49 protein-coding genes, 5 pseudogenes and 2 riboswitches (1 of these 56 only partly in view) are annotated in these 57,671 nt (G+C 70.6%); of the genes and pseudogenes, 33 read left to right on the top strand and 21 right to left on the bottom strand.

All coding sequences use genetic code 11. From position 1 onward, the window contains the following. The 3 genes in view from MXD62_RS06290 to MXD62_RS06280 are tightly spaced (at most 35 nt apart) and all read right to left on the bottom strand, a layout consistent with a single transcriptional unit that may run on beyond the window. Positions 1-316 carry the 5' portion of a nickel-dependent hydrogenase large subunit gene (locus tag MXD62_RS06290; RefSeq protein WP_248828480.1) on the bottom strand. Its footprint begins 1,475 nt before the window's first position, so 316 of the gene's 1,791 nt are visible here — the first part of the coding sequence; the start codon lies at positions 314-316; its stop codon lies off the left edge, out of view. Next, positions 313-1,368: a hydrogenase expression protein HypE gene (locus MXD62_RS06285; protein ID WP_248828479.1), complete on the bottom strand. Its 1,056-nt coding sequence runs from the start codon at positions 1,366-1,368 to the stop codon at positions 313-315. The genes MXD62_RS06290 and MXD62_RS06285 overlap by 4 nt, the downstream gene beginning before the upstream one ends. Positions 1,369-1,403: 35 nt before the next feature. Then, a complete protein-coding gene (locus tag MXD62_RS06280; RefSeq protein ID WP_071064436.1) occupies positions 1,404-1,697 on the bottom strand; it encodes a HypC/HybG/HupF family hydrogenase formation chaperone in 294 nt (97 codons plus the stop codon). A 104-nt stretch (positions 1,698-1,801) separates the two neighbouring features. Between MXD62_RS06280 and MXD62_RS06275 the strand changes: the two genes are divergently transcribed. The 3 genes from MXD62_RS06275 (at position 1,802) to MXD62_RS06265 (ending at position 4,370) form a co-directional block, all read left to right on the top strand. Beyond that, positions 1,802-2,650 carry a Sir2 family NAD-dependent protein deacetylase gene (locus MXD62_RS06275; protein WP_248828511.1) on the top strand — a complete coding sequence of 283 codons (849 nt, stop codon included), beginning with the start codon at positions 1,802-1,804 and terminating at the stop codon, positions 2,648-2,650. Next, the gene (locus MXD62_RS06270; RefSeq protein ID WP_248828478.1) at positions 2,650-3,945 is read left to right on the top strand and encodes an alpha/beta fold hydrolase; all 1,296 of its coding nucleotides are present in this window, start codon (positions 2,650-2,652) and stop codon (positions 3,943-3,945) included. Before MXD62_RS06275 ends, MXD62_RS06270 begins: the two co-directional genes overlap by 1 nt. A gap of 161 nt (positions 3,946-4,106) precedes the next feature. Further along, positions 4,107-4,370 (top strand): UBP-type zinc finger domain-containing protein, encoded by a 264-nt coding sequence (locus tag MXD62_RS06265; protein ID WP_248828477.1) that lies wholly within the window; start codon positions 4,107-4,109, stop codon positions 4,368-4,370. Positions 4,371-4,452: 82 nt separating this feature from the next. On the opposite strand, the gene MXD62_RS06260 is transcribed toward MXD62_RS06265, so the two are convergent. Next, on the bottom strand, positions 4,453-4,734 hold the full coding sequence (locus MXD62_RS06260; protein ID WP_248828476.1) for a GlsB/YeaQ/YmgE family stress response membrane protein: 282 nt from the start codon (positions 4,732-4,734) through the stop codon (positions 4,453-4,455). 99 nt (positions 4,735-4,833) lie between these two features. Here MXD62_RS06260 and MXD62_RS06255 point away from each other — a divergent pair, with 99 nt between their 5' ends. From MXD62_RS06255 to MXD62_RS06245, 3 genes are read left to right on the top strand one after another with little or no spacing between them, the layout of a single operon-like run. After that, the gene (locus tag MXD62_RS06255; RefSeq protein ID WP_368862319.1) at positions 4,834-5,910 is read left to right on the top strand and encodes a thiamine pyrophosphate-dependent enzyme; all 1,077 of its coding nucleotides are present in this window, start codon (positions 4,834-4,836) and stop codon (positions 5,908-5,910) included. A gap of 28 nt (positions 5,911-5,938) precedes the next feature. After that, positions 5,939-6,691: an enoyl-CoA hydratase gene (locus MXD62_RS06250; protein ID WP_248828474.1), complete on the top strand. Its 753-nt coding sequence runs from the start codon at positions 5,939-5,941 to the stop codon at positions 6,689-6,691. Positions 6,692-6,751: 60 nt separating this feature from the next. Further along, positions 6,752-8,323: an aldehyde dehydrogenase family protein gene (locus MXD62_RS06245; protein ID WP_248828473.1), complete on the top strand. Its 1,572-nt coding sequence runs from the start codon at positions 6,752-6,754 to the stop codon at positions 8,321-8,323. A 337-nt stretch (positions 8,324-8,660) separates the two neighbouring features. On the opposite strand, the pseudogene MXD62_RS06240 reads toward MXD62_RS06245, so the two are convergent. Continuing rightward, positions 8,661-8,897 (bottom strand): annotated as a pseudogene (locus tag MXD62_RS06240) (response regulator transcription factor); the annotation flags it as partial. Then, positions 8,888-10,714, bottom strand: coding sequence for a hypothetical protein (locus MXD62_RS06235; protein WP_248828472.1), 1,827 nt, complete (start codon positions 10,712-10,714; stop codon positions 8,888-8,890). The gene MXD62_RS06235 and the pseudogene MXD62_RS06240, both read right to left, overlap by 10 nt. 111 nt (positions 10,715-10,825) lie before the next feature. Between MXD62_RS06235 and MXD62_RS39645 the strand changes: the two genes are divergently transcribed. The 4 genes from MXD62_RS39645 (at position 10,826) to MXD62_RS06215 (ending at position 13,237) form a co-directional block, all read left to right on the top strand. Next, a complete protein-coding gene (locus MXD62_RS39645; RefSeq protein ID WP_248828471.1) occupies positions 10,826-11,482 on the top strand; it encodes a response regulator transcription factor in 657 nt (218 codons plus the stop codon). Positions 11,483-11,617: 135 nt separating this feature from the next. Continuing rightward, entirely contained in the window at positions 11,618-11,851 is a 234-nt protein-coding gene (locus tag MXD62_RS06225; RefSeq protein ID WP_041254064.1) for a hypothetical protein, read from the top strand. Further along, positions 11,848-12,504, top strand: a complete 657-nt coding sequence (locus MXD62_RS06220) for a DUF5134 domain-containing protein (RefSeq protein WP_248828470.1) — start codon at positions 11,848-11,850, stop codon at positions 12,502-12,504. The genes MXD62_RS06225 and MXD62_RS06220 overlap by 4 nt, the downstream gene beginning before the upstream one ends. A gap of 130 nt (positions 12,505-12,634) precedes the next feature. Beyond that, a complete protein-coding gene (locus MXD62_RS06215) occupies positions 12,635-13,237 on the top strand; it encodes an LppP/LprE family lipoprotein (protein ID WP_248828469.1) in 603 nt (200 codons plus the stop codon). A 116-nt stretch (positions 13,238-13,353) separates the two neighbouring features. Here MXD62_RS06215 and mce read toward each other — a convergent pair whose 3' ends face one another. The 3 genes from mce to MXD62_RS06200 form a co-directional block, all read right to left on the bottom strand. Beyond that, positions 13,354-13,779 (bottom strand): methylmalonyl-CoA epimerase, encoded by a 426-nt coding sequence (gene mce, locus MXD62_RS06210; RefSeq protein ID WP_020460102.1) that lies wholly within the window; start codon positions 13,777-13,779, stop codon positions 13,354-13,356. Positions 13,780-14,023: 244 nt separating this feature from the next. Then, positions 14,024-14,803: a peptidoglycan-binding protein gene (locus MXD62_RS06205; RefSeq protein WP_248828468.1), complete on the bottom strand. Its 780-nt coding sequence runs from the start codon at positions 14,801-14,803 to the stop codon at positions 14,024-14,026. A 275-nt stretch (positions 14,804-15,078) separates the two neighbouring features. After that, positions 15,079-15,292, bottom strand: a riboswitch (cyclic di-AMP (ydaO/yuaA leader). 563 nt (positions 15,293-15,855) lie between these two features. Next, positions 15,856-16,782, bottom strand: coding sequence for an NAD-dependent epimerase/dehydratase family protein (locus MXD62_RS06200; protein WP_248828467.1), 927 nt, complete (start codon positions 16,780-16,782; stop codon positions 15,856-15,858). 138 nt (positions 16,783-16,920) lie between these two features. Here MXD62_RS06200 and MXD62_RS40085 point away from each other — a divergent pair. Next, positions 16,921-17,891, top strand: a pseudogene (locus tag MXD62_RS40085) (AraC family transcriptional regulator). Positions 17,892-17,900: 9 nt separating this feature from the next. On the opposite strand, the gene MXD62_RS06185 reads toward MXD62_RS40085, so the two are convergent. From MXD62_RS06185 to glyA, 3 genes are all read right to left on the bottom strand, one after another. After that, positions 17,901-18,869 carry an ABC transporter substrate-binding protein gene (locus MXD62_RS06185; protein ID WP_248828465.1) on the bottom strand — a complete coding sequence of 323 codons (969 nt, stop codon included), beginning with the start codon at positions 18,867-18,869 and terminating at the stop codon, positions 17,901-17,903. Positions 18,870-18,888: 19 nt separating this feature from the next. Next, the gene (locus MXD62_RS06180) at positions 18,889-19,344 is read right to left on the bottom strand and encodes a DUF1003 domain-containing protein (protein WP_368862323.1); all 456 of its coding nucleotides are present in this window, start codon (positions 19,342-19,344) and stop codon (positions 18,889-18,891) included. A 218-nt stretch (positions 19,345-19,562) separates the two neighbouring features. Beyond that, on the bottom strand, positions 19,563-20,825 hold the full coding sequence (gene glyA / locus MXD62_RS06175; protein WP_248828464.1) for a serine hydroxymethyltransferase: 1,263 nt from the start codon (positions 20,823-20,825) through the stop codon (positions 19,563-19,565). Between the two features lie 30 nt (positions 20,826-20,855). Beyond that, positions 20,856-20,944, bottom strand: a riboswitch (ZMP/ZTP riboswitch). 825 nt (positions 20,945-21,769) lie between these two features. Here glyA and MXD62_RS06170 point away from each other — a divergent pair. From MXD62_RS06170 to MXD62_RS06140, 7 genes are read left to right on the top strand one after another with little or no spacing between them, the layout of a single operon-like run. Further along, a complete protein-coding gene (locus tag MXD62_RS06170; RefSeq protein WP_248828463.1) occupies positions 21,770-23,332 on the top strand; it encodes an ABC transporter substrate-binding protein in 1,563 nt (520 codons plus the stop codon). 28 nt (positions 23,333-23,360) lie between these two features. Further along, the gene (locus MXD62_RS06165) at positions 23,361-24,401 is read left to right on the top strand and encodes an ABC transporter permease (protein ID WP_248828462.1); all 1,041 of its coding nucleotides are present in this window, start codon (positions 23,361-23,363) and stop codon (positions 24,399-24,401) included. Further along, a complete protein-coding gene (locus tag MXD62_RS06160) occupies positions 24,398-25,369 on the top strand; it encodes an ABC transporter permease (RefSeq protein ID WP_248828461.1) in 972 nt (323 codons plus the stop codon). The genes MXD62_RS06165 and MXD62_RS06160 overlap by 4 nt, the downstream gene beginning before the upstream one ends. Next, positions 25,362-26,390, top strand: coding sequence for an ABC transporter ATP-binding protein (locus tag MXD62_RS06155; protein WP_248828460.1), 1,029 nt, complete (start codon positions 25,362-25,364; stop codon positions 26,388-26,390). Before MXD62_RS06160 ends, MXD62_RS06155 begins: the two co-directional genes overlap by 8 nt. Beyond that, entirely contained in the window at positions 26,387-27,628 is a 1,242-nt protein-coding gene (locus tag MXD62_RS06150) for an ABC transporter ATP-binding protein (protein WP_248828459.1), read from the top strand. Before MXD62_RS06155 ends, MXD62_RS06150 begins: the two co-directional genes overlap by 4 nt. Continuing rightward, the gene (locus MXD62_RS06145; RefSeq protein ID WP_248828458.1) at positions 27,625-28,704 is read left to right on the top strand and encodes an LLM class flavin-dependent oxidoreductase; all 1,080 of its coding nucleotides are present in this window, start codon (positions 27,625-27,627) and stop codon (positions 28,702-28,704) included. Before MXD62_RS06150 ends, MXD62_RS06145 begins: the two co-directional genes overlap by 4 nt. A 20-nt stretch (positions 28,705-28,724) precedes the next feature. Continuing rightward, entirely contained in the window at positions 28,725-31,106 is a 2,382-nt protein-coding gene (locus MXD62_RS06140) for a molybdopterin guanine dinucleotide-containing S/N-oxide reductase (RefSeq protein WP_248828457.1), read from the top strand. A gap of 5 nt (positions 31,107-31,111) precedes the next feature. Here the strand turns inward: MXD62_RS06140 and MXD62_RS06135 are convergent, their stop codons facing one another. From MXD62_RS06135 to MXD62_RS06120, 4 genes are read right to left on the bottom strand one after another with little or no spacing between them, the layout of a single operon-like run. Then, on the bottom strand, positions 31,112-32,020 hold the full coding sequence (locus tag MXD62_RS06135) for a class II aldolase/adducin family protein (protein ID WP_248828456.1): 909 nt from the start codon (positions 32,018-32,020) through the stop codon (positions 31,112-31,114). Positions 32,021-32,038: 18 nt separating this feature from the next. Further along, positions 32,039-33,403 (bottom strand): acyl-CoA dehydrogenase family protein, encoded by a 1,365-nt coding sequence (locus tag MXD62_RS06130; protein ID WP_248828455.1) that lies wholly within the window; start codon positions 33,401-33,403, stop codon positions 32,039-32,041. A 15-nt stretch (positions 33,404-33,418) separates the two neighbouring features. Beyond that, on the bottom strand, positions 33,419-34,099 hold the full coding sequence (locus tag MXD62_RS06125) for a peroxiredoxin-like family protein (RefSeq protein ID WP_248828454.1): 681 nt from the start codon (positions 34,097-34,099) through the stop codon (positions 33,419-33,421). Between the two features lie 32 nt (positions 34,100-34,131). Further along, entirely contained in the window at positions 34,132-34,371 is a 240-nt protein-coding gene (locus MXD62_RS06120) for a hypothetical protein (protein ID WP_248828453.1), read from the bottom strand. A gap of 824 nt (positions 34,372-35,195) precedes the next feature. Between MXD62_RS06120 and MXD62_RS06115 the strand changes: the two genes are divergently transcribed. From MXD62_RS06115 to MXD62_RS06080, 8 genes are all read left to right on the top strand, one after another. Further along, a complete protein-coding gene (locus MXD62_RS06115) occupies positions 35,196-35,972 on the top strand; it encodes an SDR family NAD(P)-dependent oxidoreductase (protein ID WP_248828452.1) in 777 nt (258 codons plus the stop codon). A gap of 28 nt (positions 35,973-36,000) precedes the next feature. Beyond that, positions 36,001-36,867 carry a TauD/TfdA family dioxygenase gene (locus MXD62_RS06110; RefSeq protein WP_248828451.1) on the top strand — a complete coding sequence of 289 codons (867 nt, stop codon included), beginning with the start codon at positions 36,001-36,003 and terminating at the stop codon, positions 36,865-36,867. Positions 36,868-37,013: 146 nt separating this feature from the next. Next, entirely contained in the window at positions 37,014-38,507 is a 1,494-nt protein-coding gene (locus MXD62_RS06105; protein ID WP_248828450.1) for an MFS transporter, read from the top strand. 272 nt (positions 38,508-38,779) lie between these two features. Continuing rightward, on the top strand, positions 38,780-39,787 hold the full coding sequence (locus tag MXD62_RS06100) for an ABC transporter ATP-binding protein (protein WP_248828449.1): 1,008 nt from the start codon (positions 38,780-38,782) through the stop codon (positions 39,785-39,787). A gap of 9 nt (positions 39,788-39,796) precedes the next feature. Beyond that, positions 39,797-40,708 (top strand): ABC transporter ATP-binding protein, encoded by a 912-nt coding sequence (locus MXD62_RS06095; RefSeq protein WP_368862322.1) that lies wholly within the window; start codon positions 39,797-39,799, stop codon positions 40,706-40,708. A 48-nt stretch (positions 40,709-40,756) separates the two neighbouring features. Continuing rightward, entirely contained in the window at positions 40,757-41,647 is an 891-nt protein-coding gene (locus MXD62_RS06090) for a branched-chain amino acid ABC transporter permease (protein WP_248828447.1), read from the top strand. Next, on the top strand, positions 41,640-42,824 hold the full coding sequence (locus MXD62_RS06085; RefSeq protein ID WP_248828446.1) for a branched-chain amino acid ABC transporter permease: 1,185 nt from the start codon (positions 41,640-41,642) through the stop codon (positions 42,822-42,824). Before MXD62_RS06090 ends, MXD62_RS06085 begins: the two co-directional genes overlap by 8 nt. Positions 42,825-42,964: 140 nt before the next feature. Next, a complete protein-coding gene (locus MXD62_RS06080; RefSeq protein ID WP_248828445.1) occupies positions 42,965-44,242 on the top strand; it encodes an ABC transporter substrate-binding protein in 1,278 nt (425 codons plus the stop codon). Positions 44,243-44,431: 189 nt separating this feature from the next. Here the strand turns inward: MXD62_RS06080 and MXD62_RS06075 are convergent, their stop codons facing one another. After that, complete coding sequence (locus MXD62_RS06075) at positions 44,432-45,688, bottom strand: IS701 family transposase (RefSeq protein WP_368862321.1); 1,257 nt, start codon at positions 45,686-45,688, stop codon at positions 44,432-44,434. 546 nt (positions 45,689-46,234) lie between these two features. Here MXD62_RS06075 and MXD62_RS06070 point away from each other — a divergent pair. Then, positions 46,235-47,039, top strand: a pseudogene (locus tag MXD62_RS06070) (transposase). A gap of 268 nt (positions 47,040-47,307) precedes the next feature. Next, positions 47,308-48,228: a TIGR03619 family F420-dependent LLM class oxidoreductase gene (locus MXD62_RS06065; RefSeq protein WP_248828443.1), complete on the top strand. Its 921-nt coding sequence runs from the start codon at positions 47,308-47,310 to the stop codon at positions 48,226-48,228. A gap of 466 nt (positions 48,229-48,694) precedes the next feature. Here the strand turns inward: MXD62_RS06065 and MXD62_RS06060 are convergent, their stop codons facing one another. Together MXD62_RS06060 and MXD62_RS06055 are read right to left on the bottom strand one after the other, a co-directional pair. Next, positions 48,695-49,534, bottom strand: a complete 840-nt coding sequence (locus MXD62_RS06060) for an SAM-dependent methyltransferase (protein ID WP_248828442.1) — start codon at positions 49,532-49,534, stop codon at positions 48,695-48,697. A gap of 341 nt (positions 49,535-49,875) precedes the next feature. Then, a complete protein-coding gene (locus MXD62_RS06055) occupies positions 49,876-51,633 on the bottom strand; it encodes a bifunctional diguanylate cyclase/phosphodiesterase (protein WP_248828441.1) in 1,758 nt (585 codons plus the stop codon). Between the two features lie 208 nt (positions 51,634-51,841). On the opposite strand from MXD62_RS06055, the pseudogene MXD62_RS38730 reads away from it, so the two are divergent. From MXD62_RS38730 to MXD62_RS06040, 3 genes and pseudogenes are all read left to right on the top strand, one after another. Continuing rightward, positions 51,842-52,115, top strand: a pseudogene (locus MXD62_RS38730) (integrase core domain-containing protein); the annotation flags it as partial. Positions 52,116-52,207: 92 nt separating this feature from the next. Then, positions 52,208-53,202, top strand: a pseudogene (locus MXD62_RS06045) (IS5 family transposase). Between the two features lie 200 nt (positions 53,203-53,402). Next, positions 53,403-54,515 (top strand): CapA family protein, encoded by a 1,113-nt coding sequence (locus MXD62_RS06040; protein ID WP_308301202.1) that lies wholly within the window; start codon positions 53,403-53,405, stop codon positions 54,513-54,515. 447 nt (positions 54,516-54,962) lie between these two features. On the opposite strand, the gene MXD62_RS06035 is transcribed toward MXD62_RS06040, so the two are convergent. Both MXD62_RS06035 and MXD62_RS06030 read right to left on the bottom strand, forming a co-directional pair. Continuing rightward, complete coding sequence (locus MXD62_RS06035) at positions 54,963-55,178, bottom strand: hypothetical protein (protein WP_248828439.1); 216 nt, start codon at positions 55,176-55,178, stop codon at positions 54,963-54,965. 295 nt (positions 55,179-55,473) lie between these two features. Beyond that, a complete protein-coding gene (locus tag MXD62_RS06030) occupies positions 55,474-56,742 on the bottom strand; it encodes an EAL domain-containing protein (protein ID WP_248828438.1) in 1,269 nt (422 codons plus the stop codon). A 149-nt stretch (positions 56,743-56,891) separates the two neighbouring features. Between MXD62_RS06030 and MXD62_RS06025 the strand changes: the two genes are divergently transcribed. Together MXD62_RS06025 and MXD62_RS06020 are read left to right on the top strand one after the other, a co-directional pair. Continuing rightward, positions 56,892-57,029 (top strand): hypothetical protein, encoded by a 138-nt coding sequence (locus MXD62_RS06025; protein ID WP_248828437.1) that lies wholly within the window; start codon positions 56,892-56,894, stop codon positions 57,027-57,029. Between the two features lie 11 nt (positions 57,030-57,040). Further along, positions 57,041-57,484 carry a hypothetical protein gene (locus MXD62_RS06020; protein ID WP_248828436.1) on the top strand — a complete coding sequence of 148 codons (444 nt, stop codon included), beginning with the start codon at positions 57,041-57,043 and terminating at the stop codon, positions 57,482-57,484. The last annotated feature ends 187 nt before the right edge of the window (positions 57,485-57,671 follow it).

Raw genomic sequence — 57,671 nt, 5'->3', positions numbered from 1 at the left:
CGGCGAGCGGCGGCGGCTTCACGCCGTACGCCATGTTCTGCGCGTACACCGAGCAGGTGGCGTGGTTGTCACCGCAGATGCCGCAGATCCGGCTGGTGATGAAATGGGCGTCGCGGGGGTCCTTGTCCTTCATGAAGATGCTGTATCCGCGGAAGATGGACGACGTGCTGTGGCACTCGACCACCCTGCGCGCCGGCCAGTCGATCTTCGTGTAGATGCCGAGGCTCCCGACGATGCGGGTGATCGGGTCCCACGACATCTCCAGCAGGCGGGCGTCCCGGGCATCGGTTGCCGTGTGCGCCGAGGTGGTCGTCATATCAGCACCTTCTCCCGCGCGCGATCGTCGTCCTGGCCTGCGTGGACGTCCCGGCGCCGCCAGTGCGGTTCGACGTCCGCCTTGCGCATCGTGATGGCGCGCAGTCTGCGGATGACCGCGCCGTACAGTCCGCTCGCGGTCGTCGAGAGGTGGGCGCCCGGCGGCTCGTCCATGAACGGCATGAACCGGTCCGGGAATCCGGGCATCGTGCACGCGATGCAGATCCCGCCGACGTTCGGGCAGCCACCCACCCCGTTCATCCAGCCGCGCTTGGGAACGTTGCACTTCACCACCGGGCCCCAGCAGCCGATCTTCACCAGGCACTGCGGTGTTCCGTACTGGGTGGTGAACTGGCCCTCCTCGTAGTACCCGGCCCGGTCGCAGCCCTGGTGCACGGTGGCGCCGAACAGCCACCGGGGGCGGAGCTGGTCGTCGAGGGGGATCATCGGTGCCTGCCCGCTCGCCTGGTAGAGCAGGTAGGTGATCGTCTCCGACAGGTTGTCCGGCTGGACGGGGCAGCCCGGAACACACACGATCGGGATCTGCGCCTTGGACTTCCAGTCCCAGCCGAGATAGTCGGGGACCCCCATCGCCCCGGTCGGATTTCCGGCCATCGCGTGGATGCCGCCGTACGTGGCGCACGTTCCCGCCGCGAGAATCGCCAGCGCCTTCGGCGCGAGCCGGTCGAGCCAGGTACTGGTGGTCACCGGCTGGCGGGTCTCCGGGTCGTTCCCGAAGCCGCTCCAGTAACCCCCGTTCGTGATCAGGTCCTCGTTCGGAATGGACCCCTCGACGACCAGGACGAACGGATCGAGCTCGCCGTGGTCGGCCCTGCGGAACCAGTCGATGAAGGTGTCGGCGCCCTGCTCCGGCCCGGACTCGAAATCGATGAGCGGCCAGTGGACGCTCACCTTCGGCAGGCCCGGCAGGGTGCCCAGAACGATGTCCTCGATGCTGGGCTGGGTGGCTGCGGTGAGCGCGACCGAGTCCCCGTCGCAGCTGAGTCCGGCGTTGATCCAGAGAATGTGGATCGGATCCTCGACTGTGGACACGGTTCTCCCACCCCTTCCGGTCGTTCACCGGTCATTCACACGACGGCGATCGCCTCCCCGGCGTGCACCAGGACGGTGTCGCCGGCCTGCGCCTGCACAAGCGCGATGCTGATCTCCTCGACGCCCGCCGACGCCCGCGCCAGGGCCAGCCCGCCCTCCTCCAGGCGGACGATCTCCATCTCGATCACGCCGTCGGAACAGGTCACGCAGGAGCCCGTCGTCGCGGCGGCCGGGTGGCCGGCGGCCAGATCGGTCAGCTCGCCGGCAGGGTGGCAGGGCGGGGCGCTCGGACCAGATACCTCAGCAGGGTCCTTGCAGCGCGTGTTCATGAGCTAACGGTACGTCTGTGGTGTGGGCGGCACCACCGGGCGCCGCGGGGCGCCTCGCCGGCACCCGGCCGCCTCGTCCGGGCGGCGGGCCATACCCTCGAAGCATGGTCTTCGCCCGGTTGCGTGATCTTGTCGCCGGCGGTGGCGTCGCGGTGCTCACCGGAGCGGGGATGTCGACCGACTCGGGAATCCCTGACTATCGGGGGCCGAACGGCTCGCTGCGCCGGCACACGCCGATGACCTACCAGCAGTTCAACCGGGACCAGGCGGCCCGGCGCCGGTACTGGGCGCGCAGCCACCTCGGCTGGCGTCACGTCGCCGGGGCACGCCCCAACACCGGGCACCGCGCTCTGGCGGAACTGGAGGCCGCGGGCCTGCTCGACGGCGTCATCACCCAGAACGTCGACGGGCTGCACCAGGCCGCCGGGTCGCTCCGGGTCATCGACCTGCACGGCGAGCTCGCCCGGGTCCGCTGCCGGGCCTGCGGGGCGCTCAGCGCGCGGGCCGAGCTCGACCGCCGCCTGCGCGCGGCGAACCCGGGCTTCGCCGCCGGGGTGGCCGCCGCGTCGCCGCTCGGCGCCGAGGTCAACCCGGACGGCGACGTCACCCTCCCCGACGGGGCGATCGACGGTTTCGTCGTAGTGGGGTGCACCGGCTGCGGGGGCGACCTGGAGCCCGACGTGGTCTTCTTCGGCGCCACGGTGCCGCCGACGCGGCTGGCGTCCGCGGTCGCGCTGGTCGAGAACGCTCGCGGGCTGCTAGTGCTCGGCTCGTCGCTGGCCGTCATGTCGGGCTACCGGTTCGTACTGCGGGCGGGAGAGCTCGGCATCCCGGTCGGGATCGTGAACCAGGGCCCGACCCGCGGCGACGCGCGGGCGGAGTTCACCATCGACTCGCCACTGGGCGCCGTCCTGCCCCGCCTCGCCGCCGAGCTGCTCGGCGCGGCCGCCTGATGGCCACTGACGCGGATCACCCCGTCGGGGATCGCGCGGAGCTGACCCTGCGCGCCGCCGGGCCGGGCGACGTCGCCGCGCTTGTCGAGCTGATCGAGTCCGCGTACCGGGGCGAGCGCAGCCGGGTCGGCTGGACCACCGAGGCCGACCTGCTGGACGGCCAGCGCACCGACCCGGAGATGCTCGCCGCCGCGCTCGCCGAGCCCGACATCCGGATGCTCCTCGCGCTCGGCCCGGCCGGGGAGCCGGTCGGCTGCTGCCAGCTCCAGCGGCGCCCGGACGGCGCCTACTTCGGCATGTTCGCCGTCCAACCGGACATCCAGGGGCGGGGGATCGGGGACCGTCTGCTCACCGCCGCGGAGGCACTCGCCCGCGACGAGTGGGCGGCGGCCCGGATGGAGCTGTACGTCATCTCGCTGCGCGCCGAGCTGATCGCCTGGTACGAGCGGCGCGGCTACCGGCGTACGGACCGCCACGAGCCCTTCCCCTACGGGGACACCCGGTTCGGCGTGCCGCTGCGCGACGACCTGGTCTTCGCCGTCCTGGAGAAGGACCTCGGCCACCGGGTCGACGTCGGCGGCCTCGCGCTGCACGTCGAGACCTGGACGGGCCAGGCGCACTCATCCACCCCGCTGCTGCTCCTGCACGGCATCGGTGGGAGCACCAGGGACTGGGCCGGGGTGTCCCGCGAGCTCGCCGGCGCCGTGTCGAACCGGGTCGTGGCCTACGACCACCGCGGCCACGGAACCAGCGGGCGGGCGGCCCGCCCGGAGTACACCTTCGACCACCTCGTCCGCGATCTCGAGACCGTCGTCGCGACGCTGGAGCTGGCGCCGCTGCACCTGCTGGGGCATTCGATGGGCGGGGTGGTCGCGCTCCGGTACGCGCTGGCCCACCCCGAGGCCGTCCGGTCGCTGATCCTGATGGACACCGCCGCGGCGCCGGCGGCGGGTGATCATCTGCTGTCCCGGCTGGGCATGGGCGCGCTCATGGAGGGCATCGCCGCCGCGACCGCGCTGCTGGGGCACGGGGACCACGCCGACCCCGCCGCCCTCGCCGCCTTCGGCCACGAGCTCAACGCCTACCCCTCGATGATCGACCGGCTGGGCGAGATCCGCTGCCCCACGACGGTCATCGTCGGCGAGCGGGACGTCCTGCTGCGCGGTGCCGCGCGGGATCTGGGCGGCGCCATCGAGGGTGCCCGGCTCGCGGTGATCGCCGGTGCCGATCACAACCCGCAGGCCAGTCACCCGCAGGCCTGGCTCAGCGCGGTGGAGCGGCACGCCGCCTTCTGAGAACCGCGGCCATTCATTTTCCGGCCCGGTGGCGGTGGCCGCGGTTGGCAGTGTCCACGGTCACGGGTTCTTCGCACGCCAGAATTTAGGACGTACTGAGATTTCGGGGCGGGATGGTGGCCTGCTTGGCAGCCCGTGTTCGGTCAATGGAGAATGGGTTCATGGCCGCTGGCGAAGATCCGCATCTGTCGTTGGTACGACCTGTCGAGCCCACCCCGCCGGACGGCTGTGGAGAGTGTCTGCGGGTCGGTTCGCAATGGGTGCACCTCAGGCTGTGTCTCACATGTGGCAATGTGGGGTGCTGCGACTCCTCTCCGTTGCGGCACGCCCGTGCCCATGCGCACACCCACGAGCACCCCATCGTCCGCTCGTACGAACCGGGCGAGGACTGGCGCTGGTGCTACGTCGACGAGGCCTACGTCTAGCGGGCACGGCTGCCTGGTCAGGCCCCACCTCCACCGGGCCCGCCCCCTGGAAGAGGAGCGGGCCCACCGACCCGCCGGTGGGCTAGCGGCCGACCGGATGGTGCTGGTGGCGGTTCGCCCACAACGGCGCGACGAGCGCGACCAGGGCGACGGCGACGCCGACCTGAAGAATGTGTCGAATCCAGTCGATGCCCGCCGTGTTACGCACGCCGATTGCGCTGGCGATCACGTTTCCGACCAGGGCGCCGACTATACCGACGACCACGGTGAGCCAGATTGGGATATCCTGCCGCCCGCGCATGATAAGCCGCGCGAGAAGACCGATGACGAGACCTGCCAGCACTATCCAAATAATTTGAAACACGATGGACGGCCCCCCTGGGTCGGGTGATGACTACCCCTCGGGTGTCCCCTCCTCGCAGGCATCGCAAACTGTGTCGTCGACCAGACAGGAATAATACGGATGACGTTGATGGCGGAACGCAGTGAGAACGGCGCTCCGTTCGACACGGGTGTTCGGCTGCTTGCGCCGGACGGCACTCTCGTCGACGACCCGCGTTTCACTGTGCGTGCTGACTCCCGGCAGACGGAGTCGTTCTACCGGGAGATGGTGCGGGCGCGCCGCCTCGACGAGGAGGCCACGGCGCTGCAACGCCAGGGCGAGCTGGTCCTGTGGATTCCGCTGCGGGGCCAGGAGGCCGCCCAGGTGGGCTCGGCGGCCGCCGCCGGGCCGGCGGACTTCCTCTTCCCCAGCTACCGCGAGCATGCCGTGGTCTGGCACCGCGGCATCCCCCCGGTCGAGGTGCTGCGCCTGCTGCGGGGCGTCACGCACGGCGGCTGGGATCCCGAGGCGTACAACGTGGCCAACTACGTGCTCGTGCTGGCGTCGCAGACCCTGCACGCGGTGGGCTACGGCCTGGGCGTCCGCCTCGACGGCGCAGCCGGCCAGGTGGTGATGGTCTACCTCGGTGACGGCGCGATGAGCCAGGGCGACGCGAACGAGGCGTTCGTCTGGGCCGCGAGCTTCGGCGTGCCGGTGGTGTTCTTCTGCCAGAACAACCAGTGGGCGATCTCCACACCCAGCGCGCGCCAGTCACCCGTGCCGCTGGCCCGCCGCGCGGCGGGCTTCGGCTTTCCGGGCGTGCGGGTGGACGGCAACGACGTGCTGGCGGTGCACGCGGTGACCACCTGGGCCCTGGAGCACGCCCGCTCGGGTCAGGGCCCCGTCCTGATCGAGGCGAACACCTACCGGATGGCGCCGCACACGACGTCCGACGACGCCAGCAGGTACCAGGAGGCCGCCGAGGTCGCGGCGTGGCGGGCGCGCGACCCGATCGACCGGGTCGCGCTGCTGCTCGGCCACACGCACGACCCGGCCTGGTTCGAGGGTGTGCGGGCGGAGGCGGAGGAAGCCGCGGCCACGCTGCGCCGGGAGTGCCTGGCCCTGCCCGACCCGGCCCCGCGGACCCTGGTGGATCATGTGCTGGTGGGTGGCTCCGCGCTACTTCGGGAGCAGCGGGGTGAGATCTGGGAGGGTTGACGCCGTGATAGACGTTGAGCTTCGCGGCGTGTCCGACCCCCAGCCCGGGGCTGGGGAGCGCCCCGCCGACCCCCAGATCGCCGTGGTGCGGATCGACCGGCCCGAGCGCCGCAACGCACTGGACACCGAGCACTGCCTCGGCCTGCGCGCCGGCATCGGCCGGGCGCTGGACGCCGGTGTCCGTGCCGTGGTGCTCACCGGTTCCGGGACGAGCTTCTGCGCCGGCGCGGATCTCGACCAGGTCTACGGCGAGGCCTTCACCGACGCGCTCTACGGGGCGCTGCACGCGATCACCGGCGCGCCCGTCCCGGTGATCGCCGCCATCAACGGCCCGGCCATCGGCGCCGGGCTGCAGCTCGCGCTCGCCGCGGACCTGCGTGTCGCCGTCGAGGAGGCCTCGTTCGCGGTGCCGACGGCGCGGCTCGGCCTGTCGGTGGACCCGTGGACGCTGCGCCGGCTGGCCGAGCTGGCCGGCGGCGGCGCGGCCCGCGCCATCGTGCTGGGCTGCGAGAGCGTCCCGGCGCGCCGGGCCTTCGAGCTGGGCCTGGTCCAGCGCGTCGGCGGGCTCGACACCGCCCTCGCCTGGGCCCGGGAGATCGCCGGCCTCGCGCCGCTGACCCTCGCCTACTCCAAGCGCGCGTTCAACGCGGCCGCCGACCCCGAGGCGGTGCGTCCCGATGAGGTGATGGCTGCCTACCAGGCATGCTGGACCAGCGAGGACGCGCAGGAGGGCCGCCGCGCCCGGAGCGAGAAGCGCGCACCGGTCTTCCAGGGCAAGTAGCTGACAGCCGGCCGCGTCAGGCAAGCGTCAGGCGGGCGAGGAGACGGGACGGTGGTCGCGATGGCGAAGTTCGAGACACGCAATCCGGCGACGGACGAGGTCATCGGGACCTACTTGGCGATGTCCGCCGACGACGTGGCGGCGAGCGTGCGGTCGGCCCGGGCCGCCGCGGGGCAGTGGCGGGCCGCGGGCTTCGCGGGCCGCCGCGCCGCTCTGCTGCGCTGGGACGCCTGGCTCGCCGCCCACGACCGCGACCTGATCGAGCTCATGCACCTGGAGAACGGGAAACCGGAGATCGACGGCCGGCTCGAGCTCCTCCTGGCCTGCGAGCAGCTGCGCTGGGCGGCGCGCAACGCGCACCGGGTCCTGCGCACCCGCCGGGTCCGCACCGGGCTCGTGCTGGCCAATCACAAGGCCCGCATCGACCACCTGCCCTACGGCGTGGTCGGCGTGATCGGCCCGTGGAACTACCCGGTCCTGACGCCGCTGGGGTCCATCGCCTACGCGCTGGCCGCGGGCAACACCGTCGTGTTCAAGCCCAGCGAGCTCACGCCCACCGTCGGTGTTTACCTGGCCGAGGCGTTCGCCGCCGCGAACCCGGACCTGCCCCCCGGCGTGTTCATCGCGGTGACGGGGCTCGCCGAGACCGGGGCGGCGCTGTGCGCGGCCGGCGTCGACAAGATCGCCTTCACCGGCTCGGCGGCGACGGCGCGGCGGGTCATGGCCACCTGCGCCGAGACGCTGACCCCCGTCGTCGTCGAGTGCGGCGGCAAGGACGCTGCGATCGTCGCGGAGGACGCCGACCTGGCCGCCGCGGCACGCGCGGTGGCCTGGGGGGCGACGTCGAACGCCGGCCAGACCTGCGCCGGGGTGGAGCGCGTCTACGTCGTCGCCGGTGTCCGGGACGCCTTCCTCACCCAGCTGCGCCGCGTCCTCGCCGACATCCGGCCCGGGTCGGACGCCGGCGCCGACTACGGCCCGATGACACTGCCCCGCCAGAGCGAGGTCGTCCGCCGCCACCTCGACGACGCGCTCGCCCGCGGCGGGACGGCGCTGCTCGGCGGCCCGGAGTCGGTGCGCGTGCCGTACATCGACCCGATCGTGCTCGTGGACGTCCCCGAGGACAGCGCGGCCGTGCGCGAGGAGACCTTCGGGCCGATGATGACCGTGCGCACCGTCGCCGACGTCGACGAGGCCGTCGCCCTGGCGAACGGCACCGCCTACGGTCTCGGCGCGACCGTGTTCTCCCGGGCCCGCGGCGAGGAGATCGCCGCCCGCCTCGACGCCGGGATGGTCTCGGTCAACGCGGTGCTGTCGTTCGCGGCGATCCCGGCGCTGCCGTTCGGCGGGAGCGGCGAGAGCGGGTTCGGTCGGGTCCACGGCGCCGCCGGCCTGCGGGAGTTCGCCCGGCCGCGCTCGGTGGCCACCCGCCGGGTGGGCCTGCCCTGGATCAACGCGGCCAGGTTCAACCCTGTCCCGGGGACGTCCGCGGTGCTGCGGTGGCTCATCCGGCTCCGGCACGCTGTGGGGGGTCACGGGGCGGGACGTCCAGACGCGGGCCGGCGCGATCCGTCGGGCCAGGGCCAGGGCCGTCGGCCGGCGCGAGCAGCCAGGCGCGCAGCTGGCAGCTGACGCCGGGGACGGCCGGCAGCCCCAGCTTCACCCGCAGACCCGCCAGCACACCCGCCTCGACCGGCTGCCCGCGCAGCGCGAGTACCAGTGCCGCGCGCTCCCGCTCGTCCAGCCGGAGCAGGTCCGGCGCGCGTTCCGGCCGGGTCACCAGCCGGCGGGCGACGTCGCCGTCGACGACGATCTCGCCCCACACCAGCCGGCTCAGCGTCGAGCGCAGGACGTCGCGCTGGGTGATGTTGGACTTGAGTGCGTAGCCGGTTCCCGGCAGCGCCCCGCCGAGCAGCTCGGCGGCGTAGGGGGCCTCGTCGTCGGCGGAGAACACCAGCACCGCCGCGTCCGGGCGGCACGCCTTGATCCGCCGCGCGGTGCGCAGCCCCTCGTCGGTGCCGGTGGGCGGCATCCGCATGTCGACCAGGGCGACGTCCACCGGGGCGGTGGCGGGTGCGGCCATCACCACCGAGACCAGGTCGGCGCCGCGTTCCACCACGGCGACGACGTCCACGCCGAGGCTGGTCAGCAGCGCCCGCAGGCCCTCGCGGAAGTGCGGGCTGTCGTCGGCGATCGCTACCCGCACGGGACCGTCACCCGGGTCGTGGTGGCGCCGCCGGCGACACCGCGTACGGCGACCCAACCGCCCAGCGCCCGGGCGTGGTCGGCGGCGGCGCGCACCCCGCCGGCCACCGGCACCGCGCAGGTGACCTCGCCGACGAGCATCGCGCCCTCGGCGCGCACCTCGACCCGGGCGGCCCCCCGCACACTTCCGGCCGCCGCCGGGCACGGCGCCGTCGAACCCGTCGCCGCGATGGCGCGCAGCGCGGCGGCGAGCGCCGCGTACATCGCCCGCTCGGCCGTCGCGTCGAAGCGGCCGGCGGGCACCCGCAGCAGGCTCGGGCCGCCCAGCCCCAGCCCCGCGGCGAGACTCTCCAACGCCGGGAGCAGGCCGTCCCGCTCCAGGACGGCGGGATGGGCCTCCCGGGTGATGTCGGCGAGCTCGCCGTGCGCCGCGCGCAGCCCCTCGCCGATCTCCGCCAGGGCCCGAGCGGTGGCCGGTTCCGACACCGTCCGGGCGACGTCCCCCGCCGCCGCGGCGAGCTCGGCCAGGCGCCGGCGGACGCCGTCGTCCAGCTCCCGCCCGACCAGCGCCCACTCGTGGGCCTGCGTGCGCGCGGCCCGCCGGCGTTCCTCACCCAGGCGGACGAGCTGCGCGCGCAGGCCGCTCTGCGCCCGCGCCTGCTCCAGCGCCGCGGCCGCCGCGGCCAGCGTCGCCGCCACCTGCCGCCGGTGGCGGCGCAGGACGGGATCGATGCTCAGCACCGCGACCGGCGCGCCGGCCGCGGACCGCACCGGGACGTACCAGCGCTGTTCCGGGCCCGGCCGGTCCGACCGTTCCCCCCGGTGGTCCTCCGGGGGGAGGTCCACCACCTGGCCGTGCAGATCCACCAACACCTCCGTGTCCGGCTGGCGGCAGGTGCCCGGCTGGCGGTAGTAGACCTCGAGGGTGGCGTCGCGCAGCAGGTCCCGCAGCGCCGCCCGCACCGACGCCGGTGTCGGCGACCCGATCTCCCGGCCGAGCCGGTCGGCGGTCGTCGTCAGCAGCAGCCGGCGGCGGGCGCCGACGGCGAGCAGCACGACGGGGGAGACGATCGACGCGGCCCCCTGCAACGCGACCGCGTCCTCGATGCGGCCCAGCCCGGGTTCGGCCATCAGACCCGGGTAGGTCACCGCGGCGACGAGCGCCACGAAGCCCGCCGAGAGCAGCACCGGCCCGGCGACGACCCGCTCCAGGCCCCGCGCCGTCCGGATCCGGGCGACCGCCAGCAGCACGAACGTCACGGGCACCAGGACGTAGAGGACGAGCAGGACGTCCAGCGCCGCCTCGAAACGGGCCCGGCCGACGAGCAGCGGCGCGGGCCACAGCACACCGTCGGTGAAGCCGTTCCAGGACGGCCGGGAGATGACGACCGTCAGCACCTGCCCGCCCAGCAGGATCACCGCCGCGGACGTGACCCACCACCGGTCGGCCCGGCCGCGCAGGGTGTTCCCCGGGTAGAGCAGCAGCCCCCAGGCGTAGGCCACCCAGTAGGCGGACTGGCCGAGGACGGCGATCAGCGGCAGCGGGCCGACGTCCCAGCTCATCAGCCAGGTCAGCGGGCAGCACAGGCCGCCGAGGGCCAGCAGCTCCCCACACCGGCGTGACGACGGGTCGCCGCGCAGCAGCATGCCGGCGACGACCAGCGCCACCGCCACGCCCACGTTCGGGACGGCGGCCAGCCGGTGGCGCTCCCAGTACGGCCACCCGGCGGGAACGGTCGCCGCGGCCACGAGCAGCGTCGTGGCCGTCGTCGAGGCGGCGAGCCGCGCCGTCGCGGAACGCCCGGAGCCGACCGGCATCCGTCAGGTGTACCCGGGCGAGCGCGGGGTTCCTACCGGATGTTCCCCGGAACGGCCCCGGGTTATCCCGGTGCGTGACCGGGCCGTCCGGGGGACGTGAGAAGATCCGGTGTGCGTGTTGCGATCGCCGAGGACAGTGGGCTCATCCGGGAGGCGCTCGGCGTTCTGCTCGCGACCATCGGGATGGAGGTCACCGCCTCCGTGCCGACCGGGACGGAGCTGCTCGCCGCCGTGCGCGACGCCCCGCCCGACGTCGCGATCGTGGACATGCGGATGCCCCCGACCAGGACCAACGAGGGGCTGCTGACGGCCCGCGCGCTGCGGCGGGCGCACCCGGGGATGGGCGTCCTGGTGGTCACCGCGCACGACGACGACCCGTTCGCCGCGGACCTGTTCGCCGGTGGCGCCGCCGGCATCGGGTACATGCGCAAGGACAACATCACCAACCGGCAGGCGTTGAAGGACGCTCTCGAACGGCTCCGCGAGGGGCAGCCGGTCATCGACTCGCACCTCGCCGCGCGGCTGCTCGCCGGCTACCCGCAGTCGCAGCGCCTGAGCGGGCTGTCGGAGCGCGAGCGCCGCATCCTCGAGCTGATGGCCCAGGGCCTGTCGAACAGCGGGATCGCCCAGCGGGTGCACCTGAGCCCGAAGACGGTCGAATCCCACATCGCGAGCATCTTCACCAAGCTGGGGCTGCGGCCGGAGCCAACCGAGAACCGCCGGGTGCTCGCCGTCCTGGCCTGGGCGGACGCCGCCCGCCACGGCTGAGCCCGCCCGCCACGGCTGAGGCCGCCGCCAGCCTGCCGCCGGTCACCCGCCGGCGCCTCGGTGGGCGGATTCGGTCGGCTCTGCGGGCCCGACCGCTTACACTCAGATGATCTTATCGTCGTCGTGCGAGGTGCCATGAGCGGGTCGGACGCCCTGAATCGCGTCATCACGTTCTGTGGGAAGTGCAGCTGCGGCTGCCCGGAGCTCTACATCGACCACCACGCCGCGGCCGACCGCCGGGTCGTCCTCACCGACGACTTCGGCCAGCGGATCCAGATGAGCATCGAACAGCTGGAAGTCATCGTCGACGAGGCCCGGGCGGGTCGCATCAGCTCGCTGGTGGCCGCCGAGCTCGCCGCTGGGGGGTGACCCACCGCCACCCGGTGGCCGCGGACCTGGTTCCGCTGGCCGGTCCGCTGGCCGTAGCCGCCGGCGTGGCCTCAATCATCGTCGCAATGATCCACTTGTGGCGGATGCGCGCCCTGTTCCGCCGCCCGGTGGCGGCGGACGGGCCGCGTACGCACGCGTCCGCCGCGGACGGCTGGATCGAGGGCGGGCATGTGCTGGTCGCGGCCGGGATGGCGGTCATGTTCACCGGCCCCGCCCGGCTCGTCGGCTCCTGGCCGTTCCTCGCGCTGTACCTGGCGTTGACGGCGGCGCTGCTCGTCGGGCTCGTCACCCATCCCCGGTGCAGTGCGCCGGGCATGTGGTCCTGCTGTGCGCTGCTCGTCGTGGAGGCGGCGGCGATGGCGTGCATGTCCGGGGCGGCCTGCGTCGCCGGCTGGCCGCTGCGCACCGACGGGGCGATCGGCGCCTGGTGTGTCGTCATCTTCGGCGGGGCGTGCCTGGCGGCGCTGGCCGGCCCGTCGGCGCGCCGGTTCGCCGCGCCGCCGCCGGCGCGCCCGCCCGTCCGTGAGCTGGCCGCCCGGCTGATCCGGACCTTTCCGGAACCGGTCGTCCCGCGCGGATCTCGACTGATCATGTCGGGTGGAATGATCCTGATGCTTCTCGCCCGTACCTGATCGCCCGCTCCCGTACCCGTCGGGTGACCTGCTCCGAAACCGCGCATTCCACTCCCTGAGCGGGCGGCGAGCCCGAAGTGCGCCTACGGTCGGCCGGTCGGCAGATACGAGGCCCAAGGGGGCGGTCGCCATGCGTCGAGTCGTGTTCATCTCCGTACTGGCCGCCGCGGTCATCTTGAGCGGGGCGGCGTCTGCGATGTCCGCCGCGCCGACCGCGGTGCAGTCACCCCCGGCCGCCACACCGGGCGCCGCGCGCAGCCCGGGTGCTGTGGCCGGTTCGGGTGCTGTGGCCAGCTCAGGTGCCGTGGCCAGCCCGTCAGGCCCGGGCGGCTCGGCCGTCGTGGCCGGTTCGTTGAGCCTGGCGGAGGCGTCGGGCCTTGTCCGCGGCCGTGGTTACACACCGATCACCACGGACGGCTACGAGCCCACCCACGATCTCAGCGTGATCGTCGGTCGGCTGTCCACCTCGGTGGACGGCCATCCGCAGCAGGCCTTCTTCTTCCACCGCGGCCGGTTCGTCGGGACGGACGCCGTCGCGAGCGCGAGCGTGCGGTGGGTGTGGTCGACCAGCGAGGTGGTGGCGCTGCAGTACGACCTGTACCGCCCGGCGGACCCGATGTGCTGCCCGAGCGCGGGCGCGGCGAGCGTGCGGTTCCGCTGGAACGGCACGTCGGTCGTGCCGCTCGACCCGATCCCGACCAGCAAGTGGACCGCCGCCGAGAGCCGCCGCTGACCAGCGACGCAGTGCCGGTGAGACCGCCGGCCGGTGGGACCGCCGGCCGGTGGGACCGCCGCCGCGGCCGGGCCCGGGTCAGCCCCGGGGCCCGGCCGCGGTGGTCCCGCCGGAGGTCAGTGGCCCTCGGCCGCCTCGACCAGCTCGGTGAGCACCCCACCGAGGCCCTTCGGGTGCATGAACGCGATCCGGCTTCCGGATGTCCCGTGCACCGGCGTCTTGTTGACCAGGTCGAACCCGGTGACGGTGAGCGCCGCCAGCGCCGCGTCGATGTCCGCCACGCCGTAGGCGATGTGGTGGATGCCGGGGCCCTTCTTCGCCAGGAACTTCCCGACCGGGGTGTCCGGGCGCACCGGCTCGAGTAGCTGGACGTAGGAGCCGCCCGTGTCGCCGTGGTGCACCAGCAGCATCGCCTCGCGCACGCCCTGCGCCTCGTTCGTCTCCTGATGCGCGACCTTCAGGCCGAACGCCGCCTCGTAACGAGGGATGGCCTCCTCCAGCGAGGCCACGGCGATCCCGACATGGTCGATCCTGGTCAGCACAAAAATCGCTCCTGCCTCGTGGACGGGCGGCCCTGGTCGCGTCCTGCCTGGCGGGCCCAAACTCCGAGCCTGCCCGGATCCGGCCCGGCGGTCCACTGAAGCGGCAGGTCGGCCGTGTCGGGCGCGCCACCCTCGCCCGGCCACGGGCTTGGCCGCGCCGCCCGGTCGCCGCCCGGTCGCCGCCCGGCACCGGCGTGCCCGGGCCGCGACGTGGACGGCTCGACGGCCGCGCGCCGCCCCTGGATCAGGCGAACAGCTTGTCGTGGGTGAGCGGGCCCACGACGCCGTCCGGGACGAGGCCGTTCTTCTTCTGGAAGTCGACGACCATGTGGTTGGTCTGCGGACCGAACCGGCCGTCGATGGTGATCGGGTAGCCGATGTCGGTGAGCCGCTTCTGCACCAGCGCCACGTCCCAGCGGACGCCTTCGACCCCGAGCCGCATGTAGCCCGAGCTGGCGGGCGCCGGTGCCGTCGCGGCCGTCGCGGCCGTCGCGGCCGGTGTGGCGGCCGAGACCGTCCGGGTGCCGGCGCCGCCGCCCACCGCGGCCGCCGCCGCGGCGCCGCGGGACAGGTACTTCACGTGCATGCCGTTCTTGTAGGCGCTCCAGGCACCGATGCCCTGGCTGGCGCACACCTGCCGCGCGGCCCAGGCGTTGACGTTCGGGTCGTAGAGGTTGCGGCTACCGACCCAGCTCGAGTGCGCGCGCATGTTGATCTGCCAGAGGCCGCGGGAGTCCTCACCGACCGTCGCGTGGGCCGTTGTGTTGCCGCCCGACTCGGCCAGCGCCACCGCGACCCAGGTGCTCAGTGGAATCCCGCGGCAGGACGGCAGGCCCGCGTTCTGTGCCGCCTGCGCGATGGTGACGTCGGAGACGGTGGCCGCGCTCGCCGGGCCCGCGGTGAACATCAGTCCCGCCGACGCGCCGATGACGCTCGCCGCGGTGACCACGGCGGCACGGCCTCGCCCGGGTCCCCGTCCGGAGGTGTTCGGACGGCTGGACCTGCGGTGCTTTCCATGCGACATCTAAGAATCTCGTTTCTGCTATGAAGAACAGAGCTTCTGAATGTCCGGATGGGAAATTGATCCGTACACGGATCAAAAAGTTACGGCAACGATTCGCCCGGCGAGGGAAGCATGGCTCAGTGCGCCGGCGTTCTGTCGGCGTAAAAGTATTCCGGACCTGGTGGGTCTAGATTTCCTGCGTCAACCCCGGGATGCGGGCACTGTGCGGCCGCGGCGGCTGCCCGAGGGACGGGTGAAAGGCCCGCCTGGGTGATCCAGACATGCGTGCGTACACGACGATCCTTCCCGTACGCCTGCGAGGTTAGCTGTCGGGTTCGGGCCGGGAAGCCCGGTCGGCCTTTACCGCATCTGCGGCGAGGACGACTTCACCCCGAGGACGGCCGCCCGTGCGCGGGTGGCCGTCCGGAGGAACGTGGTTCCCCCGCTTCTGCCCTGCTGATCGCTAGGAGGGGACGACGGGCCTAGGGCAGAACTCGGCGTACGGCCCGTCGCTTGCTGCGAGCCAGGACACCGTAACGAACTACTAAGGGTAGTCGCAAGTACCAATTTTATTGGTCGGACGGCGCATCCTGGTCACGGTATGCACACAGGATCGAGATCGAGACACTCCGAGTAGTAACCGGCGACGCTCCGGCCCGGATTGGGTCACCCAGCGCATGTCGCGGAAGGCGTCCGTTCGCCGGAGCTCATGTCGGCGTCTGGCGGCTGGCAGCTAGCTGTAGAGCGTGATCACCTGATCGGGGCGACCGTCGACTGATCCGAGCCCCTCAGCCCCCAGTCCCACCTCCCAGACGATGTGTGGCGGGTGAGTGAGTCCATGGACTCACTCACCCGCCACGTTGAACCGGAGTTGAGGTTTGGGTTGCGGCTGAGGGGCGCGGGACGCCTCGGAGCGCGGGCTTGGGGGGATAGCCGAGGGCTAGTGCTGCAACGGCACTTGTGATGCCCGTGGTAGATGATCTTGGTTGTGGTGGTGGAGTCGTGGGCGGCCGAGCTGGATGATCTCTGCGGGCGGATCGGAGGCCGGTTCGGTCGGGCGCGGCCGTGGCTCGCTAGGCGGATCTTGTCATGGCCTGGGCGGTTTCGATCAGGACGTCGTCGAGGGGGGTCGGCTTGAGATCGAAGGTCCGTGCGGTCAGCGTGGCATCCAGGACGGCGGGCCGCTGGTAGAGGTACTGCATCTCCGGAACCTCCGCCATGATCGGATCGGAGCTGGCCAGGTTGTGCAGGTCGAGCGGTGACATGTTGACCAGGTGGGGGACGGGCGAACCGGTCAGATCCGCGAACCGCACCGCTATCTCGCGCACCGAGCCGTCGGAGACCGGGGGCACGTGCCAGGCCCGCCCCCACGCCTGGTCGTCTCTGCTGACGGCGACGAGGATGCGGGCCACGTCGCCCGGGTACCCCCAGCTGTGCGCCGCGTCCAGGTCCGCGGGGACGTGGACTGCTTCGCCGGCCAGCACGGAGGGCGCGACCATCAGGTTGAACATCGACACCGCTCCGGGGCCGATGAAGTCGCCGGGTCGCACCTCGGCGAAACGGATCCGCCCCTGTTCGTGGGCGGTGATGGCGTCCTGCCACATCTGTGCCCGGACCCGGCCTTTGATGGTGGTCGGCGACAGGGGGAGGTCCTCGGTCATCGCCCCGGAGACGGGGCCGTACCCGTACACGTTGCTGAGATTGAGGTAGCGCGCGCCGCTGCGTTCGGCTGCGGTCAGCAGCGCGGCGGCCAGCGCCGGAGTCTCGGTCGGCAGCCTGTCGTAGGCCGGCGATGCGCAGTTGAAGAGCGTGGCGGCGCCCTGGGCCAGGCTGGTCAGAAGGGCGGCGTCGCTGGCGTCCGCGGTGATCCGTTCGACGAGCGGGTGCTCCGGCCCGCCGCCGCGCCGGCTGAGTATGCGCACCCGGTCACCGGACTCGGCGAGCAGCTGTGCGGTGGCTGTTCCGGAGTGGCTGGTTCCGACGACAACGTGCAGTGACATCGAGATCCAATCATGCGGCGCGGGCTGCCCGCGGTCGGTGATGATCTCGACCGTACGTCCTCTGTTGAAGACGGTGAATGACTCACTGTCTGATATTCATGTCCCATCGTCTTCATTCGTTCCAGGTATGGTGCTGACATGGATCTGCTCAGCGACCTGCTCGGTGCCATACGCACCGGGCAGCCGTACGCGGGGCGGACAACGTGCAGGGCCCCCTGGGGAGTGCGCTTCCCGGTCGGGGACACAGCGGGGTGTCACGTTGTCCTGCAGGGTTCGTGCTGGCTCATGCCCCAGCACGGCGCCCCCGTGGCGCTCGGCGTCGGCGATGTGGTGTTCACTCCGCACGGGGACGCGCACGCACTGGTCGACCAGCCCGGCAGGCCCACGGTCGACTTCCACCCCAGTCCCGGCGACGAGTCGGCGATCAGCGAGATGACCATCCCCGGCACGGGCGCCACCACGGAGATGCTCTGCGCCTCCTACAGCTTCGACCAGACGCCCGCACCCGCTGCTCCACGGCCTGCCCCCGGTCGTGCACCTGCCCGCCCGGGTCGGGCAGCACCCCGATCTTCGGGCCGCCGTCGACCTCCTGGGCAACGAGCTGCGACGGCCCCGCGCCGGTACGAAGGCCATCGTGCCCGCGCTCATCGACATGCTGCTGCTCTACGTCCTGCGCGCCTGGCTCGAAGAGCAGTCCGGGCACGCCCTGACCGGCTGGGTCATGGCGCTGAATGACCCAGCCGTCTCGACGGCGCTGCACCACATCCATCGCCATCCGGGGCGCCCGTGGAGCGTCGAGGACCTGGCCAGGGAGGCCGGGCTGTCACGCGCGGCCTTCGCCAGGCGGTTCGCGACCATCGTCGGTCAGCCCCCGCTGGCGTACCTGACCTGGTGGCGGATGACGACCGCTGCGCGGCTGCTGCGCGAGTCCAGGGCCCCGCTGAGCGCGGTCGCCGAACTGTGGCTACCGCTCGGAATTCGCGTTCGCCAAGGCGTTCAAACGTGAGTTCGGCGCCGCGCCGGGCGGGTACCGGCGCCAGGCACAGCCGCCTTCGGGAGAAAACCCCGTCCCGCCGGGACGACAGGACGGCAGGGGAGTAAGGGGCTGAACGACCGGCTCAGTTGCCTGTGCCGTCGGAGCAGATGCGTTCGTGGACGACCTGGAACGCGTTTCCGGCGGGATTGATCTTGACGAAGGCGTAGCAGTCGAGCGGCCGGCTGGCGTTGTTGCCGAGGTTTATCGGCGCGATCAGGCCGCCCGCGTCGTAGTTGGAGATCTTCCGTAGTGCGCTGATGAATCCCTCGCGGGTGGGGCAGGGACCGGCCAGTTCGAGGCCGCGAAGGAAAATGTCGGTGTAGATGTAGGCGTGCATGGCGAACTGCTGTTCGGGGACGAACGTCTCCGGCGCGAAGCGGGTCATCGCCGTGCGGTAGCGGTCGATGGCCGCGCCACCGGCCTCGAAGGGCTGGAAGTAGACGGGGAACGAGACACCGGAGAGCGCCGGGCCCAGCGTCGGCAGCAGGCTGTGGTCGTACCCGGTGAGCGCGACGCTGCTGGAGAGGTCCAGGTGCGCCGCGCGGGCGGCCTGCGCGATCGCGGCGAAGTCCGCCGAGGTGGTGAAACCAATCATGGAGTCGGCGCCGACGGCCGATATCTGCTGGATCACCCGGGCCGGGCTGTCCGTGCTGCTCGCGTAGGAGATCGCGTCGGTCGTGCCGAGCCCGATCGCCTGGAAGGCGGCCTGGTATCGCGCCATGACCTGCAAGGTGAAGGTCGACGCCCCCGTGGTCACGAAGGCGACCTTTGTGCCACCGCTGGCCTGGATGTAGCGGCCGATGGTGTCGGGCGACGCCGCGTAAAGGTAGGAGAAGAAGTTCTGGTACGTACCCCAGTCCGGCTGGGCGAAGCCCACGACGGGGACCTGCTGCGCGGCGAGGCCGTCCAACGACTCGCCGATCGCGGCGGTGACCGTCAGCAGCCCGAAGACCGAGTCCTGCTGGACGAGGCTCGTGGTGACGTTGGCATTCTGCGAGGGGGAGTTCGCGTCGTCCCGCCACTCGTAGACGATCTGACGGGGGAGCGCCACGACCCTTGCCGGACAGCCGTCACGGCGCGGGCGCGCCGGTCGTGCCCGCCGGCGGGCACGACCCGTCATCTGTGCCGCGGAAGGAGCCGTGGTGATGAGCCGTGCGCAACAGAGCTCCGCGCCGTTCGACGGCCTCCGCGTCCAGCCCGAGCGCCTTGCCGATGTGCACCGACCACACCTCGGAGCGCAGGTTCGTCTCGAAGTCGACTTCGGCCCGGATGTCCTCGCGGGCGGCCTGCCGGTTCTGGCTGATCATCACGAACGTCGAGAGGAAGATCGCTTCGAGGCTGACGATCGTCGTGAGCAGGCCGAACGGGTAGGGGTCGAAGACGGCCGCGTCCCCGAACGCCCCTTTGCTGAGCAGAATCCAGATCGTGAACCACGCGGCGTGCAGGTAGACGAAGGGCAGTGACCCGGCGAACGCCGTGATCGTGTCCGAGACCCTGTCCTGGGACGTCCGTGCCCGAGCGGCCAGGGCCCGCTCGTTGCGGACCCGAGGGCGCGGGCGTGGCCACGGGGGCTGCGCCGGATGCGGGAGACCCGCGGGCCGGGGATCTGCGGGCCGGGAATCCCCGCCGGGTGCGACTCGGCCCGGGTGCGGCGTGCGCGCCCGGGCCGAGCGGAGCGAGCCGTGGCGGCGCTGGGCCGGCCGGCTGGCTGGTGGTGCTGTGGGGTCTGGTGGTGCCGGGTCGGTCAGACCCAGCCGGGCATCGGGTAGGCCGACATCAGGTCCCTGACCTCGCCCGCGATCCGCTCGATGGTCGCCTCGTCCGCGTCGCCGGCGGCCTTGACGGCCTCGTCGATCCAGGCGGCGAGGGTGGGCATCTGCTCCGGACGCAGCCCGCGGGTCGTGATCGCGGCGGTTCCCAGGCGCACCCCGGACGGGTCGAACGGCTTGCGCGGGTCGAACGGCACCGTGTTGTAGTTGAGCTCGATCCCGGCCCGGTCGAGTGCCTTCGCCGCCGGCTTCCCGGCGACTCCGCGACTCGTCAGGTCAATGAGAATGAGATGGTTGTCGGTGCCGCCGGTGATGAGGTCGAAACCGCGCCCGGAAAGCGCCTCGGCGAGCGCCTTCGCATTCGCGACGACCCGGTGCGCGTACTCCCGGAAATCTGGTGTCGCGGCCTCCCGCAGGGCGACCGCGACGGCGGCGGTGGTGTGGTTGTGCGGGCCGCCCTGAAGGCCTGGGAAAACGGCCTTGTCGAGTGCCGTCGCGTGCGCGCCGTCCGACATGATCATGGCGCCGCGCGGGCCGCGCAGCGTCTTGTGCGTGGTCGTCGTGATGACCGGAGCGTGCCCGACCGGCGATGGGTGGGCGCCGCCGGCGATCAGCCCGGCGATGTGGGAGATGTCCGCGACGAGCACGGCGTCGATCTCGCGGGCGATCGCCGCGAACCCGGGAAAGTCGATGGTGCGGGGGATCGCCGTCCCACCGCAGAAGATCACCTTCGGGCGGTGTTCGAGGGCGAGGTCGCGGACCTCGTCCAGGTCGACCCGCCCGGTGTCCTGGCGGACCCCGTACCGGACCCCGCGGAACCAGCGGCCGGTCGCCGACACCGTCCAGCCGTGGGTCAGGTGGCCACCGGAAGGCAGGCCCATGCCCATCACCGGGTCGCCGGGCTGCAGGAACGCCAGGTAGACCGCGAGGTTGGCGGGGGAGCCGGAGTACGGCTGGACGTTCGCGTGCTCGACGCCGAACAGCGACTTCGCCCGGTCGATCGCCAGTGTCTCGATCGGGTCGATGACCTGCTGGCCCTCGTAGTAGCGCTTGCCGGGGTAGCCCTCGGAGTACTTGTTCGTCAGCACCGAGCCGGACGCCTCCAGCACCGCGGTGGAGACGTAGTTCTCGGACGCGATCAGGCGGATCGTCTCGTACTGGCGCCGGGCCTCGGCCTCGACGAGGCCGCCGATCTCCGGATCGGCGGCGGACAGGTGGGTCATCGCGGGCTCATGCATGTGGACCTCCACGCGGACAGGCGTCTACGTCGGAGGCACCCAGGCGCACGGCGCCGCCAGCAGCTTTGTCGCTTCCCGGTGGTTGCTTCCACCCGAGCGCGCCAGTCACGACCCTTCGCCGTCATCGTAGTGGCTCGGTCCCGTTCCCCGCGGACGGGTGATCAGCTCCGGGACGCGCCGGTCGAGAGGGGCCTCCAGCGGGTCGAGATGTCACCCGCCGCCGGCTACGGCTGTCGGCCGCCTTCATCACGCTGTCGCTCGCTGGCCGATTTCAGGACCGACGGGCTGGGTCGGTAGTCCCTTCGTCAACCGCGACGGCCCGGCAACAGTGATGTGCATCACGACCGGTCGGCCGAACCGGTTACGGATGGCATCCGGGTTGGCGGTCGGAGTAACCGTGATCGGTCTGTCGCTGGGCGGGTAATCCCCGAAAGGCCTGCTATGTCGAAGAAAAATCTTAGATTCGGACATATCCGACAGATTGGGTGCGGGCCGCCTTGTGGAGGCCGTCGTGCCTGGTCAGCTGTTGACGCAGTCGTGGCCAGTCGGGCATTGTTCACCCATGCGGTCGAGATTTCTCCCCGTGGCGTGTCGCTACGTGGACTACCGGCGGACATCCAGCGCTCTCTGTCGCTGACTTGCCGCGTCCGTACCGACCGTTTGCGGCGGAAGGGTCCCAGTCGGGGACACCGCCCGCAGCCTGACCGCACCATGTGATCGCGCCTGCCCCTGCCGTCTTTCCGTGGTCCAGAGCCGCCGGCTGCGTTTCTCCCCCTAGTTTTCCCACGCCCACTCTCGTCTCCATGTCTACCGAAGACATATCCCGGGTGGAGCCCCGAGCTCAGGACGTCGGTGACCGCTGATCGCGGTCTGCCCGCGTGCCGCGACGGGCCACGCCTGCTGTTCCGCGCGCCCACTTTTTTGCGAAAGGACGACCGTCCCCCGTGAACGCACCTCTCCGAGCCGATTCGACGCTGATGGGCCGCCGTGGCTTCCTCGGTCTCGGCGTACTCGCTGGCTCCTCCCTGCTGCTCGCCGCCTGCGGCGATGGTGACAGCGGTTCGGTCTCGTCCGCCGGCAAGGAGGGCGGGACGTTGCGTTGGGGCTGGTCGACCGTCACCTCCTGGGACCCGGTGACCTCGTCCGCGGGCTGGGACGTGCACGCTCTCTCACTGACCTACGCGGCCCTCACCAAGCTGGACGAGAAGGGCAACCCGGTACCGGCGCTGGCCGAGTCGTGGAAGTACAACGCGGACGGGACCCAGGTGGCCTTCACCCTGCGGGCCGGCCTGACGTTCAGCGATGGCACGCCGCTGAACGCGACCGCGGTCAAGAAGAGTCTCGAGCGCGGCAAGAACTTCCCGGGATCGCTCGTCGCCGCGCAGCTCGCCACGGTGAAGTCGGTGGCCGCGGACGACGACGCCCGGACCGTCACCATCGGGCTGGCCGCCACCGACTACCAGATCCCGAGCCTGCTCGCCGGCAAGACCGGCATGATCGTCAGTCCGACGGCCTTCGAGAAGGACGCGAAGGGGCTGGCCACCAAGCCGGTCGGGGCCGGGCCGTTCCGGCTCACGGAGTACGTGCCGAACCAGTCGGCGAAGCTCGTGCGGTTCCCCGAGTACTGGGACAAGGCGAACATCCACGTCGACGCCTTCGAGCTGTACCCGGCGCCGGAGGCGGCGACGGCGGTCCCGGCGCTGCAGTCCGGGCGGCTCGACGTCGCCCAGATCCCGGGCAGCCAGGTCGAGGCGGCGAAGGCCGCCGGCCTCGAGGTGCAGATCATCCCCTCGCTGGTGACGACGGTGCTCGACGTGAACATCACGATGAAGCCGTTCGACAACCCGAAGGTCGTCCAGGCGTTCAAGCACGCCCTCGACCGCAAGGCGCTCGCCGACACCCAGACCTTCGGGCTCGGCGTGGTCAACTACCAGCCGTTCCCGCCGGGGTACGTCGGCCACGAACCGAGCCTGGAGAACGCGTTCCCGTACGACCCGGAGAAGGCGAAGAAGCTGCTCGCCGAGGCCGGTTTCCCGGACGGCGTGGAGGTGCCGCTGACCACCACGGGCGTCAGCTCCGCTCTCGCCGAGCAGGTGCAGGCCCAGCTCGCCAAGGTCGGCGTGAAGATCACCATCGAGACGATCCCGGCGGCGCAGGCCACCCAGATCATGTACATCCAGCACTCCAGGGCGCTGGCCACGGACGGCTTCGCCGGGCGTGACTCGGCTGTGCAGGCGTTCCAGGTGCTGTTCGGCGAGCAGGGCCTGATGAACCCGGGCCGCAAGACGCCCCCCGAACTGACCGCGGCGCTGCAGAAGGTGCGGGAGACGCCGTTGGACGACCCGTCGTATCCGACGGTGCTCCGGGCCGCCACGAAGGTCGCGGTCGAGAAGATGCCGAACATCTTCCTCTTCACCACGCCGCGGATTCTCGCCCGCAAGAAGAACGTCTCGGAGCTGGGCAGCTACCTGGCGGTGCAGCGCTTCGAGGGCGTCCGGGTCGGGTAATGCCAGCCACCGACGGTGAGGGCTCCAGATGACGACACTCGAGATCAGCCCGGCGGTCGAGCCGGCCGGCGCGGCGGCTGACGCCCCGGCCGGCCGGCGGGCCGGTTGGGGCAGGGCGTTCGTGCGGCCGCTGCGCAGTGCGCTGTCGGTCGGCATCCCGGTGGTGCTGCTCTCCACCTTCATCACCTACGCGATGGGGGCCCTCACCGACACCAACCCGGCGGCCCAGGTGCTCGGCGAGACCGCGACACCGGCGGACATCGACCGGATGAACCACTACTTCGGGCTCGACCGGCCGCTGTTCGTCCAGTACTTCAGCTGGCTCGGCCACGCCCTCACCGGCGACCTCGGACGGTCCTACTTCACCACGCTCCCGGTCACCGACAGCATCACCCAGGCGCTGCCGGTGAACGTGTCGATCGCCGTCCTCTCCGTGCTGCTCGCCGTCCTGGTCGGCGGCGGGCTCGGCATCGGGGCGGCGCTCTCGTCCGGCGGCTGGTTCGACCGGGCGGTCACCATGCTGTGCTCGGCCGTGGCCACCGTGCCGCCGTTCGTCATCGGCATCGGGCTGATCGTGCTGTTCTCGGTGACGGTCCCGATCCTCCCCTCCGGCGGCTACGTGCCGTTCACCGAGGACCCGGGCCAGTGGCTGCGGTTCGCCATCCTGCCGTCGATCGCGCTCTCGGTGGAGGCCGCCGCCGGCCTCGCCCGCCAGCTGCGCACCTCCCTCGTCGGGGAGCTGCGGGCGAACTACATCACCGGGGCGGACGTCCGCGGCCTGACGAGGCGACGGGTCGTCTTCGGGCACGCCCTGCGCAACGCCGCCGGGCCGGCGCTCACCCTGCTGGGCTACTACATTCCGCAGGTCATCGGGGCCATGGTCGTCGCGGAGGCGGTCTTCAACCTGCCGGGCCTGGGCAAGCTCGGGCTCGACGCGGCGAGCAAGGGCGACATCCCGGTGATCCAGGGTGTGCTGGTCACCATGATCGGGCTCGTCGTGGTCTGCAACCTCCTGGTCAACGCCGCACTGCTGCGCCTGACACCGCACGCGAAGAGGCAGGAACAATGACGCGGAAGGCAGCGGGCCCGTTGCGGCGGGCCGCTCGGCTGCGGTCCACGAAGATCGCCCTGGTGATCCTCGGTGTGGTCGCCGTACTCGGGTTCGCGGGCGGGGCGCTGGCTCCGTCCGACCCGCTCGCCCAGGACACCTCCAACCTGCTGGCCGGCCCGAGCGGTGCGCACTGGCTCGGCACCGACTACCTCGGCCGGGATGTGCTCAGCCGGCTGATGGACGCCACCGGCCGATCGGTGGTCGGCGCCGTGGAGGCGGTCGCCGTGGCGTTCCTGCTCGGCGTGCCGACGGGGCTGGGCTCGGTCGTCTTCGGCCGGGTCTTCGAATGGGTGACGCAGCGGTTGGTGGACGCGGTGATGACCCTGCCCTACATCATCTTCGCGATCGCCGTGACCGGGATCATCGGCAACGGCCGCGACCAGGCGATGCTCGCCATCGGGGTGCTGCTGGCACCGCTGTTCTTCCGGGTCACCCGCGCGGCGGCGCTCGGCTTCACCCGGGCCCAGTACGTCGAGGTCGCCGAGCTGCTCGGCGCGTCCCGCGGCTGGATCATCCGGACCCACATCTGGTCGAAGGTCCTCCCGACGGTCGCGGTCACCACCGCGCAGCTGTCCGCGGCCGCGCTGCTGGCCGTGTCCTCGCTGTCGTTCCTCGGCATCGGGGTGAAGCCGCCGGCCCCGACCTGGGGCGGGATGCTCTCCAGCGACCTGGGCTTCCTGGCCCAGCAGCCGTGGGCGCCGGCGATCCCGGCGCTGGCCATCATGCTGACCGCCGGCTCGCTGAACGCCATCGCCGACGCGATCCGCGACACCACGGGAATCGCGGTGGATCCGATCGGTCGCGGCGCGCCCCGTCCGGAGGCCGTGCCGGCCGTCCCGGGGGCTGCGGCTGTTCCGGGAGCTTCGGTCGTCCCGGGCGCGCCGGGTGCGGCCATCCCCGAGCAGGAGGAGAGGATCCATGCCTGAGCCGGGAACCGGCCGGGGGGACCAGCTGCTGACGGTCGACGGCGTTCGGGTCGCCATCGGGGGTGGGCGGACCGAGGCCGTCCACGGGGTGTCGTTCGAGGTGCGGCGCGGCGAGGCGGTCGGGATCGTCGGGGAGTCCGGCAGCGGCAAGACGCTGGTCTGCCGGTCGGTGCTCGGGGTGCTCGCGCCCGGCTGCGCGGTGACCGGCGGCACGATCGACTTCGCCGGCACCTCGCTGGTCGGGCTGCCGCGGCGCGCCTGGGAGCAGCTGCGCGGCACCCGGATCTCCGCGGTGTTCCAGGACCCCGCCTCCTACCTCAACCCGGCGCAGACGGTGGGCCACCAGCTCGCCGAGCAGCTGCGGGTGAAGGTCGGCAAGCCGCGCCGGGAGGCTCGCGGCGCCGCGGTGGCGCTGTTCGACGCGATGGGCCTGCACGAGCCCGAGCGGGTCTACCACCAGTACCCGCACGAACTGTCCGGCGGGATGCTGCAGCGGGTCGTGCTGGCCATCGCGGTGTCCGGCGAGCCGGAGCTCCTCGTCGCCGACGAGGCGACGACCGCCCTCGACGTCACCATCCAGGCCGAGGTGCTGGAACTGCTGGGCAGGCTGCGCAAGGAGCGTGGGCTGGCCGTGCTGGCCGTCTCGCACGACCTCGCCGTCATCGCCGAGCTCTGCGACCGGGTGCTGGTGTTCTACGCCGGCGAGCTCGTCGAGACCGGCCCGACCGCCGAGGTGCTCGACACGCCGCGGCACCCGTACACCGAGGCGCTGCTGCGGGTCGCCTCGGTCGGCGACTGGGACCGGCGCACCCTCGACGTCATCGACGGCGAGCCGCCGCCGGTCGGCGCCGAGATCCGCGGCTGCCGGTTCGCCGACCGGTGTGCCTTCGCCGCCCCGGAGTGCCGCACCGACCCGGTGCCGCTGACCGAACAGGCGCCCGGGCGGGCCGTCCGGTGCGTCCGTGCCGGCGAGATCGCGCTGAGCGGAGCAGGAGCTACCGGAGCAGGAGCCACCGCATGACCAACACCGATCTCGCCGACACCGATCTGGCTGACAACGGCCGCGCCATCACCGGCCGCGCTGACGATGGCCGCTCTGACAACGGCCGCGCCATCACCGGCCGCGCTGACGATGGCCGCTCTGACGACGGCGTCGCCGGCACCGGCCGCGCTGCCACCGGCCTTGCCGACACCGGCACCGTGGCGGTCCCGCAGGCCGATCTGCTGCGTGTCGAGGGCCTCGGGCTGTCCTTCCCCCGGCCGGGCGGCGGCCGCCGGGTCCGCGTGCTGGACGATGTGGACCTGAGCGTCCGCGCAGGGGAGATCGTCGGCGTGATCGGCGAGACCGGCTCCGGCAAGACGACCCTGGCGCGGGCGATCGCCGGGCTGGGCTCCCCGGACGCCGGCCGGGTCCTCCTGGACGGCCAGGACATCTCCCGGCTACGCGGCCGGGCCCGGCGGGACTTCCGGCGCAGTGGCGCACTCCAGTTCGTCTTCCAGGACCCCCTGCGCGCCCTCGACCCGGACCTCACCATCGGGGCGAGCATCGCGGAGGGACTGGTGATCACCGGTACCGGGACCAGGGCGTCCCGGGCCGAGCAGGTGACCGACGCGCTGCGCCAGGTCGGCCTCGACCCGGCAGTCGCCGACCGGCTCCCGGCGCAGATCTCCGGCGGCCAGCGGCAGCGTGCCTCGATCGCCCGCGCCGTCGTCGGACGCCCGCGGCTGCTGCTGTGCGACGAGCCGGTCAGCGCGCTGGACGCCTCCAACCGCAACCACATCCTGCGGCTGCTCGACAGGCTCCGCCGGCAGCTCGAGGTCGGGATCGTCCTCATCTCGCACGACCTCAGCTCGCTCGCCGGTATCGCCGACCGGGTGGTCGTGCTCTACCGGGGACGGGTGGTCGAGGACGGCCCGATCGCGGACGTGTTCAGCCGGCCGCAGCATCCCTACACCGCGTTGCTGATCGCCTCCGCGCCGAGCGTCCGCCGGCAGGATCGGCTCGACCCGGCGTCGCTGCGGTCAGCCGCCGGTGCCGACTCCGACTCCGACGCCGACGGGGCGGCGCTGCGGTCGGCGGGCGGCTGCGTGTTCGCCCACCGGTGCCGCTTCGCCACGGGCGCCTGCGCCGAGACCCCGCCGCGGCGGGCCGTCGCCGGCCGGCCGGTCGGGGAGTGGGCCGCCGCGTGCCACCACGTCGAGACCTGGCGGGACCAGGTCACCGGCTCCACCGCCATCCTGAAGGAGTCCTCAGCGTGAGCATCGAGTTCATCGGTATCGCCAGCACCTCCGCGGGCAGCGAGTCGCAGGCGTGGTCCGGCCCCGCCGTCGACCCGGACTACCTGGAGCGCCTGGTGCGCACGCACGAGGACGCCGGGTTCGACCGGGTGCTCGTCGCGCACACCTCCGCCATGCCCGACGGCTTCGTGATCACCGACCAGATCCTGTCCCGGACGACGACGTTGAAGGTGCTGCTGGCGCACCGGCCCGGCTTCACCGCCCCGACGATCGCGGCCCGCCAGTTCGCGACGCTGGACGCCTTCCACCCGGGCCGGGTGGCGCTGCACGTCATCACCGGCGGCGACGACGCGGACCAGGCCCGCGACGGGGACCTCACCGACAAGGTGACCCGCTACCGGCGCACCGACGAGTTCCTGGACGTGCTGCGCCGCGAGTGGGAGTCGGCCGAGCCGTTCGACTACGACGGTGACTTCTACACGGTTCGCGGTGCCCGCTCGTCGGTCCTCCCCGACGGCCGCATCCCCATCTACTTCGGCGGCGCGTCCGCGGACGCCGTCCGGGTCGGTGGCAAGCACGCCGACGTGTACGCGTTCTGGGGCGAGCCGATCGCCGGGATCGTCGAGCGGATCCGCGAGGTGCGGGCCGCCGCCGAGCCGTACGGCCGCAGCCCCCGGTTCAGCGTCAGCCTTCGCCCCATCGCCGCGGAGACCGAACAGGCCGCCTGGCAGCGTGCCGCGGACATCCTGGAGGTCACCCAGCAGCAGGTCGGCGAGCTGAAGAAGGTGTTCAACCTCGACGGGTCGGCCCAGGTCGGCAGCCAGCGGCTGCTGCGCTACGCGGACCAGGCGGAGGTGCACGACAAGCGGCTGTGGACCGCGCTCGCCAAGGCCACCGGCGCGGTCGGCAACTCCACCGCGCTGGTCGGCAGCTACGAGCAGGTCGCCGAGTCGCTCGTCGACTATGTCAACGTCGGGGTGTCCACGCTGCTCATCCGCGGCTTCGCGCCGCTGGAGGACGCCCGGGACTACGGCACCCTGATCCGCCTCGTCCGCGAGCAGACCGCCGACCGCGAGGCCGTCGGCGCCTCCGCCTGACGACGGGCCCGGCCCGCGTCGTGACCGGCCTGCGGCCGACGACCTCGCACTGGGGCGCCTACGGCGTCCGGGTCGGCCCGGACGGTGGGATCACGGTGGTCCCGCATCCGGACGATCCGGCCCCGTCGCCGCTGCTCGGCAACGTACCGGGCGGGCTGCGCCATCCGACCCGGGTGGCGCGGCCCGCGGTCCGCCGCGGCTGGCTGGAACACGGCCCGGGGCCGGCCGGCACGCGCGGGCGGGAGGAGTTCGTCGAGCTCGACTGGGACGAGGCGCTGGACCTCGTCGCCGCCGAGCTGGACCGGGTCCGCCGCGAGCACGGCAACCAGGCGATCTTCGGCGGCTCGTACGGCTGGGCGAGCGCCGGGCGCTTCCACCACGCGCAGAGCCAGCTCCACCGGTTCCTCAACACCATCGGCGGCTTCACCTCGTCCCGGAACTCCTACAGCCTGGGCACGTCGCTGGTGCTGCTGCCCCACCTCGTCGGCAGCGCGGACGAGGTGCTGCGGGCCGCCTCGTCCTGGCCGACGATCGTCGAGAACACCGAGCTGATCGTCGCCTTCGGCGGCATCCCGGCGAAGAACGTGTTCGTGACGCCCGGTGGCGTCACCCGGCACGGCACGCCCGGGTACCTCGCCGCACTCGCGGCCCGCCGCGTCGAGATGGCACTGGTCAGCCCGCTGCGGGACGACCTTCCTGCCGGCGTCGACACCCGCTGGTATCCGATCGTGCCGGCCACCGACGCCGCGCTGATGCTCGGGCTCGCCCACACCCTCGTCACCGAGGGCCGTCATGACCGGGCGTTCCTCGACCGCTACACGGTCGGCTTCGGCGAGGTCGAGAACTACCTGCTCGGCCGAGCCGACGGGGTCGTCCGGGACGCCGCCTGGGCGGCGTCGATCTGCGGCATCCCGGCCGCGGACATCGTCGGGCTCGCCCGCCGGATGGCGGACCGCCGGACCCTGATCACCGTGACCTGGTCGCTGCAGCGCATCGAGCACGGCGAACAGCCGGTCTGGGCGGCGCTCACGCTGGCCGCGATGCTCGGCCAGATCGGCCTGCCCGGCGGCGGCTTCGGTCACGGCTACGGCTCCATGGGCGACGTCGGCGACCCCGGCCCGACCGGGCGCATCCCCTACCTGCCGCAGGGCCGCAACCCGGTCACCACCTTCATCCCGGTCGCCCGCATCGCCGACATGCTGCTGCATCCCGGCGCGCAGTACGACTACGACGGCGACCGCTACACCTACCCCGACATCCGCCTCGTCCACTGGGCGGGCGGAAACCCCTTCCACCACCACCAGGACCTGTTCCGGCTGCGCCGCGCCTTCGCCAGACCCGACACGATCATCGTGCACGAGCCCCACTGGACGGCCACCGCCCGGCACGCCGACGTCGTGCTGCCCGTCACCACCACCCTGGAACGCGAGGACATCGGCGGCGGCCGCCGCGACACCCATCTGCACGCCATGCACCGGGCGGTGGCACCGGTCGGCGCGGCCCGCGACGACTACGACATCCTCGCGGGCCTGGCCGGCCGCCTCGGCGTCGCCGACGCCTTCACCGACGGCCGCGACGCCCGCGGCTGGATCGAACATCTCTACACGGCCTGGCGCACGGACCTGGTCGGGCGCGGAACGGACGTGCCCGCCTTCGAGGAGTTCTGGGCCGCCGGCGAGTACCGGCTGCCCGGCGGGCCCGGCCACCACACCCTGTTCGAACGGTTCCGCGCCGACCCGGACGCGCACCCGCTCGCCACCCCCAGCGGCCGGATCGAGCTCTTCTCCGCGACCGTGGCGTCCTTCGGCTACCCGGACTGCCCCGGCCATCCGGTCTGGCTGGAACCGACCGAGTGGACCGGCGCGCCACGAGCCGCCGCCTACCCGCTGCACCTCATCGCCAACCAGCCGGGCACCCGGCTGCACAGCCAGCTCGACGGCGGCGCGGTCAGCCAGGCTGCCAAGATCGCCGGCCGGGAGGCGGTGCGCCTGCACCCCGCCGACGCCGCCGCCCGCGGCATCGCCGCCGGTGACGTCGTCCGGGTGTTCAACGACCGCGGCGGCTGCCTGGCCGGCGCCGTGCTGACCGACGAGCTGCGCCCCGGGGTCGTCCAGCTGCCCACCGGGGCCTGGTTCGACCCGCTCGACGACGACCCGGCGGATGAGCCCGGAGAAGGGTCCCCGCCAGGAGCGGGACTGTGCGTGCACGGGAACCCGAACGTGCTCACCGCCGACGTGCCGACCTCCCGGTTGTCCCAGGGCTGCGTCGGTCAGCACGCCCTCGTCGAGGTCGAACGCTGGACGGGTGAGCCACCGCGGCTCACCGTCGACGCGCCGCCCCGGCTGGTCCCCCGACCGGGCCGGGGCGGCACCCTTCCAGCGAGCTGGTCGAGGTCGGGCTAGTCAGGCTAGTCGAGCAGGTCGGGCTGTTCCTCGACGATGATCTCGTAGAGGGCCTCGAAGGACCAGCGGGCGCCCTCGTCACCTCGTGCCTGGCTGGCGGTGGCGCTGGCGATCTCGTGGTCCAGGAGCCGCAGCGTCCCGGCCGCCGCCGCGACGAGCTGGGTCCGCGCCGCCCGCTCCGCGGCGATGTACCAGTACGCCGCCGCCTCGACGCTGGTGCCGACGGTGAGCAGGCCGTGGTTGCGCAGGATCGCCAGCTTGTGCGGGCCGAGCGCGGCGGCGATCTTCCGGCCCTCCTCCTCGTCCAGCACGACCCCGTTGTACTCGTCGAAGATCACCTGATCCTCGTAGAACGCGAGGGAGTCCTGGGAGATCGGATGCAGCGGCTCGCCGATCGCGGCGAGCGCCCGTCCGTACAGGGCGTGGGTGTGCGCGGCGCCGACGACGTCCGGTCGGGCGGCGTGGATCTGCGAATGGATGGTGAACGCCGCCCTGTTCAGCGGCGGCTTACCCTCGACGATCTCCCCTTTGTCGTCGACCAGCAGCAGGTTGGAGACCTTGATCCTGCCGAAGTCGAGACCGAGCCGGTTCACCCAGAAATGGTCGGTCAGCTCGGGGTCGCGGGCGCTGATGTGGCCGGCCAGTCCCTCGGCGATGCCGAGCTTGGCGAAGAGCCGGTAGGCGGCAGCGAGTTTCCGCTTGCGGTGCAGCCGCTCCTCCTCGACCGTCCTCACCGGCACCGGGCGAGGCCACTGCCCGCCCTCGGCCGGCGCGACCAGCCCGGCCCACGGGCTCTTCCGCTCGCCGTCAGGCGTTTCGGAGGCCACGTCCGGCGCCGGCGTTGCCGTTCCGGGCGGCGTTGCCGTTTCCTGCGGGGTCGCCGTTGCCGGCGCGTCGTGGGTGGAAAGCGTCATGTCTGGGCTTGTCCTTCCTCATCGAGGACCGGCGGCGGGTAGACCGAGAGCCGTCCGGCCGGCCGTCGCGTACACGACGTCGTCCTGGGGGGTGTGGATGCGGCTGCACAGCACGTCGCGGTAGTGGCGCTCCAGCGGATTGGCCCGGGTCAGCCCCGGGTTGCCGATCAGCGCCACGGCGTCTCCGACCGCCTTGACGGCGGCCGCCGTCACCGCTGTCTTCACCCCGTTGGCCTGCGCCGGGACGTCCGGGTCGGCGGCGTCGGATCGCTGCGCGATCGCCAGGACGAGGCTGCGGGCGTTGGCCAGCGCCACCTCGATCTCACCGACCGCGCTCTGGAACCGGGGCAGGCTCGACAGCGGCGCGCCCAGATTCGTCGGGGTGCGTTCGTGCAGGTAGCCGACCAGCCAGTCGCGTGCGGCCTCGGCGACCCCCAGATAGATGGAGGCGATGGCCAGCGCGTTCCAGGCGGCCGCGGCCGGGGCGAACGGCAGGGGCGTGTCCCCGGCCGGCAGCCCGACGGCCGCGTCGGCGCCCACCCGCACCCGGTCGAACACCACGTCATGGCTCTCGGTGGCACGCATGCCCAGGTGGTCCCAGGTCCGCACGATCGTGATGCCGGGCGTGCGGGCCGGGACCAGGAACGAGCCGACCCGCGGGCCCCCGGAGGGCGGCGGCTGCGGGTCGGTGGCGGGGTCGGTGGCCGCCCACACCTGCATCCAGCGCAGCACCGGCGCGCCCGTCGCGTAGGTCTTGTGGCCGGTGATCTCCCAGCCGTCACCGGTCCAGCGGGCGGTGGTGGCCGGCACCCCGCCGCGGGCGGGTGTGCCGAGGTCCGGTTCGACCCGTAGCGCGTTGATCAGCGCGCCCTCGTCCAGGCAGCTCGCGACCACCTGCTCGTACGTCCCCGCCGGCCAGGTGGGGGAGTCGCCGACATGCGCGTGGAACAGCAGGTTCATCGCGAGGACGAGGGCGGTGGCCGGCTCGCCCCGGGCCACCGCGCCCAGCACCTCGGTCACCGTGGTCAGCCCGGCGCCGGCCCCGCCGTAGCGGACCGGGATGGTCAGTGAGAGCAGCCCGGAGGCGTGCAGGGCCTGGATGTTCGCGGTTGGGAAGGTGCCCGTCCGGTCGTGCTCGGCGGCGGTGGCGGCGAACCGCGCGGTGAGTTCGGGCAGCAGGTCCAGGCGGGGCCTCGGCCGGGTGCCAGCACCCTCCGGGGCGGTGTCGGCGGCAGGTCTCGTCGGGCCGGCCAGGTTCGTCGGGCCCGGCCTATCTGTCGTGCCCGCCGTGCCCGCCGTGCCCGCCGTGCCCGCCGTGCCCGTCGGGCTCGTCGTGCTCGTCGAGCCGGGGTAGGTCGACGACCGCTCGGTCGGGTCGGCCATGCGGAACCTCCCGGGCTACTGACCGACGAGGGGCCGGACGGCCGCGAGAACAGCCGACGACTCGGTGCGCACCATCCAGTCGGGATGGACGTCGGCGAACCGGACAGTCCGGTCGCGGTCGATGACGACGACTGTCGGGTACGGCAGTACCCACTCCCCGGTGCCGAGAATCGCACCAAGATCCGCGCCTCTTCGCCGGGATTCGTCGCGCGCCGTCTCGTCCGGCGCGAAACCGATACCGAAGGAGTCGATCAGAACCCGGTCGGCGTCGCTGGCGACCAGAAAGTCGAAGCCGTGCCGCTCCTTGATCGCCGCCAGCCTCTCGGCGATCTGGGGGCTCACGATGACGAGGTGCGCGCCCAGCTCACGCAGGGCCGGCGCGAGGGTGAGCTGGTACCCGCGCAGGGCCGCGTTGCACGCGGGGCAGCCCTCGAACCGGAAGAAGACGAGCACCACCGGCCCGTCGGTCAGCAGGTCGTCGAGGCGGACGGTGCCGCCACCGACCTCGGCCAGGGCGAAGGGTGGCACCACGTCGCCTGGTTTGACGAAACGCGCGCGGTCCGCCTTCTCCTCGAGGGACCGCCGCAGGTCGGCGTGGGCCCGGAGCTGCTCCGGCGCCCATTCCGCGTCCCGGGTGGCCTGCAGCTCGTCGAGGAAACCCTGGACGGTCACCGGTGCCGTTCCGGTCTGGCTCATGGGGCTCTCCTTCTTCGGGGATGCCGGCGATCTCAGGCCTGTCCGGCGCTCCGGCCGGGCGATGGCGGGGACACGGCCGGCCGGGAGGCCGCCGGAGAGGGGCGCACCTCACCCGGATCAGCACCTCGAATCAGCGGAATGAGCTGCCGGCCGTGGTCGACCGCCTCTTCCCAGGGGCCGTGTCCGCGGGGAAGCAGCGTGCCGACGCCGACGTTGAGGTACTCCAACAGGTTCGAGCCACCGTCTCCGGCGTACCGAGCGGGACGTGTCATCGCCGCCGGTTCCCCTCGGCGGCGGATGGCGGGACATCAGGCCGCGTGACAGCGACCGCCGCGGGCCCGCCCGAGGCCCACGCACCGATGGCGGATCAGCATCGGGCGGACGTACATGCAGCAACTGTGCGGCAGCCTTTTCTAATTGTCAAGTTTTCCGGTGGAAATAGTGGTGAATGCCTGCCGGGGTCGCCCGCCTCGGCGTGATCGACATGTGGAGCTCCGTCGTCGAGCGCCCCTGGCGATGTGATCTACATCACCACATTTTCGCACTTGACCGCTCGACAATATTTGGTCATGTTGGGTCCGTGTTGAGGACTGCTTACCTGGTCACGCGACAGCACATCGACCTGTTGCGAGTGACCTCCGCGAGCTGTCCGGACCGTCGCGGCGGGCGCTGACCCCAGTACTCAGTACCTGGTACCCAGTACCCGGGCGGCCCGGCAGACGACGGCCACCGCGGCGGCGCCGGCCTGGGCGCAGTGGTCGGGCCGCGGCGTTCCTGCCCGCCGAGTTCGAGGGCCGCGTGTCGCGCGGCGCATATGAGCCGACCGACCAGCACCGCACCGCACCGCACAGCGCCGGCCGCTGCGTTCCCGAACGGCCAGGCGTGCTCGGAGTGCGCCTCGCCTCGACAACGGCACCGGCCGCCACCGAGCCCCCGCTGGGCAGGTGACCCCCCCGTCCACCGCGCACGAGAGCGGGCGGACGGGCCAACCCACAACAGGCGTCCGCCACCTTCGGTAATCCGGCCGGCGGCGCGTCCCGAGCTTCACCGTGCCGCCGGAGTGGCCGGGTCACCGGACGAATGACAGGGAGCACGAGTGGATCTCCGACTTTCAGGCCGGCGGGCGATCGTCACCGGCGGTAGCCGCGGTATCGGGCGGGCGATCGCCCGAGCCCTGCTCGCCGAGGGCGTGCAGGTCGTCATCGCCGCCCGTGACGCCGACGTGCTGAAATCGGCCGCGGTAGACCTGGCGACCGCGACCGGCGGGACGGTGGTGCCGGTGATCGTCGACACCGGCAGCGACTCGTCCGTCCAGGAGCTGGTCGAGACCGCCGTCGGCGAGCTCGGCGGCGTCGACATCCTGGTCAACAACGCGGCCAGGCCCGGTGGGGCCGGCGGACCCGGCGGCGCGCAGGCCCTTTCCACCGCGGACGTCGCCGCCGACTTCAACGTGAAGGTGCTCGGCTACCTGCGTACCGCGCAGGCGGTCGCGCCGCACTTCATCGCCCAGGGCTGGGGCCGGATCATCAACATCGGCGGGCTGGCGGCCCGCCAGGTCGGCCTCGCCTCCGGCTCCATCCGCAACGTCGGCGTCGCGGCCCTCACCAAGACCCTGGCCGACGAGCTCGGCGCGCACGGCGTCACGGTGAACGTGGTGCATCCCGGACTGACCCTCACCGGTGACCACGGCGGCACGGTCGTTCTCTCCGACGAGCACATTCAGGCCGCCGCCGCCCGCATCTCGATCGGGCGAGCCATCACCGCCGACGAGGTGGCCTCGGTCGTGGCCTTCCTCGCCTCCCCGCTCTCCGTCGCGATCACCGGCGAATCGATCGCCGCCGGTGGCGGCACCCAGGGCCCCATTCACTACTGACCGGCTCACCCAACCGAAGGGACACACCGTGACCACTGTCTTCGAAGCGCCCGTGCGATCGTCGTTGGCCGTCCAACCGCTGCAACCGACCATCGGAGCGGAGATCAGCGGCGTCGACCTCCGGGAGCCGCTCACGCCCGAGGTACGCGATGAGATCAAGGCGAATCTGCTGAAGTACAAGGTCGTCTTCTTCCGGGACCAGGAGCTGACCCAGGAGCAGCACGAAGCGTTCGCCCGGCAGTTCGGCCCCCTTTACACCCATCCAGGTGCGGCCAAGGCCGACTCCGGCGTCACCCCGGCCATTCACCGCATCGCCAGCGAGGACTTCAAGAAGTACGAGAAGGCCCACACGCCGCAGGCCGGCGACGACACCTGGGACCCGTACCACACCGACACGAGCTGGCGGCTCGTGCCGACCTGGGGAGCGGTGCTGCGGGCGGTCCACCTGCCCGAGGTCGGCGGCGACACCGTCTGGGTCGATGCCGCGCTTGCCTACCAGGGCCTGTCCGACGACGTGAAGGCCCGGCTCGAGGGCCACCACGTCGCCCATGACTACCGGGCCGCGCTGCACCAGTCCGGGCACGACTATCCGGTGGTCGCCCATCCGGTCGTCCGCGTGCACCGGGAAACCGGCGAGAAGATCGCCTGGGTGAACTTCACGCAGCGGCCGACCATCCTCGGGCTCGACCGTGCCGAGAGCAGGGAACTGCTGACGGCGGTCATCGACCAGTACCGCAAGCCGGCGAACCAGGTGCGGTTCTCGTGGCGACCGGGCTCGGTCGCGTTCTGGGACAACCGTGCCACCGTCCACTACGCGGTCCGCAACTATGGAACGTTCCCGCGCCTTCTGGAAAGGATCCTCATCGCCGACGAGACGCTCTACGCCGACCTGTAGGAAGACCCTGCCGCACCGGTTCGACCTGATGACCTGATGCTGCCGGCGCGACACCCGGTCGATGCCCCACTTCGGACCTGGCGGGTCGGGGGAAAGCCCTCGGCCCGCCCTCCGGACTGACCTGCATGCGTGGTGGCCAGCCAGCGATGGAGCGCGAAGACTCCGGACGCGTCGACGCGCGGGAGACGGATGCAGGGCCGCGGCGCTGGTGGATCCTGGGAGCTCTCTGCCTCGGCCTGGTCGTCGTCGAGGTCGACGCGAGCATTCTCAACGTCGCGATCCCGTCCATCGCGGCTGACCTTGACGCCGATCCGGCCGACATGGCGTGGATCGTCGACTCCTTCGTCCTCTCCTTCGCAGGCTTCATGCTCGTCGCCGGACGCCTGGGCGACCGTTTCGGGCACAGGAAGATACTCGAGGCGGGACTCCTGCTGTTCTCCCTGGCCTCCTTCGCCGCCACCTTCGCGGACTCACCCGCGGGCCTGGTCGCATGTCGCGCGGTCCTCGGTATCGGCGCCGCGGCTGTCCTGCCGACATCGAGAGCGCTGGTCATGGCGGTGTTCCCCTCCGCCGAGCACCCAAGAGCCCTGGGGTACTGGACCGCGGCAATAGGAGTGAGCTTACCGCTGGGACCTTTGCTCGGCGGGCTGCTCCTCGACCATTTCTGGTGGGGTTCCGTCTTCCTCGTGGGCGGGCCCGCCTCGCTGCTGGCCGGTGTCATCAACGCGGTGGTGCTCGGGCGTCAGAGGGCTGGTGGGGGCAAAGGCGGATGGGATCCGTCTGGGATTGCCCTGTCCGCGTTCGGAACGGCAGCATTGATATTCGGCATCATCGAGGGCCCTCGCCTGGGGTGGCTCTCCGCCACGATCCTGGCATGCCATGGCTCCGCCCTGGTGGCACTGGCCGCCTTCTTCGTCTGGGAACGTCATGCGACGCACCCGGTGGTCGGACCGGAACTGCTGCGGGTGCGATCGTTCACCGTGGGCTCGACGGTCGCCGCGCTCTCGCTGTTCGTGTTCAACGGGCTCCTCTTCGTGCTCACCCAGTACCTCCAGATCCTCGAGGGATACAGCCCTCTCCAGTCCGGTCTCCGAGTGATCCCGCTGGGAGCGGGATTCATGCTTGGCAGCGTCTCGTCACGCCGTGCGGCCCTGCGAATCGGTCAATGTGGCACGCTGGCCATCGGGTTCGCGGCGGTGGGATCGGCCCTCCTGGTACTCCTGCTCGGTACCTGGTCCGACGGTTATCTCGTCACGGGTGTCGGTGTTCTGATCGTCGGCTGGGGAACCGGGCTGACAATGGCCTGCGCCGTCCATCTGGCACTGAGTGAGGTTCCGGCGTCCACAGCGGGCGCCGCCGGAGCCTTCAGTAACTCGGTAAGGCAGTTGGGGGCGGCACTCGGCGTCGCAGTCCTCGGCGCCGCACTCGGGACGTCCGCAGGGAGAAGTGGCGCGCAGAACCCTTCTTCCTCTGATCCTGTCAGCAATACCGCTGGAAGCGTCGTAGCGGACATTGCGACCGCTCGTCCGGGCCTTGGCGTGGAAAACGGGTTCAGGCTCGCCTTCGCCCTGGCGGCGATCGTGAGTTGCCTGGGCATCGCGGTTGTCGCCGCGGCTCTCAGGAAAGCTCGATCAGCCTGACGGGGGAGCGGCGTGTTCGACGTCGAGGCCCCGCTCGGCGAGCAACGCCTCGACGTCCCGGTTGGGCAGCGTGAGCCGCAGACGGCGGCGCACCCGCCAGGGCGGCCACCTTCGGCGGAACCGGGGCCCGACGAACTCCGACAACGGCGCGACTGGACGAAGGCGGTAGCGCGTCCTCTGATCAGGCGGCGCGCCGACGCGGGCCGCGCAGGCAACCTAACAAAGTACTGGGAAAAAGCTACCAACACTTGTGTCGTCGACTCGCGCGATACATGATCGGCCGCCTATGGCACATTCGTCCCTTCTTCACGCCGGAACACGCCGATCATCCCCATCAACAAACAAGTCGACGGAGTGCGGTCTTGGAACTGGACGTCAGCGGTCTGCAGGTCACTTACGCGGGGGTCATTCGAGCCCTGCGGGGGGTTGACCTGCGTGTAGGGGCCGACGAGATCGTCGCTGTCCTCGGCAGCAACGGGGCAGGCAAGACCACACTGCTCCGCGCCGTCACCGGCTCGTTGAAACGCCACCGGGCCAAGGTTGACAAAGGGCAAGTGACATTCGGTGGGCGGTCCCTGGTGGGTGTGGACCCGGTCGACGTCGTCAACCGCGGCGTCGTTCTCGTGCCGGAGGGACGCCGCGTGTTCGGACGGCTGTCCGTGGAGGAGAACCTCAGGGCGGGCGCGATATCCGTCCGCGACCGCGCCGCCAGGGCCGAAGCCCGGAACAAGGTCTACGCAATGTTCCCCCGGCTCGCCGAGCGCCGCGGACAACGCGCCGCGCTGCTCTCCGGCGGCGAGCAGCAGATGCTGGCCATAGGCCGGGCTTTGATGTCGAGCCCTCGATTGCTGCTGCTGGACGAACCGTCGCTCGGTCTCGCGCCGCAGATCGTGGCGCGCATCGGAGAGGTCCTGAAAGAGATCAACCGAGCGGGCACGTCGGTCATGCTCGTCGAGCAGAACGCGGCGATGGCACTCGGCGTCGCCGACCGCGGTTACGTCCTCGAGCTCGGCAGGGTGGAACTGTCCGGGCCGGCCGCCCAGCTGGCCGTGTCCGACAGCATCGCCTCCCTGTACCTCGGCCGGGGACCCGGCGACGACGCGAGCCGACGCGGGGCGGGCGACACCCCTGGCGGCCCGGACGGCCCTGGCGGTCTCGGCGGTGGCCGTGGGGGTTCCGCGAGCCCCGTCCCGGCGGCGACGTTGAGTCGCTGGATCCCGCCCGAGAAGGGCCGCTTCGGCCTGCTGGGTGGCGCCGGTGCCGCGACCGGGGGCAGGTAGGCCGTGCCGATTCCGACGAGGCCCGGCCGCGGTGTCGGCGCTGCCCGGACCGTCCGCGGCGAAGTCGCAGCGCTCGACGTCGAGGCCGTGACCGTGCGGTTCGGGGCCCTCACCGCGCTGTCCGAGGTGTCGCTGCGGGCCGAGCCCGGCACGGTGCACGCCGTGATCGGGCCGAACGGCGCGGGGAAGTCGACGTTGTTCAATGTCATCTCCGGCGTGTACAGCGCCTCAGCCGGCAGCGTCCGCCTCGGTGGGACGACGTTGACCGGGCTGCGGCCACACAGGATCACCGCGCTCGGCGTGGGCCGGGCGTTCCAGAACATGGCGGCCTCGCCCAACGAGTCGGTCGAGGAGAACATCATGCTCGGCCGGCACCTGCTGACCCGGTCGGGCTTCGTCAGCGCCGGGCTGAAACTGCCGTGGGCGGTCCGGGAGGAACGGCTGCACCGTGCGCGGGTTGTCGAGATCGCCGAGTTCGTCGGCCTCGGCCACGTCCTCCACCTGCCGCTGGGAACCCTTTCCTACGGCGACCGTAAACGGGTCGAGGTCGCCCGCGCGCTGGCGACCGAGCCGCGGGTGCTGCTGCTCGACGAACCGGTCGCCGGAATGAACGCCGAGGAGACCAGGCGGATGTCGGAGATCGTGCTGGCGGTTCGCGAGTCGCTGGGGATCACGGTTCTGCTCGTCGAGCACGACATGTCCATGATCATGTCCGTTGCCGACCGGATCAGCGTGCTCGATTTCGGCCGGCTGATCGCCGACGGCACGCCCGCGCAGATTCAGAACGACCCCGCGGTCATCGCCGCCTACCTCGGCACTACAGCCGGCACCGACACCGGTGCGATCTCGGCTCACACCACGGCGAGTTCAGGTCACATATCGGCAGGACCAGACCACACCACGGCACCATCCCAGCAGTAGCGACGAGCGCCTCGGCCGCGTCCCCGCCCCGACCGGAGAGCCCAAGCTGTGACCACCTTTCTTTCCTTCCTGATGAACGGCCTGTCGCTCGGGTCGTTATACGCCCTGATCGCGCTCGGTTTCGTCATCATCTACAAGGCCAGCGAGATCCTGAACTTCGCACACGGCGCCTTCCTGCTGCTCGGCGCCTATGTCATCGCCCGGCTGGAGCCGTCGGTCGGCTTCTTCGCCGCCGTCGCCATCGGCATCGTCGCCACCGCGCTGGTCGCCTTCGTCTCCGAACGGGTGCTGTTCTCCAGGGTGCGCAGTGCGCACGTGGCATCCCTGACGATCATGACGCTCGGCCTGGACCTGATCATCACGACCGACCTGACCAGGCGGATCGGCTCGAGGGTGCTGTCGCTCGGTCAGCCGTGGGGTGCCGGCGTCGTCCGCGTCGGCGGCGTCAGCATCAGCGAGAACCGGCTGATCGCGATCGTCGTGGCGTTCGTCCTCATCGGCCTGCTGTTCGCCGCGTTCCGCTTCACAAGCTGGGGCGTGGCGCTGCGGGCGGCGGCCGAGGACGGTGAGGCCGCCGCCCTCATGGGTATCCGGCAGGCGCGGGTCGGCGCGGTCGCCTGGATCATCGCGGGCGGCCTCGCCGCGGTGGCCGCCGTGTTCCTGACCGGCAGTCCGACGCCGGGGCTCGAACCCAACCTCCGCACGATCGCGTTCGCCGCGTTCCCGGCCGCCATCCTCGGCGGCCTCGACTCGACGACCGGGGCGCTGGCCGGCGGCCTGATCGTGGGAGTGGCCGAGTCGCTGTTCGCCGGCTACAACGCCAACCTGACCTTCCTCGGTGGCGGTTTCAGCGTCGTCGTCCCCTACGCGGTGATGATGCTGGTGCTCGTCGCCCGGCCAGCTGGCCTGTTCGGGACGAAGGAGCTGCACCGTGTCTGACCCGACGACGCAGAGCACGGCCGCCGCGCCGCCACCCGCCGCGCCGCCGCGCACCGCCACAGCGGCCGGTCGGGGCCGTCCGCCGGGCTTCCGCCGCCCAGCCGTGGGCAGCCTGCTGCTGATGGCACTCGTCGCGGTGCTGGCCGTCCTGCCCTTCTACCTTGAGGAGTTCTGGCTGCGCACCGGCTTCGCGGTGTTCGGCGCGGCGATCGGCGCGATCGGCCTGAACATCCTGGTCGGCACCACCGGCCAGCTCTCCCTTGGGCACGCGTTCTTCCTGGCGGTCGGCGGGATCAGCTACTGCTGGCTGTCCGGCGAGTCCAACGACGCCGGCGCCCACCCCTACGTCGGTCTCGGGTTGCCGCCGCTGCTCGGCATGGTGCTCGCGGTCGGGATCTCAGGTCTGGCCGGCCTGCTCTTCAGCCCGATCGGTGCCCGGCTGAAGGGCCTCTACCTCGGTATCGCGTCGCTGGGCATGGTGTTCGTCGGCATCCACGTCTTCAACTCGGTCGACCAGGTCAGCGGCGGTCACAACGGACGCACCGTCCCCGAGTTCTCGCTGTTCGGGTTCACCTTCGACGACAGCGACCCCGAGCTTTACGTGCTCAACGTCGAGTTCGAGAAGTTCGAGCGGCTGTGGTATCTCGGCCTGGTCCTCGCGGTGGGCTGTTACCTGTTCGCCAGGGCGACACTGAACGGACGTCCCGGCCGGGCGCTGCGCGCCGTGCGGGACAGCGAGATCGCGGCCTCGGTGAACGGCGTGAACGTCACCTCGTACCGGGCGAAGGCGTTCCTGCTCTCGTCGATGTACGCGGGGCTGTCCGGAGTGCTGTTCGCGCTGGCCATCGGCAGTGTGGCGCCCGAGTCGTTCGCGATAGAGATCTCGGTCCAGTACCTGGCGATGATCGTGCTGGGCGGGCTCGGTTCGGTGGGCGGCGCCTGCGCCGGCGCGGCGTTCGTCACCGCCCTGCCATATGTGCTCGGGGAGTACGCCGCGTCGATTCCCGGCCTGTCCGAGCCTGGTACCGGCGGGGTGAGCTATTCTGAGGCCGCGCGTTATGCGTACGGTGCGGCCGTGATCCTGGTGATTATTTTCTGGCCCACCGGCCTGGCAGGGATAGCCCGTTCACTGAAGCTCGCGAGTATGAGACGCGCGGCCAGGAACGCGCCAACCTGACCACGGGCGGATCTACTTCTCCGTAGTGTCTCGTCCCGAGACGGTCGCCTTCAACTACCCGTGCTCTGAACTGACCGACTGAGCCGCAGCGGTCCTCCGCGCGCATTTTCCGCTCACAAATGACACGAAAGGAAACCAGGATGCGTGGCAACAGAGTCAGACACCACAGGCTGATGCGCCCGGTCGCTGCGATCGTCGCGGCGGCCGCACTCGTCGCCGCCGCGTCGTGCAGCACGAAGGCCGACGAGGAACCACCGGCGGAGAGCACGAGCGGCCCCGTCAAAACCGGTCCGGGAATTGAGGGAAATGTCATCAGCTTAGGGGTGCTGACCGACTTCACCGGCCTGAACGCCGCCGCCGGGAAGGAGGTCACCGAGGGTCAGCGGATCTTCTGGGACCAGGTGAACGCCGACGGTGGCATCTGCGACCGGTTCACCGTGGAACTCGAGGTCAGGGACCACGGATACAACGTGCAGACCGCGGTCTCGCAGTACGCCGAGATCTCCGGGGACGTCCTCGGCTTCGTCCAGGTCCTCGGTTCCGGGATGGCGACGGCGCTCATCCCCGAACTTGAGAAGGACGGCCTGATCGGTATTCCGCTCGCCTGGGCCAAGAACCTCGCCGCGAGCGAGAACTACGCGGTCGTCGGGCCCACCTACGACGTCGAGACCATCAACGGACTGGACTACCTGCTCAAGGAGGGGCTGATCCGCGAAGGCGGCAAGATCGGCCACATCTTCCACGACAGCGAGTACGGCAACAACGCGCTCGAAGGCAGCAAGTTCTTCGCTCAGCAGCACGGCATGACCGTCGTCGAGCAGCGGATCGGTCCGGCCGAGCCGGACATGACCTCCCGGGTCACCGCCCTCGCCGCCGAGAACGTCTCGGCCATCGTCCTCACCACCCAGCCCAGCCAGACCGCCGGCGTCGCCGCCGCGGCAGCGGGAGCAGGGCTCAACGTGCCGCTGCTCGGCAACGGCCCGACCCACATCCCGTCGCTGCTCGACACACCGGCCCGCGACGCCCTGATCGAGCACTTCTATCTCGTCGGCCCGACCGGCGGTGTCGGCCTTGAGCCCGCGGCCGACCTGCTGAAGGCGTACAAGGCGAAGTTCCCGGGCGTCGAGCCGTCGAACAGCGTTGTCACCGGCTACGCCACGTCCAAGGTCATGGAGCTGATCCTGGAGAAGGCCTGCGCTGACGGCGATCTCACCCCCGCGGGCGTCCTCGCCGCCAAGGCCGCCGTCAGCCCGGTCGACACCGGCGGGCTGACCGGCGAGCTGGACTTCTCCAAGCCGGGGTCGTCCCCGTCCAGGCAGGACTTCATCGCCCGTCCGAAGCCCGGTGTGCCGGGTGGCACCGAAGGCGTCGAGGCGAGTTACGAAGGACCGACGGTCGATTCCTACGTCCGTAGCTGAGGAATCTGACAGGGCCGCCCGGTGGGTTTGTTCGCCCACCGAGCGGCCCCGTCAACCGAGCGGCCCCGTCAACAAGCGGCTCTGTCAACCGAGTGGCCCTGTCATGTGTGCTCCTTCCCGCTGAGCCGGCCTTCGCCGTCGACCGCCGTTGTGGGCTCCGGCCGGTTCGCGCGGGGACTCGGGCAAGGTTCAGGCCAGCGAGGGCCAGGCTGACACAGGGGCTTCCGGGCCACGTCGCAGTCGTGTGCTGACGGCCTGGGCGATGCTGACGAGGGTGACGTGACGGTGCCAGCCGGTCCAGGAACGTCCCTCGAAGTGGTCCAGGCCCAGGCCGTCCCTGAGCTCGCGGTAGTCATGCTCGATCTGCCGCCGGATCCTGGTAAGGCGGACCAGGCCGCGCAGCGGGACGTCGGCAGGCAGGGTGGACAGCCAGTAGTCGCTGGGCTCGGCCGCGCCCGGCGCCCATTCGGCCAACAGCCAGCATTCCGGGGGATTCCGGCCCGGGGCGTAGGTGGTGTTCCGGCTTGCGGGGCGGATCCGCTGGACGACGAAGCGCGAGCACATGGCCCCGGCCGGGTTGGCGGTGGCCACCGGGGCGTCGGCCCGCCAGGTCACATACCGGCCGGCGGAGCGTCCAGCGGTGGTGACCAGGGCCCTGAGATCCCGCGGCGGGTCGGGCCGGGCGGGTAAGGGCGGCCGGCCACCGGCCGGGTACGGCACGGGGACCGGCACCGCGTCGGCGGGGTAGGCGGTCGCGGTCGACGTCACCGCCAGCAGGTAGGGGACACCCCGGTCGGTCAGTCCCTGCCGGAACGCGGCGACGTCGCCGTAGCTGGCGTCCGCCACAACCGGGCGCACCGGCATTCCCCACCCGTGGAGCTCGTCGAGCATGTCCAGGGCGAGGCGCCACTTCTCGTGATGCCGCTGGTCGTCGGGAATCGCCGCCCGCGCCCGCCGGGCCCAGGCCGCCGCGATCTGATCCGGATCGTCCAGGGCCCTGTCGTCCCACGAGGCGGGCAGGAACAACCGCCAGTTCAGCGCCGCCGAGGCCCAGTCGGTCGCCGCGTGCACCGACACCCCGATCTGACAGTTCCCGACCCTGCCCAGAGCACAGGAGTACATCCGGGCTACCCCGGGCGACGCCGGACCGTCCTTGGGGAAACTGCTGTCGTCCACGACGAGCGCGACCGGATCCACGAACCCGACCGCCCACCCGGTCAATCGCCGACGAACCTCAGAATGGCTCCAGGTCGAGCTGGTGATGAACTGCTGCAGACGCTGATGATCGATCCCGAGCCGGTCCGCCATCGGCCGCATTGACTTGCGCTTTCCGTCAAGCAGCAGGCCACGCAGATACAGCTCGCCCTTCTCTCGCTGATCACGTCGCCGCAGCCCGCCCAGCATCTGCTCGGCAAAGGCCTCGAGTACCGGGCCGACCCGCTTCATCTCCTCCGGACCCACGGTATCGATCCCACACCGTCGAGAGTGGTTCCTGAACCCGAAGACCAACAAAAAACCAACAAAATGTTACTGCCTGGTAGGGTGGTACACGTGGGCGGCGTGTGACCGCATTTGCGCTGGTCGGGGACGCGCCGGTCGGGGGTCCGGGTCGGGAAGCCTGTCCCTTCGGCGCTGGGCGGGAGAACAATCGGGTCGAGTCCGACCGCATCGACTCAAGGGGATCCGTAACTGGATCGAGCAGAGTTACAAGCAGGTCAAGGACGAACTGGGCCGGGCCGATCTCCAGGTCCGCTCCGACCTCGCGATCCGCCGTCACCAGACCCTCGTGCGCTGCGCGTTCTCGTTCTGCTGGAACACCTGGTTCACCACGCCCCCACCCACTGAACTCCAAACCCTGATCGCCACCATCAGCGCGGGTCAGAGCAATGGTTGAGACCTGTGGGTCGGCTGGGGAGGGGCGTGCCTTCCCGGTGATCGAGGTTGAGGTCTCAGTTAGGTCGACGTTGGCGCGTCGGTCGGGAAGGCACGCCGGTGCTCACGGTAGTACCCGAGAACAGCACGCCCGAGGACGGTTCGACGGTCAGGCCGTCGCTGATCGATGAGATCGTCCGGGAAGGTACGCGGCGGATGCTCGTGGCCGCGTTGGAAGCCGAGGTCGCCGCCTACATCGCCGAGCTCTCCGACGAGCGTGACGACCGCGGCCGCCGGCTGGTGGTCCGTAACGGCCACGCCCAGCTCGGGCAGGTGATGACCGCCGCCGGTGCGGTCGAGGTCACCGCGCCGCGGGTCAACGACCGCAGGGTCGACCCGCCCACCGGCGAACGGCAGCGGTTCTCCTCGGCGATCCTCCCCACCGTGGTGCCGCAAGACCGCGAACGTGCTGGCCGCGCTCCCGAAGTCGGCGCATCCCGGCGCGAGGAAGCACCTGGCGGAGATCTACAACGCCGAGGACAAGACCCACGCCACCGCCGCGGCGAAGGTGTTCGCCGCCGCCTACGGGGCGAAGTTCCCCAAAGCCATCGCGAAGATCGTCGATGATCTGGACGTGCTGCTGGCGTTCTACGACTACCCGCCGAACAGTGGGTGCACCTACGGACCACGAACCCGATCGAGTCCACGTTCGCGACCGTCTGCCACCGCACCCGGGTCACCAAAGGGCCCGGTTCCCGCGCCGCTGGACTGGCCATGGCGTTCAAACTCATCGACGCCGCCCAGGCCCGCTGACGCGCGGTCAACGCACCCCACCTCGTCGCCCTCGTCCGCGCCGGCGCCTCTTCGAAGCACAGGCCAGCTCGCCGAACGACCCACCACCACACCCGTCACCCAAGCCGCCTAACGATCACCATCCACAAGTCTTGACTATCCCTCCGCAGGGCACGGCCTCTGCCTCTACCTACCATCCTGATCCAACAAACCACCGCTAGCTCCTGCATGCCATGTCGAGACTGGAACTAGGTATCGATTTAGGCGTAGAGTCCTACGGCGGAGGGATGGGTGATCGAGGCTGGAGGCCGCCAAGGCATCCATGCGGGGCATGACCGTAGGTGTCCCACGACGCCAGATGGATGGACAACTGTGATGCACCAGGTCGGCGAGGAGAAGACGTGAAACTGGGATTTTCTATGCCGCATTTGCTGCGGCTAAAGGCCACATGCCAACCGTGGGAGACTAAAGTAACGGGCGCGGACCAGACTCGTCTCGCCAAGTGGGCCGAGAAGCTCGGCTACGCTATGATAAGCGTACCCGAACACCACATCATCCCGAAAAGTCATGTCGAACTTTCGGGGCCGCACTACTTAAGTGCGTACCCGACCATGGCCTATCTGGCCGGCGTCACGGAAAAGATACGAGTTAACTCGTGCATCGCGATCTTGCCGTTACAGCACCCCGTCATCACTGCCAAAGCTCTCGCGAGCATCGACTGGCTATCGAGCGGCCGCGTCTCCGTCACGTTCGGGGTGGGCTGGCTGGAAGAGGAGTTCGAAACTCTAGGTGTTCCCTTCCACGAACGCGGAGCGATGAGCGAGGAGTACATTCAGGCTATCATCGAGCTCTGGACCAAGGAGGAACCAGAGTTCGAAGGCAAGTACGTCTCATTCCGGGACGTCGCGTTCGAGCCCAAGCCCGTCCAGAAACCACACCCACCGGTGTGGTTCGGTGGTGACGCCGATGCCGTGCTGAGGCGCACCGCCCGCTACGCTTCGGGCTGGTGGCCATTCCTCACCAAACCCGAGGAAATCCCGACGAAGATCGATTTTATCAAGTCGCAGCCCGACTACAGCGGCAAGCTTACTGATGTGTTCTACGGCTTCGCCACCACGCGGGTCGGTGACGGTCATGTTGTGCAGAAAGACCCACGCGCTCGGGCAGGCATGACCAAACAGGAGATCATCGACCGGCTCTGCTGGTTCAATGAGCTGGGCGTGACGATGAGTTCAGTGCCGATCCCCAGTGTCAACCACCTCGAGGACTACCTCGACTACACCCAATGGGTGGCAGAAGAGATCATGCCCGCGGTTACGTAGTGGCAGCTTGGGATGGGTTCTGCCCCCGACGCGCTCGCCGCTGTGCTGCGCGACCGGGATGCAGTGTCCGGTGCTTATCGGACAACTTCGGTACTGGTCCGTCGCGTGATCGTCGCCAGAACCCGATCACCCTGTCCGATTTCGGGGCCCGATCCGAGTAGCCCCCACCACGACCCAGCCTCACTGGAACCCCCCCCAGAACAGCCCACGGATCGCTACCCAGCAAACTTGCCGAGGCCCTGCGCACCTCCTTCATCCGGCGAAGGGGACTGATTTGGCTGCGTATTTTCTGGCGAACGGGCCGCCTGAGCGACCTCGGCTGTCGCCCCCGAGTAAAATGCCAGCGGTATGTGAGGCTCCGAACGGGAAGATCTACGGTTAAGATTCGCTGGCTCGGTTGGACGGAACTGTCACCCGCGAAAGATCCTGGAACGGTGAGGGAAACGAGCGGCTGGATACCTGTGGGTTACTTGCGTCCTACCCCGCAGTAGCCGCAGATCTCGGCATCGGAGAGGTGATCTGCGGTACCGTCAGGGCGCCACCGGTGGATGACCTGCACTCCTGGATCGACCAGAGTCAGTCCATCGAACAGTCGCTCCACCTCCGCGCGGCTACGGAACTGGCACTCCAGGCCCCGCTCACGGTAGCTGGTCTCGATGCGTTGAGCGCTGGGATCGAGGTCGGCGGTGCCGTGGCTGAGGACGAGGTAGCTGCCAGCGGGAAGAGCATCGAGGAAGCTGCGGACGATGGTGTAGGGGGCGTCGCCCTCGACAAAGGGCAAGACTGCGAGAAGCGACAGCGCGACAGGGCGGGTCAAATCGAGGGTGTCGCGCAGCGCCGGGGCGGCCAGAATTTGATCAACGTTGCGTACATCGGCGTCGAGGTAGACAGTGCGCCCTTCGGGGGTGCTGGTCAGCAGAGCCCGGGCGTGGGCAAGGACGATCGGGTCGTTGTCGGCGTAGACCACTCGGGCGTCCGGGGCGATGCCCTGGGCGACCTCGTGCAGGTTCGGGCTGGTCGGGATGCCTGTCCCGATGTCCAGGAACTGCCGGATGCCGACCTCACCGGCCAGATACCGGATCGCACGGACCAGGAAGGCCCGGTTCTCTCGAGCGGCATCACGCAAAGTTGGGAAAACGGCGATAGCTTGTTCGGCGCCTTCCCTGTCGGCCGGGAAATTATCCTTCCCGCCGAGATAGTAGTCGTACATGCGCGCAGAGTGCGGGGTATCGGTCCGTAGTTCGACCGTGTCCACCTTGTCTACCAGGGTCTTCCAACGACGGGGACCCGTCGGAGTGTCGCTCACGCCCCACCCTCCCAACATCATCAGTGATGTTCAGGTTATCTCTCCGCGCTCGCTGTCCGGCCGGGTGGCCTACGATGCCACCAGGAGGCAACCAAGAGCCGAGGACTCCCAGATTACGGTGCTTCGTCCGCGGACCGTACTGGCAGGTGGGCGACGTGGTGATGGCGTGTGGCGTGGTGGTGGGTGTGCCACGATCGGCCTCGTGTCGGTAACCGCAGGCAGGGCCGACGCTGTGGCGCGCCGTGAGCCGTTCTCTGGCGACGTGGCAGCGCGAGCTCCGTGGCCGACGGCCCGGTGCGCTTTTCGATTGCCGTGTGTCGCGAGTTGCCGCCTGGCGGCGGTCAGCGTCCGCCGGCTGTTGTTCTTGTGTTGAAGTGGCGGCGGATGTGGGTCCGCATCGACTCGTCAAAGACAAGGCAGCGACCCGGCCCCTTCCGCTTCGCTGCGTACATCGCCATGTCGGCAGTACACAGGAATTCGTCGGCGTCGATGGGCTGGCCGTCGGAGTGCGCGATCCCGATGCTGGCGGCGACCGTGATCGGCTGGCCGGCGAGAACGATCTGTGGGGCGGCGAGGGTGGTGACGATGCGCCGGGCGATGGCCTGGACGTCGGGTAACGCGGGGTCGCGGTCGCAGAGCACAGCGAACTCGTCACCGGAGAGGCGGGCGACGCTGTCCTCGGGACGGACGGCCCGCTGGAGCCGGGTGGCCACCTCGCGGAGCAGGTCGTCGCCGGTCTGGTGACCGTACGAATCGTTGACCCTCTTGAAGTTGTCGAGGTCGATAAACAGGAGCCCGGTGCGACGGCGGTCGTGTCCGGCACGGGTCAGGGTTCGCTGCAGGCGGTCCAGGAACGCGGTTCGGTTCGGTAGCCCGGTGAGCCCGTCGTGCCGGGCCTGATATTGGGCGTCACGTTCGATGCGGAAGCGCTCGTCGGCCGCTGCCAGCACGGTCGCCACCATCTCGAGAAACATCACCTCATGCCGCGCGAAGGAACCGGGGTTGCGGCGGTCGATGGTGAGCAGAGCGCCTGGGTTGTCGGGCTGGCCGATCGGGATGGTCAGGGACGAGGACGCGCTGTCCGCCGCGATCCCACGGGGCGGGTCGGTGCGGCTGCCCGCGAGCGCCGTCCCGTCCGGCGCGGCTGATGGTGGGGGAGACGGGTAATACGGTGCCGCCGAACCAGCCGTGGCAACGACGTGTGGTAGACCGGAGTCCGGATCGGCCGCCCTGATAGTCACCCGATCGGCACACAGGTGGCCTGAGATCGCTGTCGTCGCCTGATGCCAGAGAGATGCCGGATCGGGGCTGCCCAGCGCGCACCGCCCGATCTCCGCCACCAGTGCCTGTTCAGCAGATCGGGCGCGCAGCTCGGCCAGTGCGATCTCCCGCTCGGTCACGTCGTGGGACACGATGGCGACCGACTGCACGACACCCTGCGCATCGCAGATCGGAACCGTTTGTGATTCGTACCAGTGTCCGTAGGCGGAGAAGACGCCGCAGGCGCGCTGGCCTGCCAGCGCTCGGCGGGTCAGATCCAGGGCATCAGGTAGATCTCGGAAGACCTCGAAGATGCTGCGCCGTCGCGCGATCTCCAGGCGTCGGACCGCGTCTTCGCCTATCGCACCCTCGTTGAACAGGACGTAGCCGTCCCTGTCGACCAGGGCCAGGGTGACTGGGGTGTTTTCCATGACGAGCCGAAGGTGGCGGTGCGACGCCAGCTGCTGGCTGAGATCCTGGAACTGGACGAGGAAATAGGGCAGTTCGGCTTCCTCGGGGGCCACGTCGTCGGTCAGGATCACCGACGTCGCCAGAACATGGACGACAGACCCGCTCGGCTGCACGAAGCGGACGATGCCCTGCCAGTGGGTCTGGCCAGCGGCATGGTTCTGTCGCGCTTCTGCCAGGTGAGCCTCTCGGTCATCTGGATGGACCAGCGTCTCCCACCGGACACCAACGAGTTCGTCCTCGTTCCGTCCGAGGATCCGGCAGGTGGCCTGGTTCACCCTGCGCACCCGATAATCGGCGACCCCAATGATGCCCAGCCCGATCTCCATCAGGTCGAACAGACCCGAACCTTCTCCCCCCTGTCGTACCACAGCGCCCACCACCTATCTTGCCCGAAGGCCGGGCGAACCCGCCTGTACCCGGCATACCGAATGTGATGCGGTCCAACAGTATGCACCGGTGTCAACTGCTGTATAGTTGGACATAGGTCGGGCGTTCGTCGGAGGGCCGCGTATCCGGCGGGCCCCGAGGTGCGCGTGACGCGTGACGCCGTCCTGTGCCTCGGCGAGTAGGACAGTCGGCATCGCCACCGTCAAGATCCCATCCCGAACCCCGCGCGAACGCCTACGCAGGACGGTTCATCCGCACCGTCCGGACCGAGGTCACCGACCGCATGCTGATCGTCGGTGAACGGCACCTGCGCACCGTCCTGGTCGAGTACACGGCCCACCACAACGGACGACGACCCCACAGTGGCCGCGACCTTCAACCACCACGGCCCGACCACCCCGTCGCAGACCTGACCAAGGAACGGATCAAGCGCCAACCCGTCCTCGGCGGCTTGATCAACTAATGCGAACGAGCCGCCTAGGGCCTGTTCTGAGTCCGGATCACAATCAGGGTGTTCATCCTTCGTTCGGGTGCTTCGGCTGGTAGCACGGCTGTATGACGCGTGGTGATCTGACCGATGGTGAATGGGAGTTGATCGAGCCGCACCTCCCGCTGGGGGCGTCCGGACCGATCCCTGACCTGCGCAGCTATTTCAGCGCGGTGATGTGGAGGTTCCGTACCGGCAGCCCCTGGCGGGACGTGCCGAACAGCTACGGCTCCTGGTCGACGATCTACGACTGGTTCCGTCTGTGGGCGCGTGACGGGGTCTTCCGGACCCTCATGGACGCAATGATCACCGAGGCGGCGGCGCGCGACGATGTCGATCTCAGCCTGGTCAGCGTGGACTCCACCGTCGCCCGCGCGCATCACCACGCGGCGGGCATGGTGGTCGACCCGGACCTCCTGGAGGACATAGAGAAGGCCCTGACTGAGGAAAAGGGGCTTCAGAAACCGGGCAAAACGACTCCGTAACCGAGGCGCCCGAGGGCGGAGAGGAAGCCGAACGGGCACGGCGCCGCGCGGTACGCCGACGCCGCAAGGCCCGCCTGAAGGCCGCCGAACTGGGACGCTCCCGGGGCGGGCTGACCAGCAAGGTGCACCTCGCGACCGACCGGCGCTGCCGCCCACTGTCCATCATCCTCACCCCCGGACAGGCCGCGGACAGCCCGCGTTTCCTCCCGGTCCTGAAGAAGATCAAGGTGCGTGGACCGGTCGGCCGCCCCAGGACCCGGCCGGACGCGGTCGCCGGAGACAAGGCGTACTCCTCCCGCGCCAACCGCGCCCACCTGCGCACACGGAAGATCCGGGCGGTGATCCCGGAGAAGGCCGACCAGATGGCCAACCGTAAGAAGCGCGGCAGCGCCGGAGGCCGCCCGGTCAGCCACGACGCCACGCTCTACAAAGACCGCAACACCGTGGAACGCGGCATCAACAAGATCAAGGAATGGCGGGGTCTGGCCACCCGCTACGACAAGACACCCGAAAGCTACGCCGCAGGACTCCACCTGCGCGGATCCATCCTCTGGCTACGCAGCCTGCCAACCCCATGATCCGAACTTGGAACAGACCCTAAAGCCCAGGTCAAGGCCGGTGTCCGAGTTCTGGCAACCCGCAGGCTTCTTGGATCGCCCACGATGCGGGACATTCAGCCCATCTCGCCGGAGTCGGAACTGTGGGCCATCGTCTTGCCGTCGCTGCAACCGGGTCGCTCGGCTCGGCCGGCGGAGGTTGTCGCCCATAAGGTGGAACCGTGTGCGAGGGTGCGGTGAGGTTGTTCCTCTGCGGCGACGTGATGCTCGGCCGCGGTATCGACCAGATCCTGCCGCATCCCGGTGACCCGACCCTTTCCGAGGGATACGTCTGGGATGCCCGCAGCTACGTCGATTTGGCAGAGGCGGTGAACGGCCCGATCCCTCACCCGGTCGACTTCGCCTGGCCCTGGGGAGATGCGCTGCCAGCGCTGGACGAGGCTGCGCCCGATGTCCGGGTGCTGAATCTGGAAACCGCCATCACCCGGTGCGATGCCTTCGCGGCGGGGAAGGAAGTCCACTATCGGATGAGCCCGGACAACCTGCCCTGCCTGACTGCCGCCCGACCTGACGTGTGTGTGCTGGCAAACAACCATCTGCTCGATTTCGGTCGCCGGGGGCTCATCGAGACGCTCGATGTGCTGTCCGGTGCCGGGCTGATGGGGACGGGAGCCGGACACGACGCAGAAGAGGCCCGCCGGCCCGCGGTTGTGTCGATCGATGGCGGCCGGCGGGTCCTGATCTTCTCGTTCGGGCTGCCGTCCAGCGGCATTCCAGCGACATGGGCCGCGACCGAGGACAGGGCCGGCGTTGACCTCGTCCCGGAGCTGTCGGACGGCTGGGCCGACGAGGTCACGGGCCGTGTTCGGCAGGTGAAGCGGCCCGGTGACCTCGCCGTCGCATCCATCCACTGGGGCTCCAACTGGGGCTACGGCGTCGATGACGACCAGATCCGCTTCGCGCATCGGCTGGTGGACGGCGGTATCGACATCGTGCACGGACACTCGTCGCACCATCCACGGCCTGTCGAGATATACCGGGACAGGCTCATCCTGCACGGGTGCGGCGATTTCATCGACGACTATGAGGGGATCGCCGGCTACGAAAGCTATCGGGACGACCTGCGGCTGGCGTACTTCGTGTCGGTCGATCCGGGCAGCGGGAAGCTGATCGACCTGTGTGTGATGCCCCTGCAGGCACGGCAGATGCGACTCCGGTACGCCGGCCCCGAAGACTCCGCCTGGCTACAGGAGATTCTTGACAGCATCAGCCGCGGCTTCGGGGCACGGTTCGACCTTCAGTCGGACGGCATGCTCTCGCTCCGCCGATCATGAGCGGCCGGACGGGCGGCCGCCTATCTACAGCCGCTCGCTGCCCGGCCTCGCCGTCGGCAGCGGTACGTCGCCGCGCTCCTTCGTCGAATTCGGCCGGATCGGCACGCACCTGCGCTTCGCCATCAGCGCGGCGGTCGTGCGGGCCCGAATGCTCGACGAGGACGGCGAGCCGATCGCGACCGACCTGTGGCCGACCTGGCCGACCTGTTCTGCCGGCAGGCGCGACGCCGTGTCGAGACATCCTTCTCGGCGCTGTGGCGCAACGACGACACCCGCAACTACACGGCGGCGCGGGAGGTGCTCGCCGGCCGCTTCATCTGGGTCGAGGCTGGCGCTCGGTGCCGAAGGCAGGCCGGTAGGACGCCGGGAAAAAGCCGAAATTTCGAGCGGAGGGGTCACGTCTGGAGGCGCAGCCGCGCGGTGACGCGACAGCGTCCGATCGATCAGTCAGTCCTCGTCATCGCTGATACCGTGCTGGGCCAGATGTACCCGTATCGCCTGTTCGAGGGCGTCGGTGTCGAGGCAGGCCGTCGTTCCCCTGGGGGAGACGACCGCTGCGAGGTGAATGGGCCAGGGGCAGACCGGGCAGACCGCGACGAGCCTCGCCATCGGCAGGGCGGTCACCAGGCCGAGGTCACCATTGACGGGTTGCTGCCACCACACCCTCTAGTACTACCCCACTGGCGGGCGGCATCCCGGTTACTGGCGTCTGCGTTCCGATCCGGCGAGCCAACGGCTGCAGGAGTCCGGCCGCAGGTCAGCCCCTCCTCGCCGAGGCTGCGGGGGACGTCCACAGCAGGCCGGCCCGGGACCCGACGTCGACGAGTGCTCGAACCCACCGCGCCACAGGGGGTCAGCGTTCAGGCGTCGCCGACAGCACCAGCCGGGACCGCCGCGTCCCACCACCCCTCAACGCGACAAAGCCCTCCATTCCCGGCGGCATGCGACAGTCCCGGCGCTACCCGTTTCTCGGACGCTCCTTTTGCTGGCACCTCGGCCGTCTCGAGCACGCGTCGTGGATGTTGGGGGTGGGACGGCCGAGGAGATAACCCTGGGCGTATCGGATGTGCGCGTCCCGGAGGGCTTCTACTTCAGAGTGTGATTCGACGCCTTCGGCGACGATCTTCGCGTCGATCGCGGTCGCCACTGTCGTCAAGCCGGCGGCGACTGCCCTCCGGGCCGGATCACGGTCGATACCGTGAGTAATAAACCGGTCGATCTTGATGATGTCCGGTCGTAGTCGTAGGAGCTGTTCAAGGCCGGCGTAACCGGTGCCGACGTCGTCAACGGCGATGTGGGTGCCGTGGTCGCGCAGCGTGTCGAAGGCCCGTGCCAGGTTGTCGCTGTCCACCATGTACTCGTGCTCGGTGATCTCGACTGCTAGGCGCTCGGGTGAACCGGTCGACAGGATCAGCTCGACCGCGTCGTCGGCCAGCGCCGCGGCCGACAGGTTGATCGCCAGCGTGACCCCGGGCGGGATGTCGGGCAGTGACTGAACGGCCCGGCCCAGTGCGGCCAGTTCGAGTTCGGGGCCCAAGCCGACCGTCGTCGCCTTCTTGAACACGTCCTCGGGTGAGCTGTCCAAGGCGGGGAACGTGGTCAGTGCCTCGACCGCGACGACCCGGCCACGTCGGCCCGCGTGCAGGTCGACCACCGGCTGGAAGGTGGTTCGCAGCGCGGCGCCGTCCAGCGCGGCACGGATCTCGCGCCAGGTTCGGCTCTGTCTGTCCCAGAGGTCGCGAACATCGATGACGAAGTCGGTGAGGAACCGCGCGAGCAGGCGCAGGAAGCCGCCATCGTGCTGGGGCAGCGCCGGGATCGGCTCGCTCCCCACACAGCCGATCATGCCGATCGACTCGCCCTCGCTGTCGGTGAGCATCGCCGCGGCGAAGGCACGCACACCCAGCTCCCGCGCCCCCGCCAGCTCGGCGGCACGAGGATCCGCGCGGGTGTCGGGCACCAGCGACGGCAGATCGCCCCGCTCGACTGCTCCCCACAGTGACCCCGGGCGTCGCACCGTCGAGTACGGGCTGAGCCCGAACCGCCCTGCATCCCCGCACAGCACCTCAAGAACCAGAAGATCGTCGACGAACCGGCCGAGCCAGCCGACGTCCATCCGTAACCGGCGGCGCAGAACCGCCACCAGGTCGGGGAGCATCGAGCCCGGTTCGGAAACATTGATCCGCGGGCCCAGACAGGACCCCTTGGACGCCATCCGCGTTCCCATACCGTCAGACCTACCCGGCTCGGTGTGGGTGCCCTCACCGGGCCCGGCATGAAGTCTCCGGAGCAGCCAGACGGGTCTGGGCCCGCTACCGACTGGACAGCACCCGCTCGTCCCGGCTGTTCGCCGCGGAGCAGGACGAGAACCGCGCGGTGCTGGCGGTCCGGCGGGCCGAGTTCGACCGGTGGCGCAAGGTGCTGGCCGATCGCCCGTCCGACAGGGAGATCGCCACCTGGCTGACTGTGACCGGAAGATCATTTTTGATCGGGCGCTGCGGCATTACCGGCTGAAGCCGAGTGAGGTGATCTCTCATGCCTTCGCCGAGCTTCCCGCCGGCCGGCCCGGGCGCGCACGTGTACTCCATGGCCCCTGGCGCTTCCGCAAGTATCGAATCTCGGTCTTCCTGCTGACCATGGACGGCGTGCGTCAGTTCGACGCCGTCCTCGACCTCGACACGGGCGAGATCTCCGATCGGGGGCGGATGAACTACCGCTTCGAAGTGATCGCGTCCGTCCGGGTGACGGGGGCGGCAAGCGCGGCGCAGACCTTCGCGCTGGTGTTCGTCAACGGGCAGGAGATAAAGATGAACACTGCGGAATCGGCGCTGGGTGAAGTTCTCGAAGGCGAGAAGCCGGAGGCGGTTGCCCGGGTCACGCAGGATGCCGCTGGTCTCCAGCACACGCTCAGCGTGCTGGAAGGAGTCGCGGCGGATGGCAAGGAGTGGGTCCGCAAGGCGAGGGGCTGACGGCGGCGCGGGGACGTCGCGCGGCTGCCGCGACTACTCGCTAGCCGGCAGCCAGCCAACCGTTGCCGGTCCGCCGGGTCGCAGACCGGCTGGACGTCCTGGCGGACGTACTCACCGAGGACCCGCCGGGGGGGGGCCGGGGGGGCCCCCCCGGGGGGGGCCCCCCCGGCCGGGGCCCCCCCGCGGG

Origin of the sequence: Frankia sp. Mgl5 (assembly GCF_023242985.1) — a bacterium.
GTDB classification, from domain to species: Bacteria; Actinomycetota; Actinomycetes; order Frankiales; family Frankiaceae; genus Parafrankia; species Parafrankia soli.
This window is presented reverse-complemented; position numbering and strand designations above follow the sequence as displayed.

Coding starts and splice junctions, on each gene's coding strand:
- MXD62_RS06280 (WP_071064436.1), bottom strand. CDS start 1,697: ATGAACACGCGCTGCAAGGACCCTGCTGAGGTATCTGGTCCGAGCGCC.
- MXD62_RS06225 (WP_041254064.1), top strand. CDS start 11,618: ATGAGCGGGTCGGACGCCCTGAATCGCGTCATCACGTTCTGTGGGAAG.
- MXD62_RS06165 (WP_248828462.1), top strand. CDS start 23,361: ATGACGACACTCGAGATCAGCCCGGCGGTCGAGCCGGCCGGCGCGGCG.
- MXD62_RS06265 (WP_248828477.1), top strand. CDS start 4,107: ATGGCCGCTGGCGAAGATCCGCATCTGTCGTTGGTACGACCTGTCGAG.
- MXD62_RS06030 (WP_248828438.1), bottom strand. CDS start 56,742: ATGGGAACGCGGATGGCGTCCAAGGGGTCCTGTCTGGGCCCGCGGATC.
- MXD62_RS06270 (WP_248828478.1), top strand. CDS start 2,650: ATGGCCACTGACGCGGATCACCCCGTCGGGGATCGCGCGGAGCTGACC.
- MXD62_RS06235 (WP_248828472.1), bottom strand. CDS start 10,714: ATGCCGGTCGGCTCCGGGCGTTCCGCGACGGCGCGGCTCGCCGCCTCG.
- MXD62_RS06255 (WP_368862319.1), top strand. CDS start 4,834: ATGACGTTGATGGCGGAACGCAGTGAGAACGGCGCTCCGTTCGACACG.
- MXD62_RS06080 (WP_248828445.1), top strand. CDS start 42,965: ATGCGTGGCAACAGAGTCAGACACCACAGGCTGATGCGCCCGGTCGCT.
- MXD62_RS06105 (WP_248828450.1), top strand. CDS start 37,014: ATGGAGCGCGAAGACTCCGGACGCGTCGACGCGCGGGAGACGGATGCA.
- MXD62_RS06135 (WP_248828456.1), bottom strand. CDS start 32,020: ATGACGCTTTCCACCCACGACGCGCCGGCAACGGCGACCCCGCAGGAA.
- MXD62_RS06130 (WP_248828455.1), bottom strand. CDS start 33,403: ATGGCCGACCCGACCGAGCGGTCGTCGACCTACCCCGGCTCGACGAGC.
- MXD62_RS06100 (WP_248828449.1), top strand. CDS start 38,780: ATGATCGGCCGCCTATGGCACATTCGTCCCTTCTTCACGCCGGAACAC.
- MXD62_RS06155 (WP_248828460.1), top strand. CDS start 25,362: ATGCCTGAGCCGGGAACCGGCCGGGGGGACCAGCTGCTGACGGTCGAC.
- MXD62_RS06120 (WP_248828453.1), bottom strand. CDS start 34,371: ATGACACGTCCCGCTCGGTACGCCGGAGACGGTGGCTCGAACCTGTTG.
- MXD62_RS06150 (WP_248828459.1), top strand. CDS start 26,387: ATGACCAACACCGATCTCGCCGACACCGATCTGGCTGACAACGGCCGC.
- MXD62_RS06205 (WP_248828468.1), bottom strand. CDS start 14,803: ATGTCGCATGGAAAGCACCGCAGGTCCAGCCGTCCGAACACCTCCGGA.
- MXD62_RS06125 (WP_248828454.1), bottom strand. CDS start 34,099: ATGAGCCAGACCGGAACGGCACCGGTGACCGTCCAGGGTTTCCTCGAC.
- MXD62_RS06160 (WP_248828461.1), top strand. CDS start 24,398: ATGACGCGGAAGGCAGCGGGCCCGTTGCGGCGGGCCGCTCGGCTGCGG.
- MXD62_RS06215 (WP_248828469.1), top strand. CDS start 12,635: ATGCGTCGAGTCGTGTTCATCTCCGTACTGGCCGCCGCGGTCATCTTG.
- MXD62_RS06200 (WP_248828467.1), bottom strand. CDS start 16,782: ATGTCACTGCACGTTGTCGTCGGAACCAGCCACTCCGGAACAGCCACC.
- glyA (WP_248828464.1), bottom strand. CDS start 20,825: ATGCATGAGCCCGCGATGACCCACCTGTCCGCCGCCGATCCGGAGATC.
- MXD62_RS06275 (WP_248828511.1), top strand. CDS start 1,802: ATGGTCTTCGCCCGGTTGCGTGATCTTGTCGCCGGCGGTGGCGTCGCG.
- MXD62_RS06245 (WP_248828473.1), top strand. CDS start 6,752: ATGGCGAAGTTCGAGACACGCAATCCGGCGACGGACGAGGTCATCGGG.
- MXD62_RS06075 (WP_368862321.1), bottom strand. CDS start 45,688: ATGAAGCGGGTCGGCCCGGTACTCGAGGCCTTTGCCGAGCAGATGCTG.